Below are 56358 nucleotides of genomic sequence, written 5' to 3'. Positions count from 1 at the left end.
GGATTCTCAATCTGTTGGGCATTCCGCAGGACATGCTGCCGCGTTGGGGCGAGCATCATCTGAGCAGCGATGAATAAGCTGTTGGTGATTGCGCTGGCGCTGCAACTGGCCGGCTGCGCCACCGCGCGCACGCTGGATGCCGCCAAGCCGGGGGCGCCGGTGGTGTATTCCGGGACACGCCTGGATTTGTACGCGATGAATGGCGGGTGCTGTGCGATGGATCGCTTCGGTGCTGAGGCGCCGAGTTATCCGGGGGTGGACCTGCCGGCGAGTGCGTTGCTCGATACGCTGCTGTTGCCGCTGTCGTTGCTGACCGTGATCGGCGTTGGGTTTCAGGCGACGGGTGGATTGTAGGGGAGTGCTGCGCACTCCTGTGGCGAGGGAGCTTGCTCCCGCTGGGCTGCGACGCGGCCCCAAACCCCACGACTAAATCCTTCAGATACACCGCATTATTCAGGGCTGGCGACTGCTGCGCAGTCGAGCGGGAGCAAGCTCCCTCTCCACAAAGTCCTGCTGTTATTTGCCGAGCTTGCGCAGCTCATCCGACTCGACGATCCGCACCCCATCCTGTTCTTCCAGCGCCAGACGCCACATCGCCCGGGCCAGTTGGCAGGCTTCGATGCCGCGGTATTTGCCGGGAATCAATTTGGAAAACGGCGCGGCCAGTTGTTCGCCCAGGCGCGGCTCGGTGCGATCGCCCAGCAACAGCGATGGTCGGCAGATGGTCAGTTGCGGCCAGTCCTGCGCGCGCAACGCCTGCTCCATCTCACCTTTGACCCGGTTGTAGAAAATCGACGATTTCGGATCGGCGCCCAGTGCGCTGATCACGATCAGGTGCCGCGCGCCCATCTCCCGCGCACGTTTGGCGAACGCCACGACCATGTCCAGATCCACCGCGCGGAACGCGGCTTCGGAACCCGCCTGTTTGATCGTGGTGCCGAGGCAGCAATAGGCGATATCGACGCGACCACTGAGTTGCGGCAGAAACGCCTGCGGGTCGCCCACCGGGTTTTCCAGGTGCGGATGTTCCGCCAGTGGCCGGCGGGACGGGGCGAGCACGCGGGTGATCGTCGGCTCGTTGAGCAAACGGTCGAGCAGGTGCTCACCGGTCAGTCCGGTGGCTCCGGCAAGCAATACGTGCTGAGGCGTCAAGTACATAGTGTTTCTCCCTTGATACTGTTCAGCTTAGTTGCTGTTTGTGGCTCCGTCGTTCAACGCAGCACTCTGCAACGCTTTTCTGGCCTGCTGCTTACGCAGCAGTTGCCAGTGCGCCAGCACGGTTTTCGGTGCCCAGATCTGCGGCTCCGAGGCTTCGAAGTTGTCCGCCAGTTCGCGCTCTGCGACGGTGGCCTTGGCCAGTTTGAAGGCTTGCTCGAGGTCGTCGGTCTGGTTCAGCGCCTGAGCGAACAAGGCGTCGCCGAAGTAGGTGAAGTTGGCTTCTTCCGAGCAACCGAACGACACGCGGTCGGCGCGCGAGGCGGTCATGATCAGGGTGCGCTCATCTTTCAGCGCGGGGATGAAACCACCGGAATAGCACGATGAAATCACGATCACCTTGTCGCGATTTTTCAGCGGCGCCAGCACCGTGGCGAGTTCGTCGGCGGGCAGGTCGGCCAGCTCCATGCGCGGCTGATCGAGCACCAGCTCGTGTTCGGCGGTGCCGTGGCTGGTCAGGTAGATGAACACCAGGTCTTCCGGGCCGCTGCGCTCTGCCAGGGTCTGCGCGGCGCGGCGCAGGTTTTCGCGGGTGGCCATTGGCCGGTCGGTGAGGTGGTCACGGTGGTTGACCAGGCGAATCTGGCCGAAAGCGCCGAAACGTGTGGTGAGCATGTTGGCGACGTAGTCGGACTCGCGCAGGAACACGCTTTGCTTGCCGTCGCCACCGAGGGTCAGGGTGTACAGCTCCACCGCCGGGGTCGAGGCGGGCACGGCGGCCAGCGCGTTATCGAGCAGGCGGCCCTGGGCCAGCAGACCGAGTTCGAGGGTGTCGGGCAGCAGCTTGCCGTCGGCGTCACGCACGCGCTGGCCGTTGATCCAGGTGCCGCTGAGTACGGTGCCGTCGGTCAGCACCAGGGTGCCGCGCCCGGCGTAGCTGTCGCTGTCGAACTCGCCGATGTAGAAGCTGCCGTCAGACAGGTTCAAGCGGCCCTGGCCGCTGAAGCGCCAGTCATTGAAATAGCCGATGTAGTGGCTGCCGTCGGCGCCGATCAATTCGCCCTTGCCGGTCAGCGCGCCTTCCTTGAACTGGCCGAGCCAAACGTCGCCGTCGGCGTTTTCATAGCGGCCCTTGCCGTGCAGCTGGCTGTTCTTGAAGCCGCCGACATAGATGTCGCCATCGGCGCTGTTGAAGGTGCCATTGCCTTCGAGCTGGCCGTTGACGAAATGGCCGCTGAAGGTATTGCCGCTAGAGTCGCCGCGCTGGCCTTCGCCGTTGGGTTTGCCGTGGGCGAATTGGCCCTGATAGGCGCTGCCGTCGTCCATTTCCAGACGCCCCAGCCCGGAATACTGGTCAGCCTTGAACTCGCCACGGTAGGTCATGCCGTTTTCTTTCAGCGTGCCTTCGCCATCGCGTCGGCCCTGCTTGAAACCGCCGGTGTAACTGCTGGCGTTGGTGGTCAGACTGCCTTGGCCGTCGAACAGGCCCTGCTGGAACTGGCCGCGATAAACCTCGCCGTTGCTGCCGTGCCATTCGCCCTGGCCATGCCATTGGCCCTTGTCGAACTGCCCGGCGTACCAACTGCCGTTGGGATAGTCGACGCGGCCCTGGCCTTGCAGCAAGCCGTTCACCAGTTCACCGCGATAGCGTCCGCCGTCCGGCAGGCGTGCATCCGGGGGCAGCAGCGATTCGCCGTCGCCGCACGCGGTGAGCATCAGGGTCAGGGCAAGGGGTGCAAGAGAAGCGAGTGGGCGCATAGCGGGATCCGGGCAATTAGGCGACCGAGTATGCCGCAGCCATGTGACCTTATACAGCCGGGAAAACAGCGCGGATGCGAAACAGCGTGCGCTGTTTCGCATCCGGTGACTCAAACGAAGCAGAGCGACAGCGGTTCGGCGATATAGGCCGGTTTGTCCGAGCCTTCTATCTCAAGCGTCGCGGTGGCCTTGAGCAGCCATTGACCGGGTTTTTTCTCGGTCACTTCGGCCAGGTCGACTTTCAGGCGCACTTTTGAATTGACCTTCACCGGCTGGATGAAACGCACGCTGTCCAGACCGTAATTGACCACCATCTTCAGGCCTTGCGGCAGCACGAGGATGTCTTCCATCAGTTTCGGGATCAGCGACAACGACAGGAAACCGTGTGCAATGGTGCTGCCAAATGGCGTTTGCGCGGCTTTGACCGGGTCGACATGGATGAACTGATAATCCCCGGTGGCTTCGGCGAACAGGTTGATGCGCTCCTGATCGATGGTGAGCCATTCGGAACGTCCGAGTTCCTTGCCGACATAATCTTTGAGCTCTGCAACGGGAACATAGGGCATTGAGACTCTCCTTGGGTTCATCGGTTTTATAGTTTTTCAGGTGGGGGATTTGACCGCCCTGCGAACCACTGTAGATCATCATGGCGTTTTGCTCCGGTCAACCGACCATGCTTTTGGCGAATGCCGATCCATAGCGCCGCCGTGCTTATAATGCCGAGGACTTGCGGGGGGAGATGTCTGATGTTGTTACGTGGCCTGACCATGCTGGTGCTGTTTCAACTGCTCGGCACGGCACTCAACCATTTGCTGTTGCCGGTGCTGCCGGGGCCGATCATCGGTCTGCTGCTGTTGCTGGTGTTCCTGATCATTCGCGGTGAAGTCGGCGAGCCGCTGAACCTCGCCGCCGGCAGCCTGTTGCGTTATCTGCCGTTGCTGCTGGTGCCGCCGGCGGTGGGCGTGATGGTTTATGCGAGCGACATTGCTGCTGATTTCTGGGCGATTGTCGGCGCGCTGGTGCTGTCGTTGATCCTGTCGATGGCCTTCGCCGGGGTGCTGATGCAACGGCTGGTCAAGCGTCACGCACCGAACTCGGAGGACGCTTGATGCTTTTCGATTGGCAAGGTGCCTGGGCTTCGGTGATTCATCATCCGCTGTTCGGCATCGGCATCACCCTCGGTGCCTATCAACTGGTGCTGGCGGCGTTCGAGAAAACCCGCTGGATCTTTCTGCAGCCGGTGCTGGTCTCCATGCTGTTGGTGATCGGCGTGCTGGTCGGCTGCGGCCTGACGTATGCCGAGTACCGCAAGAGCACCGAGATCCTCAGAATTCTATTGGGCCCGGCGACGGTGGCGTTGGCGGTGCCGTTGTATCTGAACCTCAAGCGCATCCGCCAATTGTTCTGGCCGATTTTTACTACGCTGGTGATAGGCGGTGTAGTCGCCACGGGCATGGGCGTGTTGCTCGGCTGGTGGTTCGGCGCCGAGCACATGATTTTGATGACCATGGCGCCAAAGTCGGTGACTTCGCCGATTGCGATGCTGGTGGCCGAGCAGATCGGTGGCGTGGCGGCGCTGGCGGCGGTGTTCGTGTTGATCACCGGGGTGATTGGCGCGATCTTCGGCCCGGCGTTGCTGACCCGGCTCGGCGTGCACAGTCCTGAAGCGCGGGGCATGGCGCTGGGCATGACCGCACACGCGGTCGGCACCTCGGTGGCGCTGCAGGAAAGCGATGAGTGCGGCGCCTTCGCGGCGCTGGCGATGAGTCTGATGGGCGTGGCCACGGCAGTGTTCCTGCCGTTGGCGGTGTCGATGGTGGTCTAAGGAAATGTCTATGAGTCTGCCGCTTTTCCCGCTGAACACAGTGCTGTTTCCCGGCTGCAACCTCGACTTGCAGATCTTCGAGGCGCGCTACCTGGACATGATCGGCCGCTGCATGAAACAGGGTGGCGGCTTTGGCGTAGTGTGCATCCTCGACGGCCACGAAGTCGGCGTCGCGCCCGAAGGCTTTGCCCTGGTCGGCTGCGAGGCGCGGATCACCGATTTTCAGCAACAGGACAACGGCCTGCTGGGGATCCGGGTGCAGGGCGGGCGGCGTTTTCAGGTGTTGCGCACAGAGGTGCAGCGCGATCAGTTGATCCTCGCCGACGTCGAATGGCTGGACGATGAGCCGGAGCAACCGCTGCAGGACGAAGACGCCGATCTGGTGGCGCTGCTCAAGGCTTTGGCCGAGCACCCGATGGTCGAGGCGCTGAACATGGGCACCGAAGCGCTGGGGCAGCAGTCGCTGGCCAATCAACTGGCGTATCTGCTGCCGTTCGCCGAAGAAGACAAGATCGACCTGCTGCAACTCGACGATCCGCAGCAGCGACTGGATGCGATCCAGGCGCTGCTCGATGAGCTGCAGGGCGAGCTGTTCGCCTGAGTATCAGTAGGCGTAACGCAACATCGTGTCCGGTAGATGCCGCAGAACGAACAGGCTGAACAGCACCAGCAGTGCCGGCAGAATCAGCCACCAGACCTTGAACGGCATGGCATTGAGCGGCGCCTTGCGCTGACTCAGCCACAAGCCCGCCGCACACACGCATGCCGCCAGCATCGCACCCGCCAGAATATCTGTCGGCCAATGCGCGCCCAGATAGACTCGCGACAAAGCAATCGACAGCGCCGGAATGCAGCCGAGCAGCAGCCAGGTCAGGCGCATGCGCGGCGGTTGGCCGCGACCGGCGAGGACCGCGAGCACCAGAAACAGCGCGAACGAACCGGAGGCATGGCCGCTGGGCATGCTGTAGCTGGTCAGTGGATCGGTCAGCACCTCCGGGCGGACCCGGGCGAAAAACTGTTTGGTGACGGTGTTCAGTAGCGCGGTGCACAGCAGCGTGCCGCCGGCAAAGATTGCCTGACGCCATTGCCGACACAGCAGCAACAGGCCGGTGAGCAGGGCGCTGAACATCAGCATGTTGCGGAATTCACCGATCAGGGTGAACGTCACCGCAATCTCGTCCAGCATCGGTTGGCGATGTTCCTGCACCAGGGTCATCACGCCCTGGTCGAGGGCGTGCAGATACGGATAGCCAATAAACAGGCCAATCAGAATCAACAGGCTCATGCTGCTGATCCAGATCGTCGCCCGGCGATGCTGGCGCAAGCTGCTGTTGACGCTCAGGCCGACCATCACCGCAATACTGGCGGCGACGATGCCGGCCTGCAGCCAGAAACCTTCCGGCAGCGGCAAGCGGATCGCCGCGCCGGTGGCCCAGCCCGGCAGCAGGTAGGCGACGCTCCAGCCGGCCGCCGCCAGCAGGCTGACGGCGGCGAAGCGCGGGAAGGGCATGTCGCACATCCCGGCGACCATCGGCAGCATCGGCCGCAGCGGACCGATGAAGCGCCCGACCAGCAGACTGGCGATGCCGTAACGCTGGAAGTAGGTTTCAGCCCCGGCCATCCATTCCGGATGGTGGCGCAAACCCGGCAGGCGGCGGATGTTCTGGTGGAAGTGGCGGCCCAGGTAATACGACACCGCATCGCCCAGAATCCCGCCGAGGAAGCCCAGCAGCAGGGTTTCACTCAACGACAGTGCACCGCTGCCGGCCAGTACGGCCACGGCAAACAACAGCACGGTGCCGGGCACGATTATTCCGGCAATGGCCAGACACTCCACGAATGCGACGATAAACACCGCAGCGGCCAGCCACTGCGGATTGGCCGCCAGCCATCCGGTTACGCTATCGAGCCATGGGCCCATACCAAAAAACTCCAAACCATTGATGATCCCTGTAGGAACTGCCGCAGGCTGCGATCTTTTGATCTTTTAACAGCAAAGATCGCAGCCTGCGGCAGCTCCTACAGGGTTACGTGTTTACAACAGGAAATAATCGCGCCCTTCGACCTGACCCCGGCGCAACGGGTTCCGCGTGCACCACTGGGCATACGTGGCGTCGACGAAGCGGTACATCAGGTGTTCGTCGCGGCCCTGGGGGATGCCCAGGCGTGTGGTCTGAATGATCTGCGTCGGCGCCGGGCCGGTGTCTTCCACCAGCAGCAGTTCATGGTCGAAACGCTTGGCGTCCCACATCGGCACTTTCAGCCCAAGCGCCTTGCACAGCAGTGTCTGCCCGGCGCACAGCTTTTGCGAAGGACGCGGGCGGCCTTGGGCATCGGGATTGTTCAGCAGCATCTGCGCCAGGCTCGCCGGCCCGCTGACCTCATCGACCCACGGGTAGGCGGATTTGATCAGCACCGCATTGCCCGGCCCCTGAGCGCTGAAGTTCAGTGAATCGCCGCCACGGGCGTAATACATATAGATGTGTCCGCCATCCAGAAACAAAGCCTTACGCTTTTCCGTGTAACCGAGCGATGCATGACTGCCTTTTTCCGCGCAGTAATAGGCTTCGGTTTCGATGATCCGGGCACTGAGCCATAGATCGCCGACCCGGTGGCGGATGACTTTGCCGAGCAGATCGCGGGCCAGTACTTGCGCGTCACGGTCGAAAAAATTGTCCGGAAGGCCCAGTGGCAGGCGCTCGGCGGTGGCGCGAACGGTCAGGTTGGACATGGCAAACGGTGTTTATCCAGACGAAGGAGGTCGTGATGATAACAATCCGCGACTTAATTACGGCTGAACGTCGGCAAATTGCAGTCCATTTCGACCATCCGCCTGTCACCGCTGTTAGTCCCGGGACGCGACAGCTATAATCTGCCGCTTTCCTCTTTGCCAAGACCCCAGCAGACCATGACTGAGTCCGTTCTTGACTACATGACCCGATTGGGTCGCGCCGCCCGCGAAGCTTCCCGGGTCATCGGCCGTGCCAGCACCGCGCAGAAAAACCGCGCCCTGCAGGCTGCTGCCAATGCGCTGGACGCTGCGCGCGCCGAGCTGGCCGCAGCCAACGAACAGGATCTGGCCGCCGGTCGCGCCAATGGTCTGGAGCCAGCCTTGCTGGAACGTCTGGAACTGACTCCCGCGCGCATCGACGGGATGATCGTCGGCCTGCGCCAGGTGGCAGCACTGCCGGATCCGGTCGGTGCGATCCGTGACATGAGCTTCCGCCCGTCCGGCATTCAAGTCGGCAAGATGCGCGTGCCGCTGGGTGTGATCGGGATCATCTACGAATCCCGGCCCAACGTGACCATCGATGCCGCCAGCCTGTGCCTGAAGTCCGGTAACGCGACCATCCTGCGCGGTGGTTCCGAGGCGATTCATTCCAACCGGGCGATTGCCGCGTGCATCCAGCGCGGTCTGGCCGAGGCCGAATTGCCGGCAGCGGTGGTGCAAGTGGTCGAAACCACCGACCGCGCTGCCGTCGGCGCGATGATCACCATGCCCGAGTACGTCGACGTGATCGTGCCGCGCGGTGGCCGTGGCCTGATCGAGCGCATCAGCCGTGACGCCCGCGTGCCGGTGATCAAGCACCTGGACGGCATCTGCCACGTGTATGTCAGTGCCCATGCCAATCTGGCGAAAGCCCAGCGCATCGCCTTCAATGCCAAGACTTACCGTTATGGCATCTGTGGCGCGATGGAGACCCTGCTCGTCGATCAAAGTGTTGCCAAGGATTTCCTGCCGTCGATGGCAGCCCAGTTCCGCGAAAAAGGCGTCGAGCTGCGTGGCTGCGAGCGCACCCGGGCGATCATTGACGCGAATGCGGCCAGCGAGGACGACTGGAGTACCGAGTATCTGGCGCCGATCCTGTCGATCCGCGTGGTCGACGGACTGGACCAGGCCATTGAACACATCAACCATTACGGCTCGCACCACACCGACTCGATCGTCAGCGAAAACCTCGCCGACACCCGGCGTTTCGTCGCGGAAGTCGACTCGGCGTCGGTGATGATCAACACCCCGACGTGCTTCGCCGATGGATTCGAATACGGATTGGGTGCCGAGATCGGCATTTCTACTGATAAGCTGCACGCCCGCGGCCCGGTGGGTCTCGAAGGGCTGACCTGCGAGAAGTACATCGTGGTCGGTGATGGCCAGTTGCGCGGCCAGGCGACGGTCTGACTTGACCGACCTCGACCTGACAGCGCCGCAAACCGGCAGCGAGTCTCGCCCGCAACGCATTGGCGTACTGGGCGGCACGTTCGACCCCGTGCACATCGGCCATTTGCGCGGTGCGCTGGAAGTCGCCGAAGCACTGGCGCTTGACGAGTTGCGCATGATGCCCAGCGCCCGGCCGCCGCATCGCGATACGCCGCAAGTGTCGGCGCAGGATCGGCTGGCCATGGTTGAGTGCGCGGTGGCCGGAGTGCCGCCGCTGGTGGTGGACGCCCGCGAATTGCAGCGGGACAAACCGTCCTGGACCATCGATACCCTGGAGTTGATGCGTGCCGAAATGGCCGCCGAGACCCAGGTTTTTCTGCTTTTGGGCTGGGACGCATTTTGCGGCCTGCCCACTTGGCACCGCTGGGAGGAGTTGCTCCAGCATTGCCATATCCTGGTGCTACAGCGCCCGGACGCCGACAGCGAACCGCCGGATGCCTTGCGCAACCTGCTGGCAGCGCGTTCGGTGAGCGACCCGCTGGCCCTCAAAGGGCCGAGCGGACAGATTGCATTCGTCTGGCAGACACCGCTCGCGGTTTCCGCCACCCAGATCCGTCAACTGCTGGCCAGCGGTAAGTCGGTACGTTTCCTGGTGCCCGACGCGGTCCTGGCCTACATCGATGCGCACGGTCTGTACCGTGCGTCGAACTGAACAAGGCGTGCTTCACTGATACGAATCCACGTATCGCCAAGCCGCCGAATACATGAGCAAAACGAGTTTTATATGACCGACAAAGATGTAAGCAAAGTCAAGCGCAAAGGCACGTTCAAGAGCGCACCGCTGCCGGAAGTCGCCAATACCAACGAGCCGCTCAAGGGCGACGAGCTGGTCAAGGTTGCCGTGGCTGCCCTGGAAGACGTCAAGGCACAAGACATCCAGATCATCGATGTTCGCGACAAGCAGAGCATCACCGACTACATGATCATCGCCACTGGTACGTCCAATCGCCAGATCAACGCGATGCTGGACAAGGTCCGTGAAGAAGTCAAAAAGCAAGGCGCCAAGCCGCTGGGCGAAGAAGGCAAGGGCGACAGCGACTGGGTGCTGCTCGACCTCGACCTGGTGATCGTGCACATGATGACTGCCTCGGCACGTCAGTTCTACGACCTGGAGCGCCTGTGGGCCGGTGCCGAGCAAAGCCGTGCGGCAGACGCCAAGCACCACAGCCCGGAAAACACCCACGAGCATTTCACCAAGCTCAACAAAGACCAGTTGTAAGGGATTGCTGTGCGACTGCGACTGATCGCCGTCGGTTCACGCATGCCCAAGTGGGTGGAAGAAGGCTGGCATGAGTATGCCAAGCGTCTTCCATCCGAGCTGGCGCTGGAACTGGTGGAAATTCCGCTCAATACCCGTGGCAAGAACGCCGACGTGGCCCGTTTCATCCGCCAGGAAGGCGAAGCCATGCTGGCCAAGGTCGGGCCGAACGAGCGGATCGTCACGCTGGAAGTGCACGGCAAGCCCTGGAGCACCGAGCAACTGGCGGTCGAACTCGACCGTTGGCGGCTGGATTCGCGCACGGTCAACTTCATGGTCGGTGGCCCCGAAGGGCTGGCGCCGGAAGTCTGCGCCCGTGCTGACCAGCGCTGGTCGTTGTCGCCGCTGACCTTGCCGCACCCGCTGGTGCGGATCCTGATCGGCGAACAGCTGTACCGTGCCTGGACCGTGCTGTCCGGTCACCCTTACCACAAGTAGTCCTGCCCTCATGTCTCAGCCGATCCGCATCAAGGACCACGAAAAGGACGCCCGCCTGGTGCGTAGCCGCGTCGTGTTCGGGGCTGTTGCGGTCATGCTGTTGATCGGCGTATTGATTGCGCGGCTGTACTACTTGCAGGTGATCCAGTACGAGTACCACTCGACACTCTCGGAAAACAACCGCGTCCATGTGCAGCCGATTCCGCCGACCCGTGGGTTGATCTTCGACCGCAACGGCGTGGTGGTGGCGGACAACCGTCCGAGCTTCAGCCTGAGCATGACCCGTGAGCGCTCCGGCGACTGGCAGCAAGTGCTCGACGTGATCGTCGAAGTGCTGCAGCTGACGCCCGAGGACCGGGTGATCTTCGAAAAACGCATGCGCCAGGGGCGCCGGCCGTTCGAGCCGGTGCCGATTCTGTTCGAGCTGACCGAAGAGCAGATCGCCCGGATCGCGGTGAACCAGTTCCGCCTGCCCGGGGTGGAAGTGGTCGCGCAGTTGGTGCGTCATTACCCGCAGGGCGCGCATTTTGCGCACTCGGTGGGTTACATGGGGCGGATCAACGAGAAAGAGCTGAAGACCCTCGACCCGGTCAACTACAGCGGCACCCACCACATCGGCAAGACCGGCATCGAGCGTTTCTACGAGCCGGAACTACACGGGCAGGTGGGTTACGAGGAAGTCGAGACCAACGCCCGCGGCCGCGTGCTGCGCGTGCTCAAGCGGACCGATCCGATTCCCGGCAAGGACATCGTCCTGAGTCTGGACATCAAACTGCAGGAAGCGGCGGAAGCTGCACTGGGCGGGCGGCGCGGCGCGGTGGTGGCGCTCGATCCGAACACGGGCGAAGTATTGGCAATGGTCAGTCAGCCGAGTTTCGACCCGAACCTGTTCGTCACCGGCATCAGCTTCAAGGCTTATGCCGAGCTGCGCGACTCCATCGACCGGCCGCTGTTCAACCGGGTGCTGCGCGGTCTGTACCCGCCGGGTTCGACGATCAAGCCGGCGGTGGCGATTGCCGGTCTCGATGCCGGTGTGGTGACGGCGTCGAGCCGGGTGTTCGACCCCGGTTACTACATGCTGCCCAACTACGATCACAAGTACCGCAACTGGAACCGCACCGGTGACGGCTTCGTTGACCTCGACACGGCAATCATGCGTTCCAACGACACCTACTTCTATGACCTGGCGCACAAGCTGGGCATTGATCGGTTGTCGGCCTACATGAACAAGTTCGGCATCGGCCAGAAGGTCTCGCTGGACATGTTCGAAGAATCTCCCGGCCTGATGCCGTCACGCGAGTGGAAGCGTGCGACGCGCAAACAGGCGTGGTTCCCGGGCGAAACCCTGATTCTGGGGATCGGCCAGGGCTACATGCAGTCCACGCCCTTGCAACTGGCGCAGGCCACGGCGCTGGTGGCCAACAAAGGCATCTGGAACCGGCCGCACCTGGCCAAGACCATCGAAGGTGCCAAACCGGTAGATGAAAACCCGATGCCGGATATCGTTCTGCGCGATCCGTCGGACTGGACCAAGGTCAACCACGGCATGCAGCAGGTGATGCACGGCGCCCGGGGTACTGCGCGCAAGGCGGCAATCGGTGCGCAATACCGCATCGCCGGCAAGTCCGGTACCGCTCAGGTCGTCGCGATCAAACAAGGTGAAAAGTACGACCGTTCCAAGGTTCAGGAACGCCACCGCGACCACGCCTTGTTCGTCGGTTTCGCCCCGGCCGACAACCCGAAAATCGTGGTCTCGGTGATGGTCGAGAACGGTGAGTCCGGCTCCGGGGTCGCCGCGCCGGTCGTGCGTCAGGTCATGGATGCCTGGCTTCTGGATCAGGAGGGTCGATTGAAGGCCGAATACGCCGGTCCTATCAGTGCGGAGGCTACGGCCCGTGATGAATAATTTTGATCGCATGCTCTCCAGTGAGGATGTGATGCGTCGTCGTGCGACGCTGCTGCAACGTCTGCATATCGATGGCCCGCTGTTGATCCTGCTGCTGATCCTCGCCGCAGGCAGTCTGTTCGTGCTGTATTCGGCCAGTGGCAAGAGCTGGGATCTGCTGGGCAAACAAGCCACTTCGTTCGGCATCGGCCTGGTGTCGATGATCGTCATCGCCCAGTTCGAACCGCGGTTCATGGCGCGCTGGGTGCCGCTCGGTTATGTGGTCGGCGTGGTGCTGCTGATGGTGGTGGACATCATGGGCCACAACGCCATGGGCGCGACGCGCTGGATCAACATTCCCGGGGTGATCCGCTTCCAGCCCTCGGAGTTCATGAAGATCCTGATGCCGGCGACGATTGCCTGGTATCTGTCCAAGCGCACGCTGCCGCCGCAGCTCAAGCACGTCGGCATCAGCCTGATGCTGATCGGTGTGCCGTTCATTCTGATCGTGCGCCAGCCTGACCTCGGGACGTCGCTGCTGATTCTGGCCGGCGGCGCGTTCGTGCTGTTCATGGGCGGGCTGCGCTGGCGCTGGATCCTCAGCGTGCTGGCTGCGGCGGTGCCGGTGGCGATCGCCATGTGGTTCTTCATCATGCACGACTACCAGAAGCAGCGGATCCTCACGTTCCTCGACCCGGAAAGCGATCCGCTGGGCACTGGCTGGAACATCATCCAGTCGAAAGCCGCGATCGGTTCCGGCGGCGTGTTCGGCAAGGGTTGGCTGCTGGGTACCCAGTCGCATCTCGACTTTCTGCCGGAGAGCCACACCGACTTCATCATCGCGGTACTCGGCGAAGAGTTCGGTCTGGTCGGCATCTGCGCGCTGCTGCTGATCTATCTGTTGCTGATCGGTCGCGGCCTGGTGATTACCGCCCAGGCGCAGACGCTGTTCGGCAAATTGCTCGCCGGTGCGTTGACCATGACGTTTTTTGTTTATGTTTTCGTCAACATCGGTATGGTCAGTGGCCTGTTGCCGGTGGTGGGGGTGCCGTTGCCCTTCATTAGCTACGGAGGAACTTCGCTGGTGACACTGCTGTCAGCGTTTGGGGTTTTGATGTCGATTCATACGCATCGCAAGTGGATCGCACAGGTTTGAATAAGGTGAAGAGTTCAATGCAAGTCATGCGCAGCTGGGCGACTCGTTACGCGCCGTGGGTCGGCCTGGTCGGCATCCTTGGCGGCGTGCAGCAAGCGCTGGCCGGCGATTACGAAGGCTCGCCACAGGTGGCCGAATTCGTCGGCGAAATGACCCGCGACTACGGTTTTGCCGGCGAGCAACTGATGGCCGTGTTTCGCGAGGCTCAGCGCAAACAGGCGATTCTCGACGCCATCTCCAAGCCCGCCGAGCGGGTCAAGCAGTGGAAAGAATATCGCCCGATGTTCATCACCGACGCGCGCATCGCCCGTGGTGTGGACTTCTGGCGCCAGCACGAGGCCGTGCTGGCCCGTGCCGAGCAGGAATACGGCGTACCGGCACAAGTCATCGTGTCGATCATCGGCGTCGAGACCTTTTTCGGACGTAATACCGGCAATTACCGGGTGATTGATGCGTTGTCCACGCTCGGATTCGACTATCCTCCCCGTGCCGAATTTTTCCGCAAGGAATTGCGTGAGTTCCTGCTGCTGGCCCGTGAAGAGCAGGTCGATCCATTGACCCTCAAGGGCTCGTACGCCGGAGCGATGGGCTTGCCGCAATTCATGCCGAGCAGCTTTCGCGCCTACGCGGTGGATTTTGACGGTGACGGTCACATCAATATCTGGACCAATCCGGACGATGCGATCGGCAGTGTGGCCAGCTATTTCAAGCGTCACGGCTGGGTCGCCGGGGAACCGGTGGTGAGCCGCGCTGACGTGCGCGGCGAGCAGGTCGACGAAGGTCTGACCACCGGCATCGAGCCGACGAAAACGGTCGGAGAGTTGCGGGCGCTGGGCTGGTCAAGTCATGATGCGCTGCGCGATGATATGCCGGTTACTGCATTTCGCCTCGAAGGCGACAACGGCCCTGAATACTGGATGGGCCTGAAGAATTTCTACGCGATCACGCGTTATAACCGCAGCGTGATGTACGCCATGGCCGTACATCAACTGTCTGAAGAGCTGGTAAAAGCACGGGGCGTCAAGTAATGCGGGCATTGCCTATCAATAAACCCCTGAAGCTGGTGGCATTCGCCGCGTTGGCGGTGCTGGTCGCCAGCTGTTCGACCAGCCGCGCGCCAACCCAGAAGACCTCGTCCACCGCCGTGCGTGCACAGCCGGGGCTGGACATCAACCGCGCGCACAAAGACGGCGCGCCGTGGTGGGATGTCGATGTTTCGCGCATCCCGGACGCCACGCCGACCCTGCACACCGGTCCGTACAAGGCCAACCCGTACACCGTGCTGGGCAAGACCTATTTCCCGTTGCAGGAATCCAAGACCTACGTCGCCTCGGGTACCGCTTCCTGGTACGGCACCAAGTTTCACGGGCAGAACACCGCCAACGGCGAAGTGTATGACCTGTACGGCATGAGTGCCGCCCACAAGACTCTGCCACTGCCCAGTTACGTGCGGGTGACCAACCTGGACAACAACCGGAGCGTGATCCTGCGGGTCAACGATCGCGGGCCGTTCTATTCGGACCGGATCATCGACTTGTCCTACGCAGCCGCGAAGAAGCTCGGTTATGCCGAAATCGGCACCGCGCGGGTCAAGGTCGAGGGTATCGATCCGCAGCAATGGTGGGCCGCGAAGGGCCGTCCGGCGCCGCTGATGCTTAACGAGCCGCAAGTCGCGCAGAATAGCGCCCCGGTCATTACGGCTTCAGCCGGTACCATCGAGCAGTGGACGCCGCCGCCGCAGCAACATGCCTCTGATACTGTCCCTGTACAGATCAGCGCAAAAAAAAACGCTTCTGCACCAGCGTCTGGCCAGTATCTGCAGGTGGGCGCGTTCGCCAACCCGGACGCTGCAGAACTCCTGAGGTCGAAGCTCAGCGGGATGGTGAGCGCTCCGGTGTTCATCAGCTCGATCGTGCGCAATCAGCAGACCCTGCACCGGGTACGCCTGGGGCCGATCGGTTCGCCGGGTGAGATCGCCCAGGTGCAGAACAGTGTGCGCCTGGCCAATCTCGGCTCGCCGAGCGTGGTCACCGAGTAAGAAACGTAGCACTTGATTGACGGTTCACTTGCGGTTTTGGGGGGTGGACCAGGTTGTTGGCTCGTCGAAGAACAAAAGCCCGGCAAGGGTGACTGGAGTGAGCAACTGAACACGCGATGGCCCGTTAGAAGGCTGTCTGAATAGTTTTGCCTTCGGGCAAGTTTCCATTAGCGATTTCGAGAGACGGATGAACATCACCACCTTTGCCAAACGCCTGTGTCTGCTAGTCCCGCTGCTCCTCTCGCCAGCCGCCTTCGCGGCCGAGATGATGCCGTCGCCACCTCAACTGGCTGCAAAAGCCTACGTGCTCATGGACGCCAGCAGCGGCAACGTGCTGGTGGAAAACAACGGTGACCAGCGTCTGCCGCCAGCCAGCCTGACCAAACTGATGACCGCGTACATCGCTACGCTGGAAATCCGCCGTGGCCAGATCGGTGAGAACGACCCGGTGACCGTCAGCGAAAACGCCTGGCGTACCGGCGGTTCGCGGATGTTCATCAAAGTCGGCTCGCAAGTGACCGTCAGCGACCTGCTGCACGGCATCATCATTCAGTCCGGCAACGACGCCAGCGTGGCGCTGTCCGAGCACATCGCCGGCAGCGAAGACGCGTTCGCCGATCTGATGAACAAGACGGTCGCCGATCTGGGCATGACCAACTCGCACTTCATGAACCCGACCGGCCTGCCGAACCCAGAGCACTACTCGTCGGCTCACGACATGGCGATCCTGGCGCGCGCGATTATCCACGAAGACCCGGCTCACTACGCGATCTACTCGCAGAAAGAGTTCTTCTGGAACGGCATCAAGCAGCCTAACCGCAACCTGCTGCTGTGGCGCGACAAGACCGTTGACGGTCTGAAAACCGGTCACACCGACGAAGCCGGCTACTGCATGGTGTCCTCGGCTGTACGTGACGGCCAGCGTCTGATTGCTGTGGTGTTCGGCACTAACAGCGAAGTGGCCCGTGCTGCTGAAACCCAGAAGCTGCTGACCTACGGCTTCCGCTTCTTCGAAACCCAGACCTTCTATCAGAAGGGCACCGAACTGGCTCAGGCCCCGGTGTGGAAAGGCACCACCAGCCAGGTCAAGGCCGGCCTGGCTGAAGACCTGACCATGACCCTGCCAAAAGGCCAGCTGAAAAAGCTCGCTGCCAGCATGACCATGAACCCGCAACTGACCGCGCCAATCGCCAAGGGCGACGTGATCGGTAAAGTCGAAGTGAAACTGGACGACAAGGTGGTGCACAGCGCCGACCTGATCGCTCTGGACGCTGTCGAGGAGGGTGGTATCTTCCGCCGCATGTGGGATAGCATCCGTCTATTCTTCTACGGCTTGTTCAACTGATTTGTGTTGACCTGCATGGCCCCGCCCCGATCCGGTGCGGGGCCATGTGCGTTACCACGGCTTGCGCTCTAGAGGCCGTTACGCCATGACCGATACCGAAGTAAAGGCGCCAAAGATCGAATTTCCGCAAACTGATTATCCGATTAAGGTGATCAGCGATACGGGCGTCGGCAACAAAGACAAGATCATCGACATCGTCAAGAAACACGCGACCATCAATGATGAGCGCATCGACGAGCGTCAAAGCAGCAACGGCAAGTACACCACCATCCAGTTGCACATCGTCGCGACAGACCAGGATCAGCTGTACAACATCAACAGCGAGCTGCGGGCTTCCGGTTTCGTGCACATGGTGTTGTGATGCCGGGCACGCTGGGCTTTCGCGAACTTGGCCAGATGGCTTACGAGCCGGTCTGGCATGCCATGCAACGCTTCACCAACGAACGCGGCAGCAATGCCGCCGACGAAATCTGGCTGGTCGAGCACCCACCGGTGTTCACCCAGGGCCAGGCCGGCAAGGCCGAACACCTGCTGCTGCCGGGTGATATCCCGGTAGTACAGGTCGATCGCGGCGGGCAGGTGACTTATCATGGCCCGGGCCAGTTGGTCGCCTACCTGTTGCTGGATGTGCGCAAGCTGGGTTTCGGCGTACGTGATCTGGTCACGCGCATGGAACAGTGCCTGATCGAACTGCTGGCCAGCTACGGCGTCACCGCCGCCGCCAAGCCAGATGCTCCCGGCGTCTACGTCGACGGAGCGAAAATCGCTTCTCTGGGTTTGCGGATTCGCCACGGTTGCTCCTTTCATGGCCTGGCCTTGAACGTGGATATGAACCTGGAACCGTTTCGACGGATTAATCCCTGCGGCTATGCCGGGCTGGCGATGACCCAGCTGAGCGATCACGCAGGATCGATTGAATTTGCCGAGGTAAGTGCCCGGCTGCGCGCGCAGCTCGTCAAACACCTCGACTATGCTGAGCAGACGACCCTGACGGGCGGAATCGACTGATATGACTACTGATGCAGTGCAAACCATGATCCCGACGCTCGACGTGACCGAGCGCCCGGCCCCGCGTCCCAAGGTTGAAGCCGGCGTCAAGCTGCGCGGCGCCGAGAAGGTTGCACGCATCCCGGTAAAGATCATTCCGACCACCGAACTGCCGAAGAAGCCCGACTGGATTCGCGTACGTATCCCGGTTTCGCCGGAAGTCGACCGGATCAAGAGCCTGCTGCGCAAACACAAATTGCACAGCGTCTGTGAAGAAGCGTCCTGCCCGAACCTGGGCGAGTGCTTCTCCGGCGGCACTGCGACCTTCATGATCATGGGTGACATCTGCACCCGTCGCTGCCCGTTCTGCGACGTGGGTCACGGTCGTCCGAAGCCACTGGACGTCAACGAGCCGGAAAGCCTGGCCATCGCCATCGCCGACCTGAAACTCAAGTACGTGGTGATCACCTCGGTTGACCGCGACGACCTGCGTGACGGCGGTGCCCAGCACTTTGCCGACTGCATCCGCGAAATCCGCAAGCTGTCGCCGAACGTGCAGCTGGAAACCCTGGTCCCGGACTACCGTGGCCGCATGGACATCGCCCTGGAAATCACTGCCGCCGAGCCGCCGGATGTGTTCAACCACAACCTGGAAACCGTGCCGCGCCTGTACAAGGCTGCGCGTCCGGGTTCGGACTACCAGTGGTCGTTGACCCTGCTGCAGCGTTTCAAGCAGATGATGCCGCACATTCCGACCAAATCCGGCCTGATGCTGGGTCTGGGCGAGACCGACGAAGAAGTCATCGAAGTCATGAAGCGCATGCGCGAACACGACATCGACATGCTGACCCTCGGGCAGTACCTGCAACCGTCGCGCAGCCACTTGCCGGTGCAGCGTTTCGTGCACCCGGACACCTTCGCCTGGTTCGCCGAAGAAGGCTACAAGATGGGCTTCAAGAACGTCGCTTCCGGTCCGCTGGTACGTTCCTCGTATCACGCCGACGAGCAGGCGAAACTGGTCAAGGCCGAGCTGCTCGGTTCCTGATCCGGCGCTGAAGGCTTCACAAAATACCCGCTTCGGCGGGTATTTCTGTTTGGGTCTGCCGCGCACTCTTTTGTTTGTCTCTGGACCTGACTACTGTGTCTGCAAGACTTCACACAGGGAGACCCATGGATGACCGTTCGACCGACCCACAGCCTTTTTCCGCATAAACCCGTACCGGCGCTGCCGTCCGAAGGGCTGATCGGCCTGATCGCGCCCGCCGGCCCCGGTGCGCTGGACACGGAAAAGGCTGTGCAGTGGATGCGCGCCCGCGGATATGCGCTGAAAGTGTTCCCCGGTGTCTACGAGAAGGACGGCTATCTGGCCGGCAGCGATGATGTACGCCTCAACGACCTGCATGCCGCTTTCGCCGATCCCGAAGTCGACGCGATCATCTGCCTGCGCGGCGGCTACGGTACGCCGCGCCTGCTGGACCGGATCGATTACGATCTGCTGAGTCGTCACGCCAAGCCGTTTGTCGGCTACAGCGACATCACCGCGCTGCATCTGGCAATCAGTCGCTACGCCGGGTTCGTGACCTTCCACGGCCCGCTGCTCAACGCCGATTTGCTGGGCGACAAGGAGCCGCCGACTGTCACTTCATTCTTTGCGATGCTGCGCGGTCAGTTGAAGGCGGGGAGTGTGTTGAGCCATCCGGTGGCTTATCCCTTGACCACCGTCGAACCGGGCATCGCGCACGGGCGTTTGCTCGGCGGTAATCTGGCGATGATCGCCGCAACGCTGGGCACACCGTATGAGATTGATGTCGAGGGCGTGATTCTGCTGATCGAGGACGTCAACGAGCCGCTGTACCGCATCGACCGTCTGCTCACGCAGATGCGTCTGGCCGGCAAACTGGCCCGATTGCGCGGGGTGCTGGTCGGTGATGTGGCCGGGGTCGATATCGATGCGTTGAACCGCCTGCTCAAGCAAACGTTTGAGCCGTTGCGGATTCCGGTGCTGTCGGGGTGGCGCAGCGGGCATTGTGATCCGAACCTGACGCTGCCGATGGGGGCGCTGGTTCGTTTGGACGCAGGGAAGAAGGAATTGATGCTGGAGCAGGATGTGGTCACCCGATAATGCTCGGGTGACGCAAAAAGATCGCAGCCTTCGGCAGCTCCTACATTGGATTAGTGTTTACCCTGTAGGAGCTGCCGAAGGCTGCGATCTTTTGATTTTGCTTTATTGAGTACGCAGGCTCTCAAGCAACTTATGCGTCGGATACCCGTCCGCCGGCCAGCCAAACGCCTGCTGGGCACTGCGGATCGCCTTGCGCGTATTGGCGCCGATAATCCCGTCAGCCGTGCCTGCATCGTAATTACGCGCGCTCAGCAGGGTCTGCAATTCGATACGCTCGGTGCGGCTCAGTGGCAGGTCATCTTTCGGCCACGTGCCGTTGATCAGGCCAGCGCCATTGAAGCGCTCGGACAACAGGCTCACCGCCAGTGCATAAGATGACGAGTTGTTGTACTTGAGGATCGCCCGGAAGTTGTCGAGGATCAGAAACGCCGGGCCACGATAACCGGCGGGTAGCAGCAGGGCGGCGGACAACTGTTCCGAGCCGGCCGGCGCCTGACTGCCATTGGGCAGGCTCACGCCCAGTTGACGCCATTCGGCGACAGTTTTGCGAATCGCGCCATCGGCCAGGTTGTAGTTGAAGTTGTTCGGCAATTGCACTTCGAAGCCCCACGGCTGACCACGCTGCCAGCCTGAGCTTTGCAGGTAGTGCGCGGTGGAGGCCAGCGCATCGGCCGGGCTGCCCCAGATGTCGCGGCGACCGTCACCGTCGAAATCCACGGCGTGGGTGTTGTAGGTCGTCGGAATGAACTGGGTCTGGCCCATCGCACCGGCCCACGAGCCCAACATCTTGTCTGGCGTGATATCGCCCTGTTGCAGGATCTGCAGCGCCGCAATCAGTTGCGCATGGGCAAAGCCCGGACGACGACCTTCGTAGGCCAGGGTCGCCAGCGAGTTGATCACTGACTTGGTGCCCTGGAACTGGCCGAAATTGCTTTCCATGCCCCACACCGACACCAGTGCCTGACGATCGACGCCATATCGCTGTTCGATGCTTTGCAGGATGTCGGCGTACTGACTGATCAGCGCTTGGCCCTTGCGCACTCGCAGTGGCGAGAGGGCGCCGTCGAGGTATTCCCACACCGGACGTGAGAATTCCGGCTGGCTACGGTCGGCCTTGATCACGCTGGCATCGAAGCTGACATTGGCAAATGCGCGATCGAACAGCTCGGCGCGGATCCCGGCCGCCAAGGCATCCTTGCGGAAACCGGCCTGCCATTCGGCAAAGGTCTGGGTGGGCTGAAGATCAAGAGGGTCAGCGGACGGCACTACCGGCGGGATGATTGCCGGGGCTGTTGCGACAGGGGCGGCTTGAAGGGGTTGCGCATCGGCGGCGGTAGGTTTTTCCGCGCAGGCGACAAGCAGAATGAAGCTGGAGGCAGCGATCAGTTGGCGAACGGGCCAACGACGGGAAAGACGAAAGGGCATGCACGGTTCCAGGGGATACGATTCAGGCACAGACCTTAACATGAGCGGGGGGTACTGCGCTTCAGGCAGCCAGAAAGTAAGAAGCCTCCCAGCTGTCAGACTGGAAGGCTTCGCGGCGGTAGCTGCCTTTGCCCTTGGTCGGTCGTTCCTGGCGGCTGCGGAACAGGGGTTGGGCAACAATGGATTTGGCCTTGTTCGGGCCATGTTTTGATGGCTTTTTGCTCATGAGGGTTCTCTCGGTATGTGGGTGCTGCGGGGCGAATAATCTGCCGAAGCCGCGCGTCTGTCCAGCCTCTATTGCGTAGGAATATTCTGACGCCTTCGCGAGCAAGCCCGCTCCCACAGTCGACCGAGTTCTATCATGTGAATGCGATCGACTGTGGGAGCGGGCTTGCTCGCGAAAGGGCGTTATGCGGTTGAACGTCTTACTCGGCGGGCAGTGAAAGACGCTGGCCGGACATCAACAACGCCAACCGGCTCAGGCTCATCCACGGCGAACCGGCGGCCTGACCCTTGATCTGCGCATCGATGCGCTGGGCTTCGAGCAACAACTGCGCCCAGCGTGGCGCCGAGTAGCGTTGCAGGGCTTTGCTCATCAGCGGTTTGCGTTTGTCCCAGACCGGCGGTTTCGCCTGACTGAAACACTTGTCCAGCGGCGTGCCCTGGCTGTACTGCAGCGAGATATTGGCCAGCAGGCGCAACTCTCGCGCCAGCGCCCAGAGAATCACCGGTGGCTCGACGCCTTCACCGCGCAGGCCCTCGAGCATGCGCAAGGCGTGGGCCGGTTCGCCGTTGAGTACGGCGTCGGTCAGGCCGAACACGTCGAAGCGCGCACTGTCGGCCACCGCGGCCTGCACGGTTTCGACGGTGATCTGCCCACCTTCGGCCATCAGCTTGAGCTTTTCGATTTCCTGCGCGGCGGCGAGCAGGTTGCCCTCCACGCGTGCGGCAATCAGTTCGACCGCATCCTGACTGGCCGATAACCCGGCCTGGGAGAGGCGCTGACGAATCCAGCTCGGCAGCTGATTGGCATCCACCGGCCAGATCTGAATGAACTGGGTCTGCTGACCTTCGACCAGCGCCTTGCCCCACTTGGTCTTCTGCGCACTGCCATCGAGCTTGGGCAAGCTGATCAGCAGCACGGTGTCTTCAGCGGGGCGTGAGCAGTATTCGATCAGTGCGGCAGCGCCCTTGTCACCGGGCTTGCCCGAAGGCAGGCGCAGTTCCAGCAGACGTTTTTCGGCGAACAGCGACATGCTGGCGCCGGCCTGCAACAAGGTCCCCCAATCGAAATTGGCGTCGGCGGCGAACACCTGGCGTTCGTCGAAACCTTGCTGGCGGGCAGCACTGCGGATGGCGTCGGCGGCTTCCTGACACAACAGTGGGTCATCGCCGCTGATGATATAGACGGGCGCGAGCGCGCCTTGCAGGTGTTTGCCGAGTTGAGCGGGAGCGAGCTTCATAAGAGAGGGCGAACGGGGCGCCTCAGCGCCCCGTACGTCTTACTGCTGCGGCAGTTCGAGCGGCGACTGACGCGGGGTTTCCGCTTCAGCCTTCTGTGCCGCCTTCAGTGCATCGGCTTCAGCCCGGGCACGGTCGTTGGCCGCTTGCTGCAATTGCTGCAGTTGGCCCGGCGTCAGCTGTTGCAGGCGCAGCATCATGCGCTGAACCAGTTCGCGACGGGTTTCGCGACGGGCGTCGTTGGCTTCCTGATCGGAGCCGACGAGGTTGTTGCCGTCGTGAATGAACACTTTCTGCACTTCGAGCTTGTCGCTCAGCAGGTTCAGGTTATGTTCGCCAACGATGTCGTAGTTCAGCACGGTGCTGACCTGGTATTCGCCCGTACGGCCGGCCCCGGCGTAGCTGAGGATACGCTGGCTCTCCTGCTCGTCAGCCAGGTACAGCTTGTACGGTGCACCGTTGTAAACCTTGACGCCGCTGGACTCCAGCACCTGACGCAGTTGGGTGACGGTCTCGCCATAAGCGTTGCGGGCGCTCAGGTCGAGCTCCTTGATCGTCAGTTCATTGGTGCCGGTACCACGCAGCTGGAAACCGCAGGCGCTCAGCAGAACGGCGAGGCCCATCACCAGCAGATTGCGTTTGATCATTGTGTTGCTCCCCTTGAAACCATGTGGGCCGACCCTGCGGCCCGAAAGGTTTTACAGGGCGCCAGGCGAACCTGGCGCCCAATCCAATTTAGCTGGCGACGATGTTGACCAGTTTCCCTGGTACAACAATCACTTTGCGAATGGTCAGACCGTCGACGAAACGCAGCACGTTTTCGTTGGCACGGGCAGCCGCTTCGACTTCTTCGCGGGTGGCGCTGGCCGGCATTTCGATCTGGCCACGCAGCTTGCCGTTCACTTGAATGACCAGTTGCAGGCTGTCCTGTACCAGTGCGTTTTCATCGACCGCAGGCCAGCCTGCATCGATCACCGGGTCAGCATGGCCCAGTTGCTTCCACAGCTCATGGCTGATGTGCGGCGTGATCGGAGCCAGCAGCAGCGTCACGGCTTCCAGGCCTTCGTGAATCAGCGCGCGGTCCTGTTCGGTGCCTTGCGCGGCTTTTTCCAGCACGTTCATCAGCGTCATCACCTGAGCGATGGCGGTGTTGAATTTGTGGTTTTGGCCGACGTCGTGGCTGGCCTGCTTGATGGCCAGGTGGATGGCGCGGCGCACGGCTTTCTGTTCGTCGTTGAGAGCGGCGACATCCAGTTTCCCCGGCAGACCCTGGGTGATGTGGGTCTGCGCCAGACGCCAGACGCGCTTGAGGAAACGGTGCGAGCCTTCAACGCCGGAGTCCGACCATTCGGCGCTCATGTCGGGCGGCGAGGCGAACATCATGAACAGGCGGCAGGTGTCGGCGCCGAACTGGTCGATCATCGACTGGGGGTCGACGCCGTTGTTCTTCGACTTGGCCATTTTCTCGGTGCCACCGATTTCCACCGGCAAGCCGTCGGATTTCAGTTTGGCGCTGATGACCTTGGCTTTGCTGTCGCGCTCCAGTTCCACGTCCGCCGGGTTGAACCAGGTGTAGGCACCGTTGGCTTCGCGACGATAGTAAGTCTCGGCGATCACCATGCCCTGGGTCAGCAGGTTCTTGAACGGCTCGTTGGAGCTGACCAGACCTTCGTCACGCATCAGCTTGTGGAAGAAGCGTGCGTACAGCAGGTGGAGAATGGCGTGTTCGATACCGCCGATGTACTGATCCACCGGCAACCAGTGGTCGGCCGCGGATTTTTCTACCAGGCCACCTTCAAAGTGCGGCGAGGCGTAACGGGCGTAGTACCACGAGGACTCGACGAAGGTGTCCATGGTGTCGGTTTCACGCTTGGCAGGCTGGCCGCATTTCGGGCAGCTGCACTCGTAGAATTCCGGCATGCGCGCCAGTGGCGAACCGGCGCCGTCCGGTACCACGTCTTCTGGCAGGACCACCGGCAACTGGTCTTCCGGCACTGGCACGTCGCCACAGGTGGCGCAGTGGATGATCGGGATCGGGCAGCCCCAATAGCGCTGACGGCTGATGCCCCAGTCGCGCAGGCGGAACTGGGTGCGCGAGGCGCCGAGGTTTTTCTTGATCAGGGCGACTTCCATGGCGTCGAAGGCGCCGGTGAAGTCCAGGCCGTCGAACTCGCCGGAGTTGATCAGCGTGCCGTGCTCGCCGTAGGCGTCTTGCCACGGAGCCGGGTTGGTGTCGCCGGAGCTGGTGCGCACCACCGATTTCACCGGCAGGTTGTACTTGTGGGCGAATTCGAAATCGCGCTCGTCGTGCGCCGGGACCGCCATCACGGCGCCGTCGCCGTAATGCATCAACACGTAGTTGGCGACCCATACCGGGAGTTTTTCACCGGTCAGCGGGTGCTCGACGAACAGGCCGGTCGGCAGGCCTTTCTTCTCTTGAGTGGCGACGTCGGCTTCAGCGACGCTGCCGCCCTTGCATTCGGCGATGAACGCTTGCAGCTCAGGATTGTTCTGCGCGGCCTGGGTGGCCAGCGGGTGCTCGGCAGCCACGGCAACGTAGGTCGCGCCCATCAGGGTGTCCGGACGGGTGGTGAAGACCTTGAGGGTGCCTGCTTCGCCGATCGAGTCGACGTTGTACGGGAACTGCACTTCCATGCCGCGGGATTTGCCGATCCAGTTGCGCTGCATGGTCTTGACCTGTTCCGGCCAGCCCGTCAGTTCGTCGAGGCTCTCCAGCAGCTCATCCGCGTAAGCGGTGATCTTGAAGTAGTACATCGGGATTTCGCGCTTCTCGATCAGCGCGCCGGAGCGCCAGCCGCGACCGTCGATCACCTGTTCGTTGGCCAGCACGGTCTGGTCGACCGGGTCCCAGTTCACGGTGCCGTTCTTGCGGTAGATCAAGCCTTTTTCGAACAGGCGGGTGAACAGCCATTGTTCCCAGCGGTAGTAGTCCGGCTTGCAGGTGGTCACTTCACGGGACCAGTCCACCGCCAGGCCCAGGCTGCGCAGCTGGGACTTCATGTAGGCGATGTTTTCGTAGGTCCACTTGGCGGGTGCCACGTTGTTCTTCATCGCGGCGTTTTCCGCCGGCATGCCGAAGGCGTCCCAACCCATCGGTTGCAGAACGTTCTTGCCTTGCATGCGCTGGTAGCGGGAGATCACGTCGCCGATGGTGTAGTTACGCACGTGCCCCATGTGTAGCTTGCCGCTGGGGTAAGGGAACATCGACAGGCAGTAGTAGGTTTCCTTGCCTGGCTGTTCACTGACTTCAAAGGACTTTTGCTCGTCCCAGAACGACTGGGCGGCGGCTTCGATTTCACGGGGCTGATATTGTTCGTGCATGGCTACTTTTGTACTGGATAGGGGTGGCCTAATCCTCTTCAACGCGCCCTCCGGGGGATGCTCCGGACAGGCTGGAAGTGGAATGACAGGAAGCGCCGTAGCATACATGACCGCGCTTGGCCTAGGGAAACCCTGATTACAGCTGTCTGGCCCCCGAAAACCGTGGCGAGGGCCGTTGGTCGCGGCGTTCAGCCGGTTTGTGCAGCGAAGCTAAGCTCTTATTGGGGAGTGAGTCTTATCTTCAATGAGGTGAGGGATGGTGGAGCAACGGCAAAAAAACGTGACGAAACCCGAGTTGTACGAACGGTTGATGGATCGTCTGGGCATGGCGCTCGACGCTGCCAAAACCGCTGGCCGGCTGCGCGACGAGCGCCCCGTGGAACTGGAATTGCGTGGCTTGAGCCCCGCCGAGTTCAAACTGGTCAAGGCCTATCTGGATCGCAGTGAGCGTGAAGCGCATGGATACCTGTCGCAGGCAGTGAAACAGCTCGATGCAGCACATTCAGCCAAGGTCATCTGGCTTAAGGACAAGGCGCCCGGCAGAGACACCGTCAAGGTTCGTTCTGTACAGGCCAAGTAAACGCATGGCAGGTCAAATAACGGATCTTTTCCAACAGGATCCTACCTATCGGTTGTAACGCATCATTAACACTCTTAGGCTTCGGGCATCTCTGGAGATGCCCCGATGCCTTTTCGTTACTTCATCAAACAACTTCTGTTGCCGCCCGGCATTCTCTTGCTGCTGTTGCTGATCGCCTGGTGGCTGCGCCGTTCCCGGCCGCGACTGGCAGGCCTGTGTTTTGCCATTGGGCTGGGTGGTTTCTGGCTGATGAGCCTGCCGGTGGTCGTGCAGTGGGGCGCCAAGGCACTGGAACGTGAGCCGCCGCTGCCCCGTGATGCCTGGTCAATCCTGGCGCAGCGGGCCGATGCCATTGTAGTGCTGGGCTCCGGGCGCGAGCGCGGCGATCTGGCCTGGGGCGAGGACCAGCCAACCGGCGTGGGGCTGGAGCGTCAGCGCTATGCTGCGCGACTGGCCAAGGCCTCCGGGCTGCCGATTCTGACCAGCGGTGGCCTGCATTACGGCACGCCGCCGACCGAGGCGAAGCTGATGGCCGATTCGTTGCGCGATGATTTCGGCGTGACCACGCGCTGGCAGGAAGGCGAGAGCCGTACCACCTGGGAAAACGCCAAATTCAGCGCCGACATCTTGTTGCCCCAAGGCATCAAGCGCGTCGTGGTGGTCACGCAGGCCTGGCACATGCCGCGCGCCGTGTGGTGTTTCCAGCAGGCAGGATTCGAAGTGGTGCCGGCGCCCGTAGGGTTTCTCGGGACCGATAATGCGCGACCGTTTGGTGGCTGGCTGCCGGAGTTCAAGTCGATCTGGCAGAGCGGGCAATTGCTGAATGAGGCGGTAGGGCAGGTGGGGTATTCGTTGTTTTACCGCTGAATCACTCAGTGGCAGTGAGGCCTTTTGTGGCGAGGGAGCTTGCTCCCGCTGGCCTGCGCAGCAGGCCTGATCCAGGTAAACGCACTGTCTTAGACAGATCGCGGGCGCTGGATTTACGACTGCTTCGCAGCCGAGCGGAAGCAAGCTCCCTCGCCACAGGTCAGTGACCTGCTTTTAAAGGGTTTTCGACATCCGGCTTGCCATCAGCGCCCAGCCAAACAGCAGCACACAGACGACGATCAGCGGCCACGAGCGCCATTGCAGGTACGGCGTCAGGTTGTGCATCGGCACCACTTCGCCATACAAAATGCCCTGCTCGAACTGCGGGATCTGCTCGGTGATATGACCGAACGGGTTGATCAGTCCGGTCACGCCATTGTTCGTGGCACGGATCATCCAGCGGCCCGCTTCAAGTGCGCGCATCTGCGCCATTTGCAGGTGCTGCAACGGGCCAATCGAGGTGCCGAACCAGGTATCGTTGCTGATCGTCAGCAGCAAGTCGCTGCGTGCCGACAGACCTGCAGCGAACTCCGGGTACACCACTTCGTAGCAGATGAATGGCGCAATCTGATAACCCTTGGCTTGCAGCAGCGGCTGATCCGCCGGACCGCGAGCGAAGTCGGACATCGGCAAGTCAAAGAACGCGATCAAGCCGCGCAGCAGATCCTGCAACGGCACGTATTCGCCGAACGGCACCAATTTCTGCTTGAGGTAGGTACCATCGCCTTCGCCGACCACGGTAATGCCGTTGAAGAAGCGTTTTTCGTGACGAACCGTCTCGCGGATCGGTACGCCGGTGATCAACGCCGATTTACGCTCGGCGGCGAAGTTACCCATCATGTTCAGGTAGCCCTCGGCGGACTCCTTGAGCACCGGCACCGCGGTTTCCGGCCAGATCAGCAGGTCCACCGGTTTGGAGCGGAAACTCAGGTCGCGGTACAGCGCCAGTTGCGCATTGAGCTGCGCCGGGTCCCACTTCATGCTTTGTTCGACGTTGCCCTGAATCGCGGCAACGCTCAGTGCCGGACCGGACGGACTGGTCCAGGCGTGGCCCTTGAGCGCAATGCCCGCCACCCATGGCCCGACCAGCAACACCAGGCCTGCCGCGATAAAGCCCTTGCGACCGGATTGCAACAAACGGGGCGCGTTGTAGATCAGCGCTGCAGTCAGCGCCAGAACGAACGATACCAGCCACATGCCGCCGACCGGCGCGAGCCCGGCCAACGGGCCATCGAGCTGGCTGTAGCCGGAGTAGAGCCACGGGAAACCGGTGAGGAACCAGCCACGAAAGGCTTCCTGGCCGACCCACAGCGCGGCAAACGCCAGTGCATCGGCCAGCGGTGCTTCATTGCGGCGCAACCAGCGCGCCCAGACCCAGGCGGGCAGGGCGAAGAAGAACGCGATCGCTGCGGTGAACAGCAGCATCAGGAACCCGGCCAGCAGCACCGATGCGCCACCGAAATGGTGGATGCTGTAGTAGATCCAGCTGGTGCCGGCACCGAACAGTCCGAAACCGAAGCACCAGCCACGGCCCAGCGCCTGACGCGGTTTCAGCTCACGCAGGCCGGCGTAGAACAGGCCGACCGCGAGCAAAGCCAGCGGCCAGATGTTGAACGGGGCCAGGGCGAGGGTAGTGATTGCACCGGCCGCCACGGCCAGCAGGTTACCGGGCCAGCCGGGGCGGGTTGTCCAGCGCAGGGGGTATGTCATCAGCTATTTCCTGTATCGCGCCGGGTCTGCTGTTACGCAGGGCAAGGCGCGAGGAGTGAAGTTTGGTTTTTCAAATGAACGACGAGCAACGCAGCCCTGCGTAACAGCAGGCCCGGCCCTCCGGGTTACGCCTGAAAGCGGGCCATGCTGCGTTGCAGTCCTTGGAAAGGGAATGCCATTCCCTGCGGACTGCGCCTTGCCTGGCCCGCTTTCAGGCGCAACGCGATACAGGAAATAGCTGATGACATACCCCAATCCTTAGATTTAACGAGCGATTGGCGTCAGTCGCAGCAAATGAATCCGACGGCTGTCGGCGTTCAGGATGCGGAAACGATAGGCGCCGATTTCAGTGATTTCGTTACGTTTTGGCAAGTGCCCGAACGCGCTCATCACCAGACCGCCGACGGTGTCGAACTCGTCGTCGGAGAATTCGCTGTCGAAGAACTCGTTGAAGTTTTCGATCGGCGTCAGGGCCTTGATCAGGAAATCACCGCTGGGCAGCGGCTTGATGTAGCTGTCTTCTTCGACGTCGTGCTCGTCTTCGATGTCGCCGACGATCTGTTCCAGCACGTCTTCGATCGTGACCAGACCAGCCACGCCGCCGTATTCGTCAATGACGATAGCCATGTGGTTGTGATTGGCGCGGAATTCACGCAGTAACACGTTCAGACGCTTGGACTCCGGCACGAAGGTGGCCGGGCGCAGCAGGTCCTTGATGTTGAAGCTGTCGCCGTTCTCCTTGAGGATCAGCGGCAGCAGGTCCTTGGCCAGCAACACACCCATCACGTCGTCGTGGCTTTCGCCAATGACCGGGTAGCGAGAGTGCGCCGAGTCGAGCACGGCCGGAAGGAATTCACGAGGGGTCTGGGTCGCCTTGATGCTGATCATCTGCGAGCGCGGGACCATGATGTCGCGTACTTGCAGGTCAGCCACCTGAATGGCGCCTTCGACAATGGCCAGCGCTTCGCTGTCCAGCAGTTTGTTCTGATGTGCATCACGCAGCAGCTCAAGCAGCTCCTGACGGTTCTTCGGCTCGTGGGCAAAAGCCTGGGTCAGTTTACCCAGCCATGACTTCTGCCCGTTGCTCGATCGATCTTCGCTCATAGCGATTACTCTGAATCCTTTGTTGTAACGATAGGGGATGTTTCGGTTTCGTCGTCCGCGTACGGATCGGGGTAGCCCAGTTCGGCAAGCAACTCGCGTTCCAGTGCTTCCATTTCTTCAGCTTCGTCGTCATCTATATGGTCGTAACCGAGCAGATGCAAGCAGCCGTGAATGACTAGATGTGCCCAATGGGCCTTGAGTTCCTTGCCTTGTTCGGCAGCTTCGCGTTCGACCACCGCCACGCAGATCACCAGATCGCCGAGCAGCGGGATGTCGAGGAATTCGTCCGGGACTTCCGCCGGGAAAGACAGGACGTTGGTCGCGTAATCCTTGTGGCGCCAGGTGTGATTGAGTTTGCGGCCTTCTTCCTCGTCGACCAGGCGAATGGTCATTTCCGAGTCGGCGCTGCGCTGGCGCAGGGCCAGTTCGCACCATTGGCGGAAGTCGGCTTCACTCGGGGCGTTCGCTTCGGTAGCGATTTGCAGATCCAGCTCAAGCATCGCGCGAGGTTTCCCTGGCGGCTTCGGCACGGGTCTCGAAGCGCTCGTAGGCCTCGACGATCCGCTGCACCAACGGATGGCGCACGACGTCTTTGGGCTGGAAGTGGGTGAAGCTGATGCCCGGAACATCCTTGAGCACTTCGATCACATGATGCAGCCCGGACTTGGTGCCGCGCGGCAGGTCGACCTGGGTGATGTCGCCGGTGATGACCGCGGTGGAGCCAAAGCCGATCCGGGTCAGGAACATTTTCATCTGCTCGACGGTGGTGTTCTGGCTTTCGTCGAGAATGATGAAGCTGTTGTTCAGCGTCCGACCGCGCATGTAGGCCAGCGGCGCGACTTCGATCACCTGACGTTCGATCAGCTTGGCCACGTATTCGAAGCCGAGCATCTCGTAGAGCGCGTCATAGAGCGGGCGCAGGTACGGGTCGATCTTCTGCGCCAGGTCACCGGGCAGGAAGCCGAGCTTCTCACCGGCTTCAACCGCCGGACGCACCAGCAGGATGCGGCGGATCTGCTCGCGCTCCAGGGCATCAACGGCGCAAGCCACCGCCAGATAAGTCTTGCCGGTACCGGCCGGACCAATGCCGAAGTTGATGTCGTTGCCGAGGATTTCCTTCACGTAGCGCAACTGATTCAAGCCACGGGGGCGAATCATGCCTTTCTTGGTGCGCAGGGCGACGGAGGCTTCAGCGGGAGCGTGATTGTCCAGTTCGACGACGGCCGATTCCTGGAGGAACAGGTGCACCAGGTCCGGCGACAGCTCGGTACCCTTGGTTTCGCGGTACAGGCGGCGCAGCAGGTTTTCCGCAGACGTGGTGTGCTTGGGTTCGCCGATCAGTTCGAACTGGTTTCCGCGGTTGCGGATCTCGATGGCCAGGCGCTGTTCGATCAAGCGCAGATGCTCGTCGAACTGCCCGCACAGATTGGCGAAGCGGCGAGCCTCAAAGGGCTCGAGGATAAAACGATGTGGTTCTATGGGTGCGTTCAAGGTCGTATTTAGCCGCCCTGGGGCAATTAAGATGAAATCAAGGATAACGCCAGTGGCGTGGGTGCGAAAGCTCTTAAAACGGTCTCACTGGATAACTGTGGCGAGGGAGCTTGCTCCCGCTGGAGTGCGAAGCGCTCCCAAATCCTCCAGCCTCGATCTTTCAAGATGGTCGAGGTGTCTGGTTTGCGGCTGCTTCGCAACCGAGCGGGAGCAAGCTCCCTCGCCACAGAGGCACTCTGACGCCTTGCGTTTACTGGACCAGCGAGCCGCGCAGCGAATGCGGTTGCGCCGCGTCGATGTGCACGTCGGCGAACTGGCCGATCAGGGTCGGATTATCGCAGCGGAAGTTGACGATACGATTATTCTCGGTACGCCCTTGCAGCTCGCCCGGGTCTTTCTTCGAGTAGTCGGTGACCAGAATGCGCTGGATCGAACCGACCATTTGTCGGCTGATCTCGAACCCTTGCTGATTCAAGCGATGCTGCAAGGCGTTCAGGCGTTCTTTCTTCAGCTCTTCCGGGGTGTCATCGGCCAGATCGGCCGCCGGCGTGCCCGGACGCTGGCTGTAGACGAACGAATAGGAGAAGTCGAAGCCGACATCGGCAATCAGCTTCATGGTTTGTTCGAAGTCTTTTTCGGTCTCGCCCGGGAAGCCAACGATGAAATCCGAACTGATGCAGATGCCCGGCACGGCAGCGCGCAGTTTGCGCAGCTTGGACTTGTACTCCAGCGCGGTGTGGTTGCGCTTCATCGCCGCGAGGATCCGGTCGGAACCCGACTGCACCGGCAAGTGCAGGTGTTTGACCAGCTCCGGCACTTCGGCGTGGGCCTGGATCAGGCTGTCGGAGAACTCCAGCGGGTGCGAGGTGGTGTAGCGGATACGGTCGATACCGTCGACGGCGGCGACCACGCGGATCAGCTCGGCCAGATCGGCCAGACGCCCATCGTGGGTCAGGCCGCGATAGCCGTTGACGTTCTGCCCCAACAGGGTCACTTCACGCACGCCGTTTTCGGCGAGGTGGATGATCTCGGCGATCACGTCATCGAACGGCCGGCTGACTTCTTCACCACGGGTGTAAGGCACCACGCAGAACGTGCAGTATTTGCTGCAGCCTTCCATCACCGACACGTAAGCGCTCGGGCCGTCGATGCGCGGCTCGGGCAAATGGTCGAATTTCTCGATTTCCGGGAACGAGACGTCGACCTGCGGCAGCTTGCTGCTGCGTGCGGCGTCGATCATTTCCGGCAGACGGTGCAGGGTTTGCGGGCCGAAGACCACGTCGACATACGGGGCGCGATCACGGATCGCCGCGCCTTCCTGGCTGGCGACGCAACCGCCGACGGCGATCACCATGTCCGGGTTGGCCAGTTTCAGTTCGCGCCAGCGGCCGAGCTGCGAGTACACCCGATCCTGAGCACGTTCGCGGATCGAGCAGGTGTTGAGCAGAATCACGTCGGCGTCTTCGGCACGGGCGGTGACTTCCAGGGCCTGATGTTCGCCCAGCAGATCGACCATGCGCGAGCTGTCGTACTCGTTCATCTGGCAACCGTGGGTTTCGATGTAAAGCTTCTTGGCCATGGATTTTGGTCGTCACGTGATTCAAAGAACCGCGCATTATAGGGAACAAGCCCTCAGGTTCCTACCGCTGCGCGTCCGGTGGCTATGCTATAGTTTGCGCCCTCATTTTTATCCCCGATGTTATCCCCCCGCCATGACCAAACGCGAAGCTCCAATCTATAAGGTGATTTTCCTCAACCAGGGCCAGGTGTTCGAAATGTACGCCAAGCAGATCTATCAAAGTGATCTGTGGGGTTTTCTGGAAGTGGAAGAGTTCGTCTTTGGCGAGCGCACGCAAGTGGTGGTCGATCCGAGCGAAGAGAAGCTCAAGGCGCAGTTCGAAGGCGTGGTGCGCAGCTTTGTGCCGATGCATTCGATCGTGCGCATCGACGAGGTGGAACGTCTGGGCACCCCGAAAATCAGCGAAGCCCGCGGTGCGGTCGGCAATGTGATGCCGTTTCCGATGCCGATGCCTGAGAAGTAAGCCCGGATCTGGATTTGAAATGATTTGTGGCGAGGGGATTTATCCCCGATCGACTGCGAAGCAGTCGCAAGTCCATTCAGCAAGGTATGTCAGAAGGAACTTGATTGCAGGGTTTTGGGGCTGCTACGCAACCCATCGGGGATAAATCCCCTCGCCACAAAAGCTCTTATGGCAATGGCGAAAACGGCGTACGCCCATCGGCGTTCTGCAGTTCCATCAGGTATTTACGGAAAATTTGCCCCAGCACCTGGGTCGCGGTTTCGAGGTCTTCGCGGGACATTTTTTCGGAGACTTCGTCGGCGGTGTCCAGCGCATCTTCGGCGCCGTTGACCGCGGCCATCTTCAGCACGATGTACGCCTGAATGTTGTTGGCCTGCACGCCTTCGCCGTGGAAGAACATGGTGCCGAGCTTGAACTGCGCCTGAGCGTGGCCTTGCAACGAGGCCTTTTCGAAATAGCTCAGGGCTTGATTGAGATCGCGTGGCGCATTCTTGCCGTCGTAGTAGAACTCACCCAACTCGTATTGCGCTTGTGCATCCCCTTCGTCCGCCGCTTTCTGGCAGGCGGCCAGTGCCTGCGTGACGTCTTGCGGCTGGGTATTGAGGGTGCAACGACCCATCGCCGGGATCAACAACGAGTTGCCGCCTGCTTGTGCATGCGCGAGCAGGGGCTGAAGGAGCAACAGGCAGCCCAAGGCAAGGGTGCGGCCGGTGCGGTTCATGGGAATCGACTTACCTCTGAAGGGCACGCGGACCCATCGAGGGATCCAATAAGCGCGCATTATGAAATAAGCAGGGCCAACCTTACAAAGTCTTTACTCGTTTTTCTGCTGCGCGGGGAATATATCGCCCACTTTCTTGCCGATTTTTAGCAGAGGCGTGGGAAAAACGGCTTGGGTGTAGGTAAAAGCTGACGCTGGCGATGGCCAACGTCAGCGGCACGGCGATTACTTCAGTGCGGCGAAGGCGCGCTCGGCAGCGTCCAGAGTGATTTTCAGCTCGGCTTCGCCGTGGGCGATCGAGGTGAAACCGGCTTCGAATGCGCTCGGCGCCAAGTACACGCCGCCTTCCAGCATCAGGTGGAAGAAGCGACCGAACAGCGCAGCGTCGCTGGCCATCACGTCTTCAAAGGTGACGATGTCGTCGGCACCGCTGAAGTACAGGCCGAACATGCCACCCGCTTGCGTGGTGACGAACGGAATGCCCGCCGCATCGGCGCGTTGTTGCAGGCCATCGAGCAGGCGCGTGGTGTAATCGGTCAGCTCGGCGTGGAAACCGGGACGGCTGATCAGGCGCAGGGTGGTCAAACCGGCAGCCATTGCCAGCGGGTTGCCCGACAGGGTCCCGGCCTGATACACCGGGCCCAGCGGCGCAATGCGCTGCATGATTTCGCGCTTGCCGCCGAAGCAGCCGACCGGCATGCCGCCGCCGATGATCTTGCCGAAGGTGGTCAGATCCGGGGTTACGCCGTAGTACGCCTGGGCACCACCGAGGGCAACACGGAAACCGGTCATCACTTCGTCGAAAATCAGCACCACGCCATGCTTGTCGCACAGCGAACGCAGGCCTTCGAGAAAGCCCGGTGCCGGCGGCACGCAGTTCATGTTGCCCGCCACTGGCTCGACGATGATGCAGGCGACATCCTGACCGACTTCGGCGAGCATCTTCTCAACCGCGTCGATGTCGTTGAACGGCAGGGTCAAGGTGTGTTTGGCAAATGCTGCCGGTACACCGGCGGAGCTCGGCACGCCTTGAGTCAGTGCGCCGGAACCGGCCTTGACCAGCAGGCTGTCGGAGTGACCGTGGTAGCAACCTTCGAACTTGATGATGCTGTCACGACCGGTGTAGCCACGGGCCAGACGAATCGCACTCATGGTCGCTTCGGTGCCGGAGCTGACCATGCGCACCATGTCCATCGACGGCACCAGTGAGCAGACCAGATCGGCCATCTCGGTTTCCATCGCGGTCGGCGCACCGTAGGACAGGCCGTGTTGCAGTTGATTGCGCACCGCGTCGAGCACATCCGGGTGACTGTGGCCGAGGATCATCGGCCCCCACGAACCGACGTAATCCACATAACGCTTGTCGTCTTCGTCAGTGACGTAGGCGCCTTCGGCATGCTTGAAGAACAGCGGTGTGCCGCCCACGCTCTTGAACGCGCGAACCGGCGAGTTCACGCCACCGGGTATGTGTTTCTGGGCATTGGCAAACAGGGTTTCAGAACGAGACATGTTCGGGCTCTCAAATCAGATTTTCAGAAGTTCGTTGAAGGCGCGGGCGCGGCGGGTCACTTCGGTGGTGCTCTGGGCACCGAACAAGCCGTGGACCACCGCCAGCAGGTCGACACCGTGGGCCACCAGCGGCGCGGCGTTGTCGAGGGTGATGCCGCCAATCGCGCAGACCGGCAGATGCAGCTTGCGTTTGGCCTCGTCGAGCAGATCGAGGCTGCAGCTTGGCGCGCCGGGTTTGGTGCTGGAATTGAAGAAGCGACCGAAGGCGACATAACTCGCGCCTTCTTTGGCGGCTTGCTCGGCCAGTTCGAGTTGCGCGTGGCAGGTCGACCCGATGATGGCTTTGGAGCCGAGCAAGGCGCGGGTCGGCGACAGCGGGCCGTCGGTCTGTCCCAGGTGCACGCCGACGTTCAGGCGCGCGGCCAGTTCGGCGTCATCGTTGATGATCAACTGCGTCTTGTAGCGTTCGCACAGGTCACGCAGGGCTTCGGCCTCGCGCAGGCGTCGGGCCTCGTCGCTGCTTTTGTCGCGGTATTGCAACAGGGTGACGCCGCCTTCCAGCGCCGCCTCCACGTACGACAGAAACTTGCCCGCCAGCAACTGGCTGTCGGTGATGGCGTACAGGCCACGTAGTTTCATCAGGCAGACCTCACGACGTTACGAGCAAAAATCCAGCGGCAGACGACGCGGCACGAACTGGCCTTTGCCCAGTTGTTCGGCATCGCGCAGGGTGCGCCAGGTGTAATCCAGCGCCGTGCGTACGGCGCTGGCGAGGTGTTCGCCCTGGGCCAGACGACCGGCGATAGCGCTGGCCAGGGTACAACCGGAACCGTGATAACTGCCTGGCAGACGCTGGCAATAGAAGGTGTCACGCAGGCCGTCACGGCCGTACAGGCGATTGTGGATTTCAGTTTCGTCGCCGTGGCCGCCGGTGATCAGCAGGTTTTTGACGAACGGCAGGAGTTTTTCCGCGCATTCGTCCGCGGTGCCTTCGGGCAGTTCAGCGAGGATCCGCGCTTCGGGCAGGTTGGGGGTGGCAATGATCGACAGTGGCAGCAGACGCTCGCGCATCGCGTAACCGACTTCATCCTTGCCCAGTCGTCCGCCGCCGCCGGCACGCAGCACCGGGTCGCAGACCACCGGCAGGTGCGGGTGCGCAGAAAGCAGTTCGACCACAGTGTCGACCATTTCCAGCGAACCGAGCATGCCCAGTTTGACCGCTGCGACTTCGGAGTCGTTGAGCACGGCATTGGCCTGGGCCAGTACCCACTCACGGTCGAGGACGCGGAAGTCAGTGACGTTGACGGTGTCTTGCACGGTCAGGGCGGTGACGGCCGGAGCCGCATGGCAACCCTGCGCAAGCAAGGCTTCGATATCTGCCTGCAAGCCGGCGCCACCACTGGGGTCGTGGCCGGAGAGACAGAGGACAACGGGGCGGGAGCTGTAGATATTCATGGTGCGCGAGCTTACCACCAAACCTGATTTTGGGGTTCAGTCCTGACGGTGTTTGCGAGCAGATTGTCGGACAACACTGCAGCTACCATTGTGGCGAGGGAGCTTGCTCCCGCTGGGTTGCGAAGCAGCCCCCTGCATTTATTCAGCTACAGCGTATTTACAGGTTTTACGACTGCTGCGCAGCCGAGCGGGAGCAAGCTCCCTCGCCACAAAAGCGGATCGCAATGATTGAGTTGACCAACTCAACAGCTCTAGTCCGCAGCTTTGCTCTGAAACGCCCGTTCTAGAGCCTTTGCAGGAAAAATTTCGATGGTGCTCAATGGCCATCAACGGCTATGCTAGTCTGGATCCAAACCAATAACAGGTAATACCGGTTTTACGTCTACTCAAAGGGAATGGGGGGCTTCCTGACACAACCGGACGAGCCACGCTGGGGCTTCAATGCGCTATTTGCTGATGTTGCTGTTCTGCTTGCCCCTCCTCGCAAGCGCCGTCGAGTTCGACGAAAATACCCAGAGCCTCCCGCTGGGCCGCTCCTTGCAGGTGTTCGAAGACCCGAGCGGTCAGGCGAACATCGCCGACGTTCGCGCTCAAGCGGCGGCGGGCAATTTCAAACCCCACGACAAAGCCACGCTCAATGCCGGTTACTCGCGCTCGGCGTTCTGGCTGAAGATCGATCTGCATTACCGTCCGAACAATCCGGCCGCGCAGCGCACCTGGCTGCTGGAGCTGGCGTATCCGCCGCTCGATCACCTCGACCTTTATATGGCCGATGCCAATGGCGACTACCGCCTGATCCGGCAAACCGGCGACGCTTTGCCGTTCGCCAGTCGCGAAATCCGGCAGAACAATTACCTGTTCGACCTGACCTTCGCCCCTGATCAGCAAAAAACCGTGTACCTGCGTCTGGCCAGTGAAGGTTCGATTCAGGCACCAGTGACGTTATGGTCGAGCACGGCTTACCTCGAAGACCAGCCGGTGCGCCTGTATGTGCTGGGGATTATTTATGGTGTGCTGCTGGGGATGCTGGTCTACAACCTGTTCATCTACTTGAGCGTGCGCGACACCAGCTACCTTTATTACATCTTCTACATCGCCTCGTTCGGCCTTTATCAACTGTCGGTGAACGGCGCGGCGGTCGAGTATTTCTGGCCGGACAATCCGTGGTGGGCCAACGCCGCCACGCCGTTCTTCATCGGTTGCGCCGGGCTGTTCGGCAGCCAGTTCGCCCGCAGTTTCCTGCAGACCAGAACCCACAGCCGCTGGCTCGACTATCTGCTGATTGCCCTGATCGCATTCGGCGCGCTGGTGGTCGGGCTGTCGCTGATGACCAGTTACGCATTGTCGCTGCGCCTGGCGACCCTGTTGGCGCTGGTGTTCACCGTGGTGATCTTCGCCGCCGGGATTCTCGCCTGGTGGCGCGGCTTGCGGGTGGCGCGTTATTTCATCATTGCCTGGTCGGCATTCCTGCTCGGCGGCATCGTCAATACGCTGATGGTGCTGGGCCTGCTGCCGAACGTGTTCCTGACCATGTACGCCAGTCAGATCGGTTCGGCGATCGAAGTCGCGCTACTGTCGCTGGCGCTGGCCGACCGCATCAACGCGATGCGCGAGCAACAGGCGCAGACCCTGTTCGACGCCGGGCAGAAACTCGAAGTGCTCAACCAGCAACTGGCACACAGCAACAAGCTCAAGGATGAATTCCTCGCGACCCTGACCCACGAATTGCGCACGCCGATGAACGGCGTGATCGGTTCGCTGGAACTGATGCAGACCGTCGAGCTGGAGCCTGAACTGGAGCAATACCAGCAAACCGCCGCCGGTTCTGCGCGGGACATGATGCGCATGGTCAACGGCATCCTCACCCTCACCGAATTGCAGGCCGGCAAGCTCAAGGCGACGCCGGGCAGCTTCAGCCTGCGCGCGGTGGTCGAGGCCTTGCGCATGCAGTTCGACGGCAACGCGGCGAGCAAGTCGCTGGACTTCAAAGTCGAGGTGCTGCCGACCCTGCCGGATCGCTTGCACGGCGACAGTGCAAAACTGGCGCAGTGCCTGGAGTGCCTGCTGGACAATGCGATCAAGTTCACCCGGGTCGGTGGCCTGGCTCTGCGCGTCACCGGAAAGCCGGCGGCGGAAAACCGCTTGGCGCTGTCGTTTGCGGTGATCGACACCGGCATCGGTTTCACCGATCTGGGCGAGGCGACGCTGTATCAGCGCTTCTTCCAGCTCGACGGCTCGATGACCCGCGAATACGGTGGCCTGGGCGTGGGGCTGGCGATCTGTCGGCAACTGGTGGAACTGCTCGGCGGCAAGCTCACCCATCGTTCCGAACCCGGGCGTGGCAGCCGTTTTCAGCTGGACGTCGAGTTCGAACTGCCGGCGGTCGAAGCGGCGCCGAGCCCGGCCCCGCTGCAGGAGCGGATCCGTGCGCCGCAGGACTGCACGGTATTGCTGGTCGACGACAACAGCGTCAACCAACTGGTGATGCGCGGCATGCTGCTCAAACTGGGGTTCCGCGTACGCACGGCGGACAACGGCGCGGCGGCGCTGGATTATCTGCAGCGCGAGGCCTTCGATGCGGTGCTGATCGATTGCCAGTTGCCCTCCCACGAAGGGGCGTCGCTGTGCTGCCAGATTCATGCGTTGCCCGGCTGCGCCAGTCTGCCGGTGTTCATGCTGGCGCAGGGCACGGATCGCGAGCATTGCGCGCCGGGTACGCGCATCGATTACCTGAACAAACCGGTGAAATTCGAAGACCTGCAGACGGCGCTGGAGCGTCGGGTGCTCAGCGCGTAACAGGGTGAAAGCGCCGACAGTTCGGCGCATATGACACTTTGATCAGTCACGGGCCGGTGCTTAACTGAATCCCTTGGCTGACCAAAGGAGCCCCGTCATGAACCTGCATCAGTTCGCCGAAACCCACGAAGTCACCAACCAGCCGCCATCGCTGGACGGTGCCAACCTGTACCGCATCGACCTGCCATTGCAGGAGTGGTCGCGCCGCTTTGGCGCCGGTTGGGCCGAGTCGCGGATCGATGCCTACGGTGCGCTGGCCGGCGGACCGCTGATGGCAGCCGGGTTCCTCGCCAATCAGAACAAACCGGTGTTCGTCAGCCATGACCGTTACGGCCATCGCATTGATCTGGTGGAGTTTCATCCGGCCTATCATGAGCTGATGCGCACTGCGATCGAACATGGCCTGACCTCGTCACCCTGGACTCATCCGCAGGACGGCGCGCATGTTGCCCGCGCCTCGATGAGCTATCTGCACAGCCAGGCCGAGGCGGGTAGCGGTTGCCCGTTGACCATGACGTTCGCCAGCGTCCCGGCCCTGCGTTTGCAGCCGGATCTGGCCGAACAGTGGCTGCCGAAAATCCTTGCCACCGAGTACGACCCGCGCAATGTCGGTATGGCGCACAAGGCCGGCGTGACCATCGGTATGGCGATGACCGAGAAACAGGGCGGCACCGACGTGCGGGCCAATACCACCAAGGCTTACCCGGTGGGTGCCAGTGGCCCGGGCCAGGCCTATGAACTGGTCGGGCACAAGTGGTTCTGCTCGGCGCCGATGTGCGATGCGTTCCTGACGCTGGCGCAGACCGACAAGGGCCTGACCTGCTTCCTGCTGCCGCGCCATCGCCCCGACGACACGCGCAATCAGTTCTACATCCAGCGCCTGAAAAACAAACTCGGCAACCAGTCCAACGCCTCCAGTGAAGTGGAGTTTCGCGGCGCGCTGGCATGGATGGTCGGCGAGGAGGGGCGCGGCGTACCAACCATCATCGAGATGGTGGCGATGACCCGTTTCGATTGCATGGTCGGCTCCAGCTCGCTGATGCGTCAGGCGCTGACTCAGGCCAGCCATCACTGCGCGCACCGTTCGGTCGGCGGCAAACTGCTCAGCGAGCAACCGTTGATGCAGAACGTGTTGGCCGATCTGGCGCTGGAAAGCGAGGCCGCACTGGCGCTGAGCCTGCGCATGGGCAAGGCGCTGGATCATCTGGATGACCGCCACGAAGCACAATTCGCCCGGCTGGTGACGGCGGTGGGCAAGTACTGGATCTGCAAACGCGCCCCCGCAATGATCAACGAAGCCGCCGAGTGCATGGGTGGTGCCGGGTATGTCGAGGAGAGCATCCTGCCACGGCTGTATCGCGAAGCGCCGGTCAACTCGACGTGGGAAGGCTCGGGGAATGTGCAGTGCCTCGACGTGTTGCGCGCACTGTCGAAAGAGCCGGGTGTGCTCGATGTGCTGTTCAGCGAGTTGGGTGACGGGCACGGCGACAAGCGCCTGGCCGCGCATATTCAGCAGTTGCAGGCGCAGTTCAAGGACACCAGCGATATTCAATACCGCGCGCGGCAACTGACTGAAGATATAGCGCTGGGGTTGCAAGCCAAGTTGTTGCTGGAGGCGGGGAATGCGGCGGTCAGTGATGCGTTTATTGCCAGTCGGCTGAACGGTGGCGGCCGGGTCTATGGCGCATTGCCGCGGGGCCTGGACATCGAAGCCATCGTCACCCGCTCAACCCCGCAGGGTTTCTGACCCCGGTCCCTCGAACACTGCAAAACCCTGTGGGAGCTGGCTTGCCAGCGATGGCGACCTGCCAGTCAACATTGATATCGAATGTGCCGGCCTCATCGCTGGCAAGCCAGCTCCCACTGGGATTCGCGTTGTTTGAAAGATTTGGGTACAGCCACAACGCCACTGTTCCCGTGAGACCACGATGCAGGCAAGATGAAGCTCTGCAAGTCAGAACACAGGAAGCTGATCGTGACCGAAGCGTTTATTGTCGTTCAAACCGCCGAGCAAGCCGTGGATCGTCTGGCCGAGCTGCATGAGCGGGCCACCACTGCGCTGAACTCGGCGCTCAAGCGTTACCTCAAGGATCGCGTCGAGCCCGACGCCGAACAGCGCGCTCTGTTTCGTTATCCCGAACTGCGTCTGACCTACCTGTGTCAGGGCGAAGTCCCGCAGACCACCCGCGCCTATGCCAAGGTGCAACTGCCGGGCACTTACAGCGTCACCGTCACCCACCCCAAGGCGTTCCGCAAATACCTGCTGGAACAACTGGTGCCGTTGATGCACGACTTCACCGTGACCGTGGAAGTCGGCGTCAGCCAGCAGAACATTCCGTACCCGTACGTGGTCGAGCAGGGCGATGAGCTGGCCGGCTCCGGCGTCACCGCTGCGGTGCTGGCGCGAGTGTTCCCGAGTACCGACCTGTCCGCCGCCACCGATGGCATCGCCGATGGTCTCTACGATTGGGAAAACACCGATCCGCTGCCACTGGCGCTGTTTGACGCCGCGCGGGTCGACTTCTCGCTGCGTCGTCTGGTGCACTACACCGGCAGCGACTGGCGCCATGTGCAGCCGTGGATTCTGCTGACCAACTACCATCGCTACGTCGACCAGTTCATCGTCCATGGCCTGGAGCAACTGCGCAAAGACCCGCGTTTCGTGCGTATGGTCCTGCCGGGCAATGTGATCATCGAGAAGGGCATGGATCACGGCGAAGCTTCGGCGATTGCCGCTGGCGTGGTCTGGCACCGCTACCAGATGCCGGCCTATCACCTGATCGCCAACGACGGCCATGGCGTGACCCTGGTCAACATCGGTGTCGGCCCGTCCAACGCCAAGAACATCACCGACCACTTGGCGGTGCTGCGTCCGCATTGCTGGCTGATGATTGGCCACTGCGGCGGCCTGCGCCAGTCGCAGACCATCGGCGACTACGTGCTGGCGCACGCCTACATGCGTCGCGACGGGATTCTCGACCGTGTGGTGCCGCCGAATATTCCGATCCCGGCGCTGGCCGAAGTGCAACTGGCGCTGCAACAAGCCGCGGCCAATATCACCGGCGAGAAGGGCGAGGAGCTGAAAAAGCGTCTGCGCACCGGCACCGTGCTGACCTACGATGACCGTAACTGGGAATTGCGCTGGGCCCAGGAACGTCCGTTGATCAACCTGTCCCGCGCTGTGGCGGTGGACATGGAAAGCGGCACCATCGCCGCCCAGGGTTATCGCCTGCGAGTGCCTTACGGCACGTTGCTGTGCGTCTCGGATAAACCGCTGCACAGCGAAATCAAGCTGCCGGGTTCGGCCAACGCGTTCTACGAGCGTGCGGTCAGTCAGCACTTGAAGATCGGCATCGAGGCGGTGGATCTGCTGCGCACCGAACTCAACTCGCTGCACTCGCGCAAACTGCGCAGCTTCGACGAGCCGCCGTTCCGTTAACGGTTAGTCGTGGTCATTTGGCGGTCGGGGCACTAGCATTAGCAGCCCTGACCGTCAGATGTTCTTTTCGCCATGTCCCGTCCCCCGCGTCCTCCTTCCCGCCGCCCTGGCGCGAAGCCTTCGCCCTCAGCTCCACGTCGTGTCGCCAAGGCGCCGCCGGCCGAGCCGAAGCTGATCCTGTTCAACAAACCGTTCGATGTCCTCACGCAATTCAGCGATGAAGGCGGGCGGGCGACGCTCAAGGATTTCATCGATGTGCCGGGCATTTATCCGGCGGGGCGCCTGGATCGCGACAGTGAAGGTTTGTTGTTGCTGACTAATGACGGTCAGTTGCAGGCGCGGATCGCCGACCCGAAACACAAGTTGCCGAAGACGTACTGGGTGCAGGTCGAAGGCGAGCCGACGGCAGAACAACTGCAGCGTCTGCGCGACGGTGTCGAGCTGAACGACGGCATGACTCTGCCCGCCGAGGCGCGGCAACTGGATGAGCCTGAACTGTGGCCACGCAATCCGCCGGTACGCTTTCGCAAAAGCGTGCCGACCCGTTGGCTGGAGTTGGTGATTCGAGAGGGACGCAACCGTCAGGTGCGACGGATGACTGCCGCGGTGGGGCTGCCGACGTTACGGCTGGTGCGGGTCAGGATTGGCGACTGGACGCTTGAAGGGCTCGATCAGGGCCAGTGGAAGGAAGTGCCGGCGCGGTTATAGAGCGCCGGATTCGATCAGGCCGATCACCACACTCTTGATGATGAACGCGGCCACGCCCAGACCCAGCACGAAGAACAGAATGAACGAGCCGAAACGCCCGGCCTTGGACTTCTTCGCCAGATCCCAGACGATGAAACCCATGAAAATGATCAGGATGCTGACCAGGCCAGTCATCATCCACTCTTCGAATACTGCAGGATCCATCGGGCATCTCCGGCGCTGCGCGGCTGAAAGGGCGGCCGGGAGTATACGCCAGCGGCGAACGACGCAGCATTGACCTGCGTCGGTGTGCCGCAGTCATTCGTCGCCTGCACCGGCCTCTTCGCGAGCAAGCTCGCTCCCACAGGGAAGTGCATTTCAAATGTGGGAGCGAGCTTGCTCGCGAAGACGGTTTCAGCTGCGCAGATGAGTCAGCGGCAACTCGGTGCTGTTGAGCACTTGATTGAGCACAAAGCTCGAACGCACGCTGGTCACCCCTTCAATCCGGGTCAGGTGTCCCAGCAGCAGCTTCTGATAGTGATCCATGTCCGGCACCACCACTTTCAACTGATAGTCGGCATCCACGCCCGTCACCAGGCTGCATTCCAGCACTTGCGGCAAGGTGCGGATCGCTGCTTCGAAGTTCTCGAAACGTTCCGGGGTGTGCCGGTCCATGCCGATCAGCACGTAGGCGGTCAGGCTCAGGCCGAGCATCTTGCGATCGAGCAGGGCGACCTGGCGCGAGATGTAGCCGTCATCCTCCAGTTGTTTGACCCGGCGCGAGCAGGGCGAGGGCGACAGACCGATGCGCTCGGCCAGTTCCTGGTTGGAGATGCGGGCGTCGCGCTGCAATTCCGCCAAAATACTCAGGTCGTAACGGTCGAGTTTGCTCATGAATCAGTCCTTGGTTGTAACTATTGCGGCGGATTATCTATCCAGGGTTAAAAATTGCGCAAGCGGTGTTTATTTGAGCAATCTTCGCAATCATCTGTCGCGCGTTGCGGCCTATTCTTATCACCAGAATCACTGCTCGGTAACACAGTCCACTGCGGCCCGCCCAATCAGGCCCGCCGCGGCCGCCACCCCCACCGGGGATGTGCCGGCCCCCGAGCTGCACACTGTCCAGAAGACGGCGTGAGGTGAGCCGACGTCAAAAGCGTCGAGCCAGGACGAAGTTCTCTAAAGGGAGGCCGACGGGTCTCCCTTTTTCTTGTCTGCGATTTTTGTGCCTCGATGTACGGCTTCCCTCAATAAATAAGTTTCGTGACTGATAACCTGTCGCAGAACCCGGTGTGCGTATTCCCGGTCTTAGCTACAAGCCCTCTTAATACCCGCAGTGAGGAAAAGCATGAAGTCGCGCATCTGGCGTCTGGCCGGTGTTGGTTTGCTGTGTGTGAGCGTCGGAGCCCTAGCGTTGGCCGACGAGCCACAGAATCGTGGCCCCGAGAATAACGGGCACGGCGGTGAGCATCAGGGCAATCAGGGGCATGGCGGTGAGCGTCAGCCCCATGGGCAAAACAATCCGTCGCCGCAAAATCCGCCGCGGCCGCAGAACAGCGAGATCATTCGCGGCGACAACAGCCGCCAATTCGAGCACAACGGCCAGCAGCACAATAACGGCCAATGGCAGAACCAGAACCGCGCACCCAATCAGCCTGCACCGGTTCATCAGGCGCCACCGCCACCGGCGAACAACCTGCCGATCCAGCCACGTCCCGACACCGTGCGCCAGATTCAGGAACCGCGTCAGGGCTACTACCGCGACGAGCGTCCGCAGAATGGTTACCACAACCAGCAGTGGCAAACCGGCAACCGGCCCGATGACAATCGCTGGCCGGGTCGCCCGGACGGGCATGGCAACGGTTGGGGCCCTGGCCCGCAATATCGCCCGGGGCATGTGATCGACCGCTTCCCGGATCGTGAATATCGCGTGCCGTATCGCGGTCAGGATTACTTCTATTCCGGCGGCTACTGGTATCGCCCGCAAGGCCCGCGCTACATCGTCGTGCAGCCGCCACGCGGGATTCGTATTCAGTACCTGCCGGACTACGCCCGTGAAGTGTGGATCGGCGGTGCGCTGCTGTTTCTTGCGGCCGGTTCCTACTATGCATATCAGGAAGCCACCCAGGATTACGTCGTGGTCGAGCCACCGGTGCAGCAGCCGCCGCAGCCGCAATCCCAGGGGTATGACGTCGAGGCTTATCCGGCCAACGGTCAGTCGCCGGAACAGGTGCAGCAGGACGGTTACCAGTGCTACCAGTACGCGGTGCAGCAAAGCGGTTTCGATCCGCGTACCGCGACGTACCAACCGGCGCCCGAAGTGGTGCAGGCCTACCGCCAGGCTCAGGGCAATTGCCTGAGCAGTCGCGGTTATCAGGTGTCTTACTGAAGCCGGGTCTGCGCCCGTTCAGCCCTGACCACTTCCTGCGGGTCGGCGTGCACCAGCACCTCGGCTCGCGGGTAGGCGGCGTGAATCGCATCCGCCGCCTGATCGCTGATGCCGTGGGCCACTGACAACGTCAGCTCTCCCGGCAACTCCAGATGCAACTGCACGAACCAGTGGTTGCCCGAAATCCGCGTGCGCAGATCATGTGCACCCAGTACGCCGGGTACGCCGCAGGCCAGTTCGAGCATGTGCTGACTGACATCGGTCGGCAGCTCCTCATCCATCAGCACCGAAAAACTTTCCCGGGCGATCTGGATCGCACTCCACAAAATGTACCCGGCAATCCCCAGACCGAACCAAGCATCGAGCTGATGAAAGCCCATGCCGGCGAGAACCAGCGCGATCAGAATGCTGCCGTTGAGCAGCATGTCCGAGCGGTAGTGCAGCGAGTCGGCGCGCACGGCGTTGGAGCCGGTCTGCTTGATCACCCGATGTTGCAGCGTCAGCAACGCGGCGGTCAGCAGCAGCGAGAACACGATCACGCCGATGCTCAGCCACGGCGCGCCCAGCGGCTCCGGTTGCTTGATGCGTTCATACGCCTGAAACGCAATCAGCACCGCACTGCCACCGATGAACAGCGCCTGCGCCATGCCCGCCAGCGATTCAGCCTTGCCGTGGCCGTAACGGTGATCGTCATCGGCCGGGCGCAGTGCGTAATGCACTGCCAGCAGATTGAGCAGCGAAGTGACGCCATCCAGCGCCGAGTCGGTGAGGCCGGCGAGCATGCTCACCGAACCGCTCAGCCACCAGGCGATGGCTTTGGCGATGATCAGCGTGCAGGCCACCGCCACCGAAGCGCGGGTTGCCAGTCGTAGCAGGCGGGCGTGTTCGGGGCTGGTGGTCATGAGTGCAGAAATTCCTTATGGATCAGGCGGCGGGTTGCAGGCCGAACATGGCCAGTTGCTGGGTGCTGCCCTTGTGCTGGATCAGGCGTGGATCGTCCAGCGGCAGATTGCGGCCCAGTTCAGTTTCGAGAATAGCCTGCAACTTGAGGTTATCGACCTGGCCGTCTGGGCCGATCGCTTGTTTGAGTTTCGCCGGATCGACCTGCGCCGTGTGGCCCGGTTCGAAATAGATCGCGCCCGTGGTGAAGTCGACCGCGAAAGCGATCAGCCCGGGAATGACGTAGAACAGCAGGCCGACGGCGTCGAGTACGGCAATCGCCGGGTCGATCTTGCCGTCGATCTGACCGCGACGGTCCGGATAGAAAATCGAACCGCAGGCCGTGAGTTGAGTGAGCAGGGTGGCGACCAGTACACCGCCGATCAGGCGAGAAGGTAAGCGCATGTGATGGATCTCCTGAGTCATCTAAAAACGAAGCAGCGTTGTGTGGAATTAAGACCCTGACAAACGCCTGGCAGTTCGCCGTTATACTCGCGCCTCTGTTTGGGAGCCAGCATGATTTCTTTGCCGATCGATGAAGTTTTACCCGCCCTGCGTGAAGCCCTGGCGACACGCCACGAAGCCGTGCTCGAAGCACCGCCCGGCGCCGGTAAAACCACCCGCGTGCCTTTGGCCTTGCTCAATGAAGTCTGGCTGGCCGGGCAGACCATTCTGATGCTTGAGCCGCGCCGTCTCGCCGCGCGTGCAGCCGCAGAACGTCTGGCCAGCGAACTGGGCGAGAAGGTGGGCGAAACCGTCGGCTATCGCATCCGTCTCGACAGCAAGGTCGGCCCCGACACCCGCATCGAAGTGGTCACCGAAGGTATTCTCACCCGGCGTCTGCAGGATGATCCGGCGCTGGAAGGCGTCGGTCTGCTGATCTTCGACGAATTTCACGTTTTGCTGAATGCACAGAAACCATCATTTTCTTGTCAAAAACTCTCAAACAACGCCGTCTCAGTCTGAGGGCTTAATCTCCTCGCTTGATCCCCCGTCGTATACTGCTTCCCTGATTTGGGAGCCTCGATGATTTCACTACCTATTGACCTCGTATTGCCAGACCTACGAGAGGCCCTGGCCAACCGCCACGAAGTAATCCTTGAAGCTCCTCCTGGTGCTGGCAAGACCACTCGAGTGCCCCTAGCACTACTGAACGAGCCTTGGCTCGGTGATCAGAAGATCTTGATGCTCGAGCCTCGTCGATTGGCTGCTCGGGCCGCCGCTGAACGTTTGGCGAGTGAGCTTGGTGAGAAGGTCGGTGAGACTGTCGGATACCGCATTCGTCTTGAAAGCAAGGTAGGCCCACGAACCCAGATTGAAGTGGTGACCGAAGGTATCCTGGCTCGCCGGCTTCAAGATGACCCCGCGCTGGATGGTGTGGGTGTGGTGATCTTTGACGAATACCACTTGCGAAACCTCGACTCCGACCTTGCACTGGCTCTGTGCGTGAGTGCTCGTGAGCTTCTGCGTGATGAGCCGCCACTGAAGTTGCTTCTGATGTCCGCAACGCTGGAAGGTGCTCGCCTTTCAAAAGTGCTGAATGATGCGCCTGTGGTCACCAGTGAGGGCCGGATGTATCCGGTCGTACCGGTTTGGGGCAGTCCATATCAGCCGGGCGAGCGTATGGATGCGCGAGTCACTGACACCTGTTTGGCTGCCATCAACGAACAGTCGGGAAGCGTTTTGGTTTTCCTTCCTGGGCAGGCAGAGATTCGGCGGGTGGCTGAGGCGCTCAAGGAGCAGTTGAGTGGTCGTCCAGAGGTGATCGTATGCCCGCTGTACGGCGACCTCGACCTGAACGCCCAGCGTGCTGCTATTGACCCAGCACCCAAGGGCTCCCGGAAGATCGTACTGGCCACGAACATCGCTGAAACCAGCTTGACCATCGAAGGCGTTAGGGTTGTGGTGGACAGTGGTCTCGAGCGAGTGCCGAAGTTCGATCCTCGCAGCGGCATGACGCGACTCGACACGCAGCGTATTTCCAAGGCCAGTGCTACCCAGCGTGCAGGACGGGCAGGGCGATTGGAACCAGGTATCTGCTATCGCCTTTGGTCTGAGTCGCAGCACGAGCAAATGGCTGGCTATAGTACCCCTGAGATCCTGCAGGCAGATCTCGCAGCCCTCTCACTCCAGTTGGCCCGGTGGGGAATGAAGCCGGAGGAGATGACCTGGCTCGACCAACCTCCAACAGCTCCCTTCGCTCAAGCCAGAGACCTGCTGAAGCGCCTAGGCGCACTCGACGATGCTGGACAGCTCACACCACACGGATCAGCCATGAGCGAGCTCCCAGCGCATCCACGGATCGCACACATGCTCATTAAAGGCAACGCGATGGGGCTGGATGACCTTGCTTGCAACATCGCTGCGCTGCTGGGCGAGAAGGATATTTTGCGCGGTGCAGGTGCCGATCTTCACACCAGATTGAGTGCATTATCCGGCGAGCAACATTCGCGCCGAGGCGGTGGTTCTTTTCAGCGAGTAAAGCAGTCTGCTCGGCAGTATCGATCCCTGCTACGTGGGAGAGCCGTTCACCTTGTCTGCGAGCCGGATCACCCAAGATGGGTAGGCTGCCTACTGGCATTCGCTTACCCTGACCGAGTAGCTCTCCAGAGGCGTGCGAGTGCGTCTGAGTACCGTCTCTCCAACGGGCGGGCTGCTGTGTTCTCAGAGCCTGATGCTCTCACTAAACATGAGTGGCTAGTAGTGGCCGATCTGGGTAGCCGGCAAGGGCAGCGCGAGGAGCGAATCTACCTAGCGAGCGATCTCGATCCTGCTTTGTTCGATGACGAGCTGGCTGACCTTGTAAGGTCAGTCAATGAGGTTGACTGGGACGAGAGGGGAGGGGTGCTCAAGGCTGAGCGGCAGCTAAAGGTGGGGCTGTTGGTACTGTCCACAACACCTTTGCCAAGCCTTGATGAACAAGCTCGTTCGCTAGCCTTGGTCAATCTGGTGAGGCGAAAGGGCATCGAACTCCTGCCTTGGAGTCCTGAGTTGCGACAGTGGCAAGCGCGGGTCGATCTGCTGCGTCAGCTGGATATCCACAATGGCCAAGCAGAAAGCAAGTGGCCTGACCTCAGCGATGCCAATCTTCTGGCCACGTTGGAGGAGTGGCTCACACCGTACCTGGGCAAAGTCACGAGGCTCAGCCACTTCAGCCAACTGGATCTGTCATCGATTGTCAGGAATCTTCTGCCTTGGCCGCTTCCACAGGAACTAGAGACACAGGCACCTCAAACCATCCAGGTGCCATCTGGGTCGAATATCCGAATCGACTATTCGCAGCATCCTCCGATATTGGCTGTGAGGCTGCAGGAGCTTTTTGGTCTGTCAGAAACACCTCGGATTGCCCAAGGTAGACAGCCCCTGACGTTGCATCTTTTGTCGCCGGCGCGGAGGCCTGTACAGGTTACCCAAGATCTAGCCAATTTCTGGCGTAGCACCTACGTGGAAGTGAAGAAGGATCTTAAAGGCAGATACCCGAAACACTACTGGCCCGAAGATCCATTAGTGGCTGAGGCGACTGCCAAAGCCAAGCCTAGGAGGCCCTGACTCTCGGGCCAACTCAGCCTCACGTTCTGCCCGCTTTTTCTCCTCACGTCGCAGGCGAAATAGCCTAAGGCCATTAGGCGTGGACGCCAAATGTCTTTTCCCATAGCCTTGAGCATCAAAAACCATGGAAGTAGGTGATGGACTCAAGCAATGCGGGGGGCGTAGCAGCCAAGCTTGGATTCTTGTATCAGGACTGTGCGGCGGCGCTTTTCGTAACCCAGATGCTACTCAACAAGAAGATCCAGGCTGTCAGATGCGAAGTTACAGACGACATCGATATCCTATACGATACGCATACTGAGTTCGTTCAAGTTAAGACTTCTGACAAGCCTCGCTGGTCTATTAGCACGGTTACAAGTCGTACTCGGGGAGCTGATAAAAAGCTTATTGCCAACAGTTCAATTGTGCACAAGTCAATGCAGTGTGCATTCACGCCTGTTGAGAAATGCAAGTTTCGGATTTTATCTCCTAGAGACTGCAAAGCGCCACTCGACTACTTAGAAATTGAGATCTCAAAGCGAGACGGTAAGCCTGGCCGACAAAACCTGATCGATGAGCTCGACGTAAAATTGCGAAAATATGTTGCGCCAGCAGGCAATTCTATATCCGACTGGGTTGACTCATGTTCGTGGGAGGTAATACCTAGCTTAAGGCAAGTAGAACTTACAGGTCTTAGTAATATCAGAAATGCTGCCCTTAACCTGTATGGCGTAATTCTAAGTTCGGATTCAATAGTTGAAAGTATCTGGATTAATATTTTAGTAGCTATGACTAAAAGAAGTGCACTCGATAGGCGTGTGTACATTGAGGATGACAAAACCTACCATAGAGATAATTTTCTTGCTTGGTTTAAGGCCGAGGTCTTATTTTATGATCGCGGAAATTCTCATTGCAAAGTTTATGTTCACCGCAAACTGCCAGATATTTTAATTCAACTTCAGGCGCCTTTTTTAAGTCCGATTCCAACCAGGAATGGGCTGGCCCTACATCAGCGTTATCAGATGGGGCAGTACCGCTATGAGCACATCGCCAAGAATATTTGTTGTTGGTTTGACGAGCTCCTGTTGAGACCAGGTGAAATTGCCGACTTCATCAGTTCGACTGCTACGGAAAAATACAAATTATTGAGGTCACGTCTCGCTGATAATGCCAGAGACCTTGAGCGGTTTCTTGGAAATGCATTGCTGCATTCGGTCATGAGGCTAAGACATAACAGTCAGCCTATTCCGGCTACCCTTTACCTTGATTCTAAAGATGAAATGCGGGTTTTTGAGAATGTTCACATCGTACAGCGTGCTAAGGGAGGTGATGAGTTATGGCTTGGGGTTAGCAAGTTAACAAAAGCCAAGACGTTATCACAGGTTTTAAATGATCTTAGAGACACACTTTATAATGATATTGTAAGTGGTCTGGACGGAGTTAGAGAAAAGGTTCTGGATGTCAAGGAGGACTCATATCTACTTAATCACGATATCGATGATATTCTAGATACCAGCAATTCGTTTGAAGATCATTTGGAACGCCTTCGATTTGTAATTTTTTTCGGCTATGAGTCAAGTTTTCTGACTATTCCTGAGACTAAAGGTCATGAGGCTAACCTGTATCATGAAGCTTATGATCTCTTCGTTGATTTTATTTCCGATATCACCAAGAGTCCGGAATATTCACAATTTAATTTTGAGCTTTATCTCTATCCTGCCCCAAGCTTTGACGACTTATGTGGATTGGTGGAAAAGAAAATGAGGGATGACATGTGAACAGGATTTACGACACTGCTCGGATTCTGCTCGAAACAGAAGGAACATCAGCATTTAGCTATCTTCATGCTGCTGACAAGCTGTTGTCGAATCCCGTTTCATTGCATATGGGTAGGGATTTAGTTATCAGAGCCTTGGACGCTAGGCTGAAGTTTACGAGCTATACGCCTTTGCTTCGCAACCTGGTACGCAAGTCTGGGCTGTATCCGTATTTGAAGAAAGAGTTCCAAGAGGTAACGGTCAGCGAAAAATCGGCTTTAGGGATCTATCAGACTCCTTTTTCGGATGAAATTGTTTTCCATTCGATGCAGTTTCAGGTTTTTGAACTGCTTCGATCTGGACGCAACGTTGTTCTAAGTGCACCAACCAGCATGGGGAAGAGCGCAATTGTAGATTCGATAATTGGCTTAGGAATAGTGAGTAGAGTGGTTCTAGTTGTTCCTACTATCGCGCTAGCCGACGAAACGCGCAGGCGCCTTCAGGAGCGGTTCGGCGAACTCTATCAAATCATCCATCACAGTTCTCAGGAAGCGAATGGTGATAAGGTGATTTACGTTCTCACGCAGGAAAGGGTTAATGAACGACAGGATATTGTTGGAATTGATTTCTTCGTAATTGATGAGTTCTACAAGCTTGCATTTCAGCAGCGGGCCAGTGGGAAGATAGACTATGAAAATGAGCGAGTTATCGAGCTTAATATCGCTTTGAGTAAGCTGTTGAAGGCATCTAAGCAGTTTTATATGACCGGGCCTTTTATTAACAGTGTGACAGGCTTAGCGAGTCTCGGCTTCGAGTATACCTTCATCTCCTCCGATTTTAATACCGTGGCTTTGGATGTTGAGTCCTTCGACCTGTCTCCTAATGATGAGGAGGGTAAAGAGGAAGCGGTTCTCTCTATTGCAGACCTGTGTCGTGGTGAGGCGACAATAATTTACTGTAAATCCTCTGCTGTTGCTGGAGGAGTTGCAAGGTCTTTAGCCAAGCATGGGTTTGGTACTGAGTTTCATAGCCCTCATCTCGACTGGGTCGCCCAAGAGTACGATTCTGATTGGGATTATTGTGTCGCTCTACGAAGCGGAATCGGTCTTCACTTTGGGGGGTTGCCGCGTGCTTTGCAGCAGTACACTATTGATCTTTTTAATCGGGGAAAAATTAACTACCTTATTTGTACTTCGACGATAATCGAGGGTGTGAATACTATTGCAAAAAATGTTGTGATACATGACAACAGGGATGGCAATTTTAGCATTGATAAATTCACACATGGCAACATAAAGGGGCGCGCTGGTCGCATGGGCGTCCATTTCGTAGGAAAAGTTTATTGCCTAGAGTCGATTCCCCAGGATTCATTCAACCAAGAGGTGGATATCCCTCTCGGAATTCAAGATGATACGACGCCAATGAATCTTCTGGTTGGCGTTCAGCCAGAGCACCTTAGTGATTACTCTCAGTCCAGATTCGAACGAGATGAAAATATCGATGAATTTGGTGTGGACTTGTTGAAGCGCCATAGCTCATTCACTCTGGAGGCATTCAGAGAGTTGTACTCTTATGTCGAGATGTTGTTTGAGGAATCCTTTCAGTCCACCATCTTCCATTGGATGCCTTCAGGTGAGTTTCTCAATGTTTTGGCTGAGGCACTAACGAGGTTCCAATCCGGCGCGCTTCGCCGAGTGCGGATCCCAACCAAGAATAGTTCGGTTATCCATGCAAAACTCACAAGTTATCTGTATACCCCTCAATACGCTGAATACTTTAAGTCACAGATTGTTCAGTCGAAGGCGCGCTTAGAGAAGGGCGAGGTCGATAATCTTTCCACATGTATTAATGATGACCTCAAGGTGGTGGTCAATATTTTGGGGCACACAGTTCCAAAACTACTCGGTATTCTTGAGGATGTTGTTAAGTTGCATGCTAAGAGGCGTAATATTAATGCGAAGATTGATTATTCAAAACTTCGTGGGGTTTTTGAACATTACCACCTCCCATCTGGCCTGGCTGGCTTGGAGGAAATGGGCGTGCCGGTACAGACGCTCCAGAGGCTCAACACTCTCATGGATGCCCCTCATGACCTAGATGTGGATGAGATGGCTCAATACCTAAGAAACAACGAAGACCGTTGGCGTGGCTTGGGCACTGTGGATCGTTCCTTTTTGACGAGGACGCTTTATCCAAGCTCGAGATGATAAACGTTCGGGGAATGTATAATTGAGATCGGCTCACCCTTGCTAGGAATGTCTTTGAAGCTCCTAAATAGCATTCGGAACCTAATCAGCCCCGACCGCCGCCCCGAGCGAGAGAAAACTCGAGAACGTGAGTTCATCCTGGCAGCGAACAGCCTGAAGACCCTTTCGGTCACCGACCGGGGTGGCATGTCTATCGACCCCGAAGAGCTCCGTGACCAGATAATCGCCGCACGTGAGCAGCTGAAGCATCTCGTTCACAAACCTGGCACACCTGGCATAACGTTAAATGTATCGGCAGACCTCAAGGTGGCTCAGGAAACGAATGACGCCGTAGAGGCTGCTGTGGAGCCACAGGACTGCATTGAGGTGGTGGCTTGGCGTAGGCTGCCAAGGGGCGCTGCCGGGCGCTACGTTTGCCTCCAGTCAACTACTACGGGGAGATTCGCGGTTGCGACAGCCAGGCTGTTCTCGATGAGCGAGCAGAGCCTGCCGTCGTGGATGGAGGCCAATACAGACAGGCAGGTCGCCAATGCCATTCAGAATGCTGAACTCCGGTGGTTTACGACCGTAAGTGACGCCATGGATGCTTGGGATGCAGAGCTCTGATGCCCCTGCACTTTCAGTTAGGGCATGTCCCTGCGGGTAATTTCAGCCTGTCTTACCTATCGACGTACGAGCTCGACTTTTTGAAGATCGACAGGGCATTTGTCAGCGAGATCGGCA

The 56358-nt window shown here is 60.2% G+C and carries 54 protein-coding genes and 1 pseudogene (2 of these 55 cut by a window edge); 32 read left to right on the top strand and 23 right to left on the bottom strand.

Annotated elements, in window-relative coordinates:
* Positions 1-77, top strand: partial view of a flavin prenyltransferase UbiX gene (gene ubiX / locus B1722_RS14320; RefSeq protein WP_007968137.1) — the final stretch only. Its footprint begins 571 nt before the window's first position; 77 of the gene's 648 nt are visible here — the last part of the coding sequence; its start codon lies off the left edge, out of view; its stop codon occupies positions 75-77.
* The gene (locus B1722_RS14315; protein ID WP_007968135.1) at positions 70-354 is read left to right on the top strand and encodes a YceK/YidQ family lipoprotein; all 285 of its coding nucleotides are present in this window, start codon (positions 70-72) and stop codon (positions 352-354) included. Before ubiX ends, B1722_RS14315 begins: the two co-directional genes overlap by 8 nt.
* A 162-nt stretch (positions 355-516) precedes the next feature.
* Here B1722_RS14315 and B1722_RS14310 read toward each other — a convergent pair whose 3' ends face one another.
* From B1722_RS14310 to B1722_RS14300, 3 genes are all read right to left on the bottom strand, one after another.
* A complete protein-coding gene (locus B1722_RS14310) occupies positions 517-1158 on the bottom strand; it encodes an oxidoreductase (RefSeq protein WP_007968134.1) in 642 nt (213 codons plus the stop codon).
* A gap of 27 nt (positions 1159-1185) precedes the next feature.
* Positions 1186-2913, bottom strand: coding sequence for a C13 family peptidase (locus B1722_RS14305; RefSeq protein WP_086793063.1), 1728 nt, complete (start codon positions 2911-2913; stop codon positions 1186-1188).
* A 110-nt stretch (positions 2914-3023) separates the two neighbouring features.
* On the bottom strand, positions 3024-3479 hold the full coding sequence (locus tag B1722_RS14300; RefSeq protein WP_003228575.1) for a MaoC family dehydratase: 456 nt from the start codon (positions 3477-3479) through the stop codon (positions 3024-3026).
* Positions 3480-3659: 180 nt separating this feature from the next.
* Here B1722_RS14300 and B1722_RS14295 point away from each other — a divergent pair, with 180 nt between their 5' ends.
* Genes B1722_RS14295 through B1722_RS14285 form a run of 3 tightly spaced genes read left to right on the top strand, consistent with a single transcriptional unit; the run spans position 3660 to position 5339 of the window.
* Positions 3660-4022, top strand: coding sequence for a CidA/LrgA family protein (locus B1722_RS14295; protein WP_007960615.1), 363 nt, complete (start codon positions 3660-3662; stop codon positions 4020-4022).
* The gene (locus tag B1722_RS14290) at positions 4022-4738 is read left to right on the top strand and encodes an LrgB family protein (protein ID WP_086793062.1); all 717 of its coding nucleotides are present in this window, start codon (positions 4022-4024) and stop codon (positions 4736-4738) included. Before B1722_RS14295 ends, B1722_RS14290 begins: the two co-directional genes overlap by 1 nt.
* A 10-nt stretch (positions 4739-4748) precedes the next feature.
* Positions 4749-5339, top strand: coding sequence for an LON peptidase substrate-binding domain-containing protein (locus tag B1722_RS14285; protein WP_007960613.1), 591 nt, complete (start codon positions 4749-4751; stop codon positions 5337-5339).
* Between the two features lie 3 nt (positions 5340-5342).
* Here the strand turns inward: B1722_RS14285 and B1722_RS14280 are convergent, their stop codons facing one another.
* Positions 5343-6659 carry a bifunctional DedA family/phosphatase PAP2 family protein gene (locus tag B1722_RS14280; RefSeq protein ID WP_086793060.1) on the bottom strand — a complete coding sequence of 439 codons (1317 nt, stop codon included), beginning with the start codon at positions 6657-6659 and terminating at the stop codon, positions 5343-5345.
* A gap of 114 nt (positions 6660-6773) precedes the next feature.
* The gene (locus B1722_RS14275; protein WP_041064983.1) at positions 6774-7469 is read right to left on the bottom strand and encodes a DNA-3-methyladenine glycosylase; all 696 of its coding nucleotides are present in this window, start codon (positions 7467-7469) and stop codon (positions 6774-6776) included.
* A gap of 177 nt (positions 7470-7646) precedes the next feature.
* On the opposite strand from B1722_RS14275, the gene B1722_RS14270 reads away from it, so the two are divergent.
* From B1722_RS14270 to B1722_RS14210, 13 genes are all read left to right on the top strand, one after another.
* Positions 7647-8918 (top strand): glutamate-5-semialdehyde dehydrogenase, encoded by a 1272-nt coding sequence (locus B1722_RS14270; RefSeq protein WP_086793058.1) that lies wholly within the window; start codon positions 7647-7649, stop codon positions 8916-8918.
* Positions 8887-9609: a nicotinate-nucleotide adenylyltransferase gene (gene nadD, locus B1722_RS14265; RefSeq protein ID WP_041064989.1), complete on the top strand. Its 723-nt coding sequence runs from the start codon at positions 8887-8889 to the stop codon at positions 9607-9609. Before B1722_RS14270 ends, nadD begins: the two co-directional genes overlap by 32 nt.
* Positions 9610-9681: 72 nt before the next feature.
* Entirely contained in the window at positions 9682-10176 is a 495-nt protein-coding gene (gene rsfS / locus B1722_RS14260) for a ribosome silencing factor (protein ID WP_007960601.1), read from the top strand.
* Positions 10177-10185: 9 nt separating this feature from the next.
* Positions 10186-10653 (top strand): 23S rRNA (pseudouridine(1915)-N(3))-methyltransferase RlmH, encoded by a 468-nt coding sequence (gene rlmH / locus B1722_RS14255; RefSeq protein ID WP_003185785.1) that lies wholly within the window; start codon positions 10186-10188, stop codon positions 10651-10653.
* Between the two features lie 10 nt (positions 10654-10663).
* Positions 10664-12559 carry a penicillin-binding protein 2 gene (mrdA, locus tag B1722_RS14250; RefSeq protein WP_041064994.1) on the top strand — a complete coding sequence of 632 codons (1896 nt, stop codon included), beginning with the start codon at positions 10664-10666 and terminating at the stop codon, positions 12557-12559.
* Between the two features lie 31 nt (positions 12560-12590).
* Positions 12591-13694 carry a rod shape-determining protein RodA gene (gene rodA / locus B1722_RS14245; RefSeq protein ID WP_047296919.1) on the top strand — a complete coding sequence of 368 codons (1104 nt, stop codon included), beginning with the start codon at positions 12591-12593 and terminating at the stop codon, positions 13692-13694.
* Between the two features lie 17 nt (positions 13695-13711).
* Entirely contained in the window at positions 13712-14722 is a 1011-nt protein-coding gene (mltB, locus tag B1722_RS14240) for a lytic murein transglycosylase B (protein ID WP_041064999.1), read from the top strand.
* Entirely contained in the window at positions 14722-15732 is a 1011-nt protein-coding gene (locus B1722_RS14235; RefSeq protein ID WP_041065003.1) for a septal ring lytic transglycosylase RlpA family protein, read from the top strand. The genes mltB and B1722_RS14235 overlap by 1 nt, the downstream gene beginning before the upstream one ends.
* 187 nt (positions 15733-15919) lie before the next feature.
* Entirely contained in the window at positions 15920-17077 is a 1158-nt protein-coding gene (locus B1722_RS14230; RefSeq protein ID WP_003228546.1) for a D-alanyl-D-alanine carboxypeptidase family protein, read from the top strand.
* An 85-nt stretch (positions 17078-17162) separates the two neighbouring features.
* On the top strand, positions 17163-17438 hold the full coding sequence (locus B1722_RS14225) for a DUF493 domain-containing protein (RefSeq protein ID WP_027612895.1): 276 nt from the start codon (positions 17163-17165) through the stop codon (positions 17436-17438).
* Positions 17438-18085 (top strand): lipoyl(octanoyl) transferase LipB, encoded by a 648-nt coding sequence (gene lipB / locus B1722_RS14220; RefSeq protein ID WP_025108695.1) that lies wholly within the window; start codon positions 17438-17440, stop codon positions 18083-18085. The genes B1722_RS14225 and lipB overlap by 1 nt, the downstream gene beginning before the upstream one ends.
* A 25-nt stretch (positions 18086-18110) precedes the next feature.
* Complete coding sequence (lipA, locus tag B1722_RS14215; RefSeq protein WP_160768663.1) at positions 18111-19109, top strand: lipoyl synthase; 999 nt, start codon at positions 18111-18113, stop codon at positions 19107-19109.
* A 129-nt stretch (positions 19110-19238) separates the two neighbouring features.
* Positions 19239-20186 carry an LD-carboxypeptidase gene (locus B1722_RS14210; protein WP_086793056.1) on the top strand — a complete coding sequence of 316 codons (948 nt, stop codon included), beginning with the start codon at positions 19239-19241 and terminating at the stop codon, positions 20184-20186.
* A 102-nt stretch (positions 20187-20288) separates the two neighbouring features.
* On the opposite strand, the gene B1722_RS14205 is transcribed toward B1722_RS14210, so the two are convergent.
* From B1722_RS14205 to leuS, 5 genes are all read right to left on the bottom strand, one after another.
* The gene (locus B1722_RS14205; RefSeq protein ID WP_041065011.1) at positions 20289-21611 is read right to left on the bottom strand and encodes a lytic murein transglycosylase; all 1323 of its coding nucleotides are present in this window, start codon (positions 21609-21611) and stop codon (positions 20289-20291) included.
* Between the two features lie 61 nt (positions 21612-21672).
* Positions 21673-21837, bottom strand: a complete 165-nt coding sequence (gene arfA / locus B1722_RS14200) for an alternative ribosome rescue factor ArfA (RefSeq protein ID WP_016986126.1) — start codon at positions 21835-21837, stop codon at positions 21673-21675.
* Between the two features lie 199 nt (positions 21838-22036).
* Positions 22037-23074, bottom strand: coding sequence for a DNA polymerase III subunit delta (gene holA, locus B1722_RS14195; protein ID WP_086793054.1), 1038 nt, complete (start codon positions 23072-23074; stop codon positions 22037-22039).
* Positions 23075-23113: 39 nt separating this feature from the next.
* Positions 23114-23719: an LPS assembly lipoprotein LptE gene (lptE, locus tag B1722_RS14190; RefSeq protein ID WP_041065019.1), complete on the bottom strand. Its 606-nt coding sequence runs from the start codon at positions 23717-23719 to the stop codon at positions 23114-23116.
* An 88-nt stretch (positions 23720-23807) separates the two neighbouring features.
* Complete coding sequence (leuS, locus tag B1722_RS14185; RefSeq protein ID WP_086793052.1) at positions 23808-26414, bottom strand: leucine--tRNA ligase; 2607 nt, start codon at positions 26412-26414, stop codon at positions 23808-23810.
* A 256-nt stretch (positions 26415-26670) separates the two neighbouring features.
* Here leuS and B1722_RS14180 point away from each other — a divergent pair, with 256 nt between their 5' ends.
* Positions 26671-26994 carry a hypothetical protein gene (locus B1722_RS14180; RefSeq protein WP_041065025.1) on the top strand — a complete coding sequence of 108 codons (324 nt, stop codon included), beginning with the start codon at positions 26671-26673 and terminating at the stop codon, positions 26992-26994.
* Positions 26995-27099: 105 nt separating this feature from the next.
* Complete coding sequence (locus B1722_RS14175; protein ID WP_086793050.1) at positions 27100-27861, top strand: YdcF family protein; 762 nt, start codon at positions 27100-27102, stop codon at positions 27859-27861.
* Between the two features lie 174 nt (positions 27862-28035).
* Here B1722_RS14175 and lnt read toward each other — a convergent pair whose 3' ends face one another.
* The 5 genes from lnt to miaB all read right to left on the bottom strand — a co-directional run bounded on the left by lnt (position 28036) and on the right by miaB (position 33745).
* On the bottom strand, positions 28036-29559 hold the full coding sequence (gene lnt, locus B1722_RS14170) for an apolipoprotein N-acyltransferase (RefSeq protein ID WP_086793108.1): 1524 nt from the start codon (positions 29557-29559) through the stop codon (positions 28036-28038).
* Positions 29560-29835: 276 nt separating this feature from the next.
* Entirely contained in the window at positions 29836-30675 is an 840-nt protein-coding gene (locus B1722_RS14165; RefSeq protein WP_003228526.1) for an HlyC/CorC family transporter, read from the bottom strand.
* Between the two features lie 5 nt (positions 30676-30680).
* On the bottom strand, positions 30681-31175 hold the full coding sequence (ybeY, locus tag B1722_RS14160) for an rRNA maturation RNase YbeY (protein WP_086793048.1): 495 nt from the start codon (positions 31173-31175) through the stop codon (positions 30681-30683).
* On the bottom strand, positions 31168-32166 hold the full coding sequence (locus tag B1722_RS14155) for a PhoH family protein (protein ID WP_041065034.1): 999 nt from the start codon (positions 32164-32166) through the stop codon (positions 31168-31170). Before B1722_RS14155 ends, ybeY begins: the two co-directional genes overlap by 8 nt.
* Positions 32167-32416: 250 nt before the next feature.
* Complete coding sequence (gene miaB, locus B1722_RS14150; RefSeq protein ID WP_003228520.1) at positions 32417-33745, bottom strand: tRNA (N6-isopentenyl adenosine(37)-C2)-methylthiotransferase MiaB; 1329 nt, start codon at positions 33743-33745, stop codon at positions 32417-32419.
* A gap of 133 nt (positions 33746-33878) precedes the next feature.
* On the opposite strand from miaB, the gene B1722_RS14145 reads away from it, so the two are divergent.
* On the top strand, positions 33879-34208 hold the full coding sequence (locus tag B1722_RS14145; RefSeq protein WP_003185742.1) for a DUF1820 family protein: 330 nt from the start codon (positions 33879-33881) through the stop codon (positions 34206-34208).
* Between the two features lie 166 nt (positions 34209-34374).
* Here B1722_RS14145 and B1722_RS14140 read toward each other — a convergent pair whose 3' ends face one another.
* The 4 genes from B1722_RS14140 to B1722_RS14125 form a co-directional block, all read right to left on the bottom strand.
* Positions 34375-34929 (bottom strand): tetratricopeptide repeat protein, encoded by a 555-nt coding sequence (locus B1722_RS14140; protein WP_047296791.1) that lies wholly within the window; start codon positions 34927-34929, stop codon positions 34375-34377.
* 225 nt (positions 34930-35154) lie between these two features.
* Positions 35155-36438, bottom strand: coding sequence for a glutamate-1-semialdehyde 2,1-aminomutase (gene hemL / locus B1722_RS14135; RefSeq protein WP_086793045.1), 1284 nt, complete (start codon positions 36436-36438; stop codon positions 35155-35157).
* Positions 36439-36453: 15 nt separating this feature from the next.
* Entirely contained in the window at positions 36454-37077 is a 624-nt protein-coding gene (thiE, locus tag B1722_RS14130) for a thiamine phosphate synthase (RefSeq protein WP_086793043.1), read from the bottom strand.
* Positions 37078-37095: 18 nt separating this feature from the next.
* On the bottom strand, positions 37096-37893 hold the full coding sequence (locus B1722_RS14125; protein ID WP_086793042.1) for a hydroxymethylpyrimidine/phosphomethylpyrimidine kinase: 798 nt from the start codon (positions 37891-37893) through the stop codon (positions 37096-37098).
* 441 nt (positions 37894-38334) lie between these two features.
* Between B1722_RS14125 and B1722_RS14120 the strand changes: the two genes are divergently transcribed.
* The 4 genes from B1722_RS14120 to B1722_RS14105 all read left to right on the top strand — a co-directional run bounded on the left by B1722_RS14120 (position 38335) and on the right by B1722_RS14105 (position 44836).
* Positions 38335-40689: a hybrid sensor histidine kinase/response regulator gene (locus tag B1722_RS14120; RefSeq protein ID WP_086793040.1), complete on the top strand. Its 2355-nt coding sequence runs from the start codon at positions 38335-38337 to the stop codon at positions 40687-40689.
* Positions 40690-40786: 97 nt separating this feature from the next.
* Positions 40787-42436, top strand: coding sequence for an acyl-CoA dehydrogenase family protein (locus tag B1722_RS14115; RefSeq protein WP_086793038.1), 1650 nt, complete (start codon positions 40787-40789; stop codon positions 42434-42436).
* A gap of 192 nt (positions 42437-42628) precedes the next feature.
* On the top strand, positions 42629-44128 hold the full coding sequence (gene amn / locus B1722_RS14110) for an AMP nucleosidase (RefSeq protein ID WP_161794895.1): 1500 nt from the start codon (positions 42629-42631) through the stop codon (positions 44126-44128).
* 72 nt (positions 44129-44200) lie between these two features.
* Positions 44201-44836, top strand: a complete 636-nt coding sequence (locus tag B1722_RS14105; RefSeq protein WP_041065061.1) for a pseudouridine synthase — start codon at positions 44201-44203, stop codon at positions 44834-44836.
* Here the strand turns inward: B1722_RS14105 and B1722_RS14100 are convergent.
* Both B1722_RS14100 and B1722_RS14095 read right to left on the bottom strand, forming a co-directional pair.
* Complete coding sequence (locus B1722_RS14100; RefSeq protein WP_003228500.1) at positions 44831-45040, bottom strand: DUF2788 domain-containing protein; 210 nt, start codon at positions 45038-45040, stop codon at positions 44831-44833. The two genes, B1722_RS14105 and B1722_RS14100, sit on opposite strands and share 6 nt — an antisense overlap.
* A gap of 189 nt (positions 45041-45229) precedes the next feature.
* On the bottom strand, positions 45230-45709 hold the full coding sequence (locus B1722_RS14095; RefSeq protein WP_007909658.1) for an Lrp/AsnC family transcriptional regulator: 480 nt from the start codon (positions 45707-45709) through the stop codon (positions 45230-45232).
* Between the two features lie 454 nt (positions 45710-46163).
* Between B1722_RS14095 and B1722_RS14090 the strand changes: the two genes are divergently transcribed.
* Positions 46164-47204 (top strand): DUF6515 family protein, encoded by a 1041-nt coding sequence (locus B1722_RS14090; protein ID WP_086793036.1) that lies wholly within the window; start codon positions 46164-46166, stop codon positions 47202-47204.
* Here B1722_RS14090 and B1722_RS14085 read toward each other — a convergent pair.
* Positions 47198-48106 (bottom strand): cation diffusion facilitator family transporter, encoded by a 909-nt coding sequence (locus tag B1722_RS14085; protein WP_086793035.1) that lies wholly within the window; start codon positions 48104-48106, stop codon positions 47198-47200. The genes B1722_RS14090 and B1722_RS14085 overlap by 7 nt on opposite strands.
* 22 nt (positions 48107-48128) lie before the next feature.
* On the bottom strand, positions 48129-48548 hold the full coding sequence (locus tag B1722_RS14080; protein ID WP_025108718.1) for a hypothetical protein: 420 nt from the start codon (positions 48546-48548) through the stop codon (positions 48129-48131).
* 111 nt (positions 48549-48659) lie between these two features.
* On the opposite strand from B1722_RS14080, the pseudogene B1722_RS14075 reads away from it, so the two are divergent.
* From B1722_RS14075 to B1722_RS14050, 6 genes and pseudogenes are all read left to right on the top strand, one after another.
* Positions 48660-49040 (top strand): annotated as a pseudogene (locus B1722_RS14075) (DEAD/DEAH box helicase); the annotation flags it as partial.
* A 129-nt stretch (positions 49041-49169) separates the two neighbouring features.
* Complete coding sequence (gene hrpB / locus B1722_RS14070) at positions 49170-51692, top strand: ATP-dependent helicase HrpB (protein WP_086793031.1); 2523 nt, start codon at positions 49170-49172, stop codon at positions 51690-51692.
* A 137-nt stretch (positions 51693-51829) separates the two neighbouring features.
* Positions 51830-53449, top strand: a complete 1620-nt coding sequence (locus tag B1722_RS14065; RefSeq protein WP_086793029.1) for a dsDNA nuclease domain-containing protein — start codon at positions 51830-51832, stop codon at positions 53447-53449.
* Positions 53446-55635 carry a DEAD/DEAH box helicase gene (locus B1722_RS14060; RefSeq protein WP_086793027.1) on the top strand — a complete coding sequence of 730 codons (2190 nt, stop codon included), beginning with the start codon at positions 53446-53448 and terminating at the stop codon, positions 55633-55635. Before B1722_RS14065 ends, B1722_RS14060 begins: the two co-directional genes overlap by 4 nt.
* Before the next feature lie 48 nt (positions 55636-55683).
* Entirely contained in the window at positions 55684-56241 is a 558-nt protein-coding gene (locus tag B1722_RS14055) for a hypothetical protein (protein ID WP_086793025.1), read from the top strand.
* Positions 56241-56358: the 5' end (the start) of an EAL domain-containing protein gene (locus B1722_RS14050; RefSeq protein WP_086793023.1), read on the top strand. The gene runs 230 nt beyond the window's last position; the window shows 118 of its 348 coding nt (coding positions 1-118); the start codon lies at positions 56241-56243; the stop codon falls past the right edge of the window. Before B1722_RS14055 ends, B1722_RS14050 begins: the two co-directional genes overlap by 1 nt.

Source organism: Pseudomonas sp. SCPG-7 (assembly GCF_002156405.1).
In the GTDB taxonomy this organism is placed as follows: domain Bacteria; phylum Pseudomonadota; class Gammaproteobacteria; order Pseudomonadales; family Pseudomonadaceae; genus Aquipseudomonas; species Aquipseudomonas parakoreensis.
This window is presented reverse-complemented; position numbering and strand designations above follow the sequence as displayed.

What these genes read in the sequence shown, in the direction of transcription:
- hemL (WP_086793045.1), bottom strand. Translation starts at nt 36,438, where the DNA reads ATGTCTCGTTCTGAAACCCTGTTTGCCAATGCCCAGAAACACATACCC.
- rodA (WP_047296919.1), top strand. Translation starts at nt 12,591, where the DNA reads ATGCGTCGTCGTGCGACGCTGCTGCAACGTCTGCATATCGATGGCCCG.
- B1722_RS14290 (WP_086793062.1), top strand. Translation starts at nt 4,022, where the DNA reads ATGCTTTTCGATTGGCAAGGTGCCTGGGCTTCGGTGATTCATCATCCG.
- B1722_RS14175 (WP_086793050.1), top strand. Translation starts at nt 27,100, where the DNA reads ATGCCTTTTCGTTACTTCATCAAACAACTTCTGTTGCCGCCCGGCATT.
- B1722_RS14055 (WP_086793025.1), top strand. Translation starts at nt 55,684, where the DNA reads ATGTCTTTGAAGCTCCTAAATAGCATTCGGAACCTAATCAGCCCCGAC.
- B1722_RS14300 (WP_003228575.1), bottom strand. Translation starts at nt 3,479, where the DNA reads ATGCCCTATGTTCCCGTTGCAGAGCTCAAAGATTATGTCGGCAAGGAA.
- B1722_RS14125 (WP_086793042.1), bottom strand. Translation starts at nt 37,893, where the DNA reads ATGAATATCTACAGCTCCCGCCCCGTTGTCCTCTGTCTCTCCGGCCAC.
- lipB (WP_025108695.1), top strand. Translation starts at nt 17,438, where the DNA reads ATGCCGGGCACGCTGGGCTTTCGCGAACTTGGCCAGATGGCTTACGAG.
- B1722_RS14225 (WP_027612895.1), top strand. Translation starts at nt 17,163, where the DNA reads ATGACCGATACCGAAGTAAAGGCGCCAAAGATCGAATTTCCGCAAACT.
- lipA (WP_160768663.1), top strand. Translation starts at nt 18,111, where the DNA reads ATGATCCCGACGCTCGACGTGACCGAGCGCCCGGCCCCGCGTCCCAAG.
- B1722_RS14090 (WP_086793036.1), top strand. Translation starts at nt 46,164, where the DNA reads ATGAAGTCGCGCATCTGGCGTCTGGCCGGTGTTGGTTTGCTGTGTGTG.
- arfA (WP_016986126.1), bottom strand. Translation starts at nt 21,837, where the DNA reads ATGAGCAAAAAGCCATCAAAACATGGCCCGAACAAGGCCAAATCCATT.
- B1722_RS14270 (WP_086793058.1), top strand. Translation starts at nt 7,647, where the DNA reads ATGACTGAGTCCGTTCTTGACTACATGACCCGATTGGGTCGCGCCGCC.
- holA (WP_086793054.1), bottom strand. Translation starts at nt 23,074, where the DNA reads ATGAAGCTCGCTCCCGCTCAACTCGGCAAACACCTGCAAGGCGCGCTC.
- B1722_RS14235 (WP_041065003.1), top strand. Translation starts at nt 14,722, where the DNA reads ATGCGGGCATTGCCTATCAATAAACCCCTGAAGCTGGTGGCATTCGCC.
- B1722_RS14210 (WP_086793056.1), top strand. Translation starts at nt 19,239, where the DNA reads ATGACCGTTCGACCGACCCACAGCCTTTTTCCGCATAAACCCGTACCG.
- thiE (WP_086793043.1), bottom strand. Translation starts at nt 37,077, where the DNA reads ATGAAACTACGTGGCCTGTACGCCATCACCGACAGCCAGTTGCTGGCG.
- ybeY (WP_086793048.1), bottom strand. Translation starts at nt 31,175, where the DNA reads ATGCTTGAGCTGGATCTGCAAATCGCTACCGAAGCGAACGCCCCGAGT.
- B1722_RS14080 (WP_025108718.1), bottom strand. Translation starts at nt 48,548, where the DNA reads ATGCGCTTACCTTCTCGCCTGATCGGCGGTGTACTGGTCGCCACCCTG.
- leuS (WP_086793052.1), bottom strand. Translation starts at nt 26,414, where the DNA reads ATGCACGAACAATATCAGCCCCGTGAAATCGAAGCCGCCGCCCAGTCG.
- B1722_RS14095 (WP_007909658.1), bottom strand. Translation starts at nt 45,709, where the DNA reads ATGAGCAAACTCGACCGTTACGACCTGAGTATTTTGGCGGAATTGCAG.
- B1722_RS14315 (WP_007968135.1), top strand. Translation starts at nt 70, where the DNA reads ATGAATAAGCTGTTGGTGATTGCGCTGGCGCTGCAACTGGCCGGCTGC.
- miaB (WP_003228520.1), bottom strand. Translation starts at nt 33,745, where the DNA reads ATGGCCAAGAAGCTTTACATCGAAACCCACGGTTGCCAGATGAACGAG.
- mltB (WP_041064999.1), top strand. Translation starts at nt 13,712, where the DNA reads ATGCAAGTCATGCGCAGCTGGGCGACTCGTTACGCGCCGTGGGTCGGC.
- B1722_RS14180 (WP_041065025.1), top strand. Translation starts at nt 26,671, where the DNA reads ATGGTGGAGCAACGGCAAAAAAACGTGACGAAACCCGAGTTGTACGAA.
- B1722_RS14230 (WP_003228546.1), top strand. Translation starts at nt 15,920, where the DNA reads ATGAACATCACCACCTTTGCCAAACGCCTGTGTCTGCTAGTCCCGCTG.
- B1722_RS14205 (WP_041065011.1), bottom strand. Translation starts at nt 21,611, where the DNA reads ATGCCCTTTCGTCTTTCCCGTCGTTGGCCCGTTCGCCAACTGATCGCT.
- hrpB (WP_086793031.1), top strand. Translation starts at nt 49,170, where the DNA reads ATGATTTCACTACCTATTGACCTCGTATTGCCAGACCTACGAGAGGCC.
- B1722_RS14295 (WP_007960615.1), top strand. Translation starts at nt 3,660, where the DNA reads ATGTTGTTACGTGGCCTGACCATGCTGGTGCTGTTTCAACTGCTCGGC.
- B1722_RS14085 (WP_086793035.1), bottom strand. Translation starts at nt 48,106, where the DNA reads ATGACCACCAGCCCCGAACACGCCCGCCTGCTACGACTGGCAACCCGC.
- B1722_RS14065 (WP_086793029.1), top strand. Translation starts at nt 51,830, where the DNA reads ATGGACTCAAGCAATGCGGGGGGCGTAGCAGCCAAGCTTGGATTCTTG.
- lptE (WP_041065019.1), bottom strand. Translation starts at nt 23,719, where the DNA reads ATGATCAAACGCAATCTGCTGGTGATGGGCCTCGCCGTTCTGCTGAGC.
- B1722_RS14115 (WP_086793038.1), top strand. Translation starts at nt 40,787, where the DNA reads ATGAACCTGCATCAGTTCGCCGAAACCCACGAAGTCACCAACCAGCCG.
- B1722_RS14140 (WP_047296791.1), bottom strand. Translation starts at nt 34,929, where the DNA reads ATGAACCGCACCGGCCGCACCCTTGCCTTGGGCTGCCTGTTGCTCCTT.
- B1722_RS14285 (WP_007960613.1), top strand. Translation starts at nt 4,749, where the DNA reads ATGAGTCTGCCGCTTTTCCCGCTGAACACAGTGCTGTTTCCCGGCTGC.
- B1722_RS14305 (WP_086793063.1), bottom strand. Translation starts at nt 2,913, where the DNA reads ATGCGCCCACTCGCTTCTCTTGCACCCCTTGCCCTGACCCTGATGCTC.
- B1722_RS14120 (WP_086793040.1), top strand. Translation starts at nt 38,335, where the DNA reads ATGCGCTATTTGCTGATGTTGCTGTTCTGCTTGCCCCTCCTCGCAAGC.
- B1722_RS14275 (WP_041064983.1), bottom strand. Translation starts at nt 7,469, where the DNA reads ATGTCCAACCTGACCGTTCGCGCCACCGCCGAGCGCCTGCCACTGGGC.
- amn (WP_161794895.1), top strand. Translation starts at nt 42,629, where the DNA reads ATGAAGCTCTGCAAGTCAGAACACAGGAAGCTGATCGTGACCGAAGCG.
- B1722_RS14310 (WP_007968134.1), bottom strand. Translation starts at nt 1,158, where the DNA reads ATGTACTTGACGCCTCAGCACGTATTGCTTGCCGGAGCCACCGGACTG.
- B1722_RS14165 (WP_003228526.1), bottom strand. Translation starts at nt 30,675, where the DNA reads ATGAGCGAAGATCGATCGAGCAACGGGCAGAAGTCATGGCTGGGTAAA.
- B1722_RS14105 (WP_041065061.1), top strand. Translation starts at nt 44,201, where the DNA reads ATGTCCCGTCCCCCGCGTCCTCCTTCCCGCCGCCCTGGCGCGAAGCCT.
- rsfS (WP_007960601.1), top strand. Translation starts at nt 9,682, where the DNA reads ATGACCGACAAAGATGTAAGCAAAGTCAAGCGCAAAGGCACGTTCAAG.
- mrdA (WP_041064994.1), top strand. Translation starts at nt 10,664, where the DNA reads ATGTCTCAGCCGATCCGCATCAAGGACCACGAAAAGGACGCCCGCCTG.
- B1722_RS14280 (WP_086793060.1), bottom strand. Translation starts at nt 6,659, where the DNA reads ATGGGCCCATGGCTCGATAGCGTAACCGGATGGCTGGCGGCCAATCCG.
- B1722_RS14100 (WP_003228500.1), bottom strand. Translation starts at nt 45,040, where the DNA reads ATGGATCCTGCAGTATTCGAAGAGTGGATGATGACTGGCCTGGTCAGC.
- nadD (WP_041064989.1), top strand. Translation starts at nt 8,887, where the DNA reads ATGGCCAGTTGCGCGGCCAGGCGACGGTCTGACTTGACCGACCTCGAC.
- B1722_RS14145 (WP_003185742.1), top strand. Translation starts at nt 33,879, where the DNA reads ATGACCAAACGCGAAGCTCCAATCTATAAGGTGATTTTCCTCAACCAG.